The organism is Xenorhabdus koppenhoeferi (assembly GCF_900116635.1).
Taxonomy (GTDB): domain Bacteria; phylum Pseudomonadota; class Gammaproteobacteria; order Enterobacterales; family Enterobacteriaceae; genus Xenorhabdus; species Xenorhabdus koppenhoeferi.
Genome location: NZ_FPBJ01000013.1, coordinates 1 through 57,671, shown reverse-complemented (window position 1 = coordinate 57,671; position 57,671 = coordinate 1). Strand labels below are relative to the sequence as shown.

15 protein-coding genes and 1 pseudogene (1 of these 16 running past the window's edge) are annotated in these 57,671 nt (G+C 47.8%); 4 read left to right on the top strand and 12 right to left on the bottom strand.

All coding sequences use genetic code 11. The features are described 5' to 3' along the window. Positions 1-15,260 carry the 3' portion of a non-ribosomal peptide synthetase gene (locus tag BM329_RS06105; protein ID WP_092550331.1) on the top strand. The gene continues 2,875 nt to the left of window position 1, outside the view, so only the last 15,260 of its 18,135 coding nucleotides appear in the window; its start codon lies beyond the left edge, outside the window; the stop codon is at positions 15,258-15,260. A gap of 257 nt (positions 15,261-15,517) precedes the next feature. On the opposite strand, the pseudogene BM329_RS06100 reads toward BM329_RS06105, so the two are convergent. Both BM329_RS06100 and tpx read right to left on the bottom strand, forming a co-directional pair. Continuing rightward, a pseudogene (locus tag BM329_RS06100) lies at positions 15,518-21,073 on the bottom strand (TcdA/TcdB pore-forming domain-containing protein); the annotation flags it as partial. A 617-nt stretch (positions 21,074-21,690) separates the two neighbouring features. Continuing rightward, positions 21,691-22,194, bottom strand: a complete 504-nt coding sequence (gene tpx, locus BM329_RS06095; RefSeq protein WP_092550325.1) for a thiol peroxidase — start codon at positions 22,192-22,194, stop codon at positions 21,691-21,693. A gap of 289 nt (positions 22,195-22,483) precedes the next feature. On the opposite strand from tpx, the gene BM329_RS06090 reads away from it, so the two are divergent. Together BM329_RS06090 and zntB are read left to right on the top strand one after the other, a co-directional pair. Then, entirely contained in the window at positions 22,484-24,115 is a 1,632-nt protein-coding gene (locus BM329_RS06090; protein WP_092550322.1) for a peptide ABC transporter substrate-binding protein, read from the top strand. Between the two features lie 31 nt (positions 24,116-24,146). Further along, positions 24,147-25,130: a zinc transporter ZntB gene (gene zntB, locus BM329_RS06085; RefSeq protein WP_092550319.1), complete on the top strand. Its 984-nt coding sequence runs from the start codon at positions 24,147-24,149 to the stop codon at positions 25,128-25,130. Between the two features lie 95 nt (positions 25,131-25,225). On the opposite strand, the gene ttcA is transcribed toward zntB, so the two are convergent. The 10 genes from ttcA to BM329_RS06035 form a co-directional block, all read right to left on the bottom strand. After that, positions 25,226-26,119 (bottom strand): tRNA 2-thiocytidine(32) synthetase TtcA, encoded by an 894-nt coding sequence (gene ttcA / locus BM329_RS06080; RefSeq protein WP_092550316.1) that lies wholly within the window; start codon positions 26,117-26,119, stop codon positions 25,226-25,228. Between the two features lie 452 nt (positions 26,120-26,571). Continuing rightward, complete coding sequence (locus tag BM329_RS06075) at positions 26,572-29,490, bottom strand: salicylate synthase (RefSeq protein ID WP_422643789.1); 2,919 nt, start codon at positions 29,488-29,490, stop codon at positions 26,572-26,574. Between the two features lie 35 nt (positions 29,491-29,525). After that, positions 29,526-30,302, bottom strand: coding sequence for a thioesterase II family protein (locus BM329_RS06070; RefSeq protein WP_092550378.1), 777 nt, complete (start codon positions 30,300-30,302; stop codon positions 29,526-29,528). Positions 30,303-30,328: 26 nt separating this feature from the next. Next, on the bottom strand, positions 30,329-31,426 hold the full coding sequence (locus BM329_RS06065; RefSeq protein ID WP_092550310.1) for a Gfo/Idh/MocA family oxidoreductase: 1,098 nt from the start codon (positions 31,424-31,426) through the stop codon (positions 30,329-30,331). Further along, on the bottom strand, positions 31,423-43,233 hold the full coding sequence (locus BM329_RS06060; RefSeq protein WP_092550307.1) for a hybrid non-ribosomal peptide synthetase/type I polyketide synthase: 11,811 nt from the start codon (positions 43,231-43,233) through the stop codon (positions 31,423-31,425). The genes BM329_RS06065 and BM329_RS06060 overlap by 4 nt, the downstream gene beginning before the upstream one ends. After that, the gene (locus tag BM329_RS06055) at positions 43,233-49,376 is read right to left on the bottom strand and encodes a non-ribosomal peptide synthetase (protein ID WP_092550304.1); all 6,144 of its coding nucleotides are present in this window, start codon (positions 49,374-49,376) and stop codon (positions 43,233-43,235) included. The genes BM329_RS06060 and BM329_RS06055 overlap by 1 nt, the downstream gene beginning before the upstream one ends. Before the next feature lie 120 nt (positions 49,377-49,496). Continuing rightward, positions 49,497-51,281 (bottom strand): ABC transporter ATP-binding protein, encoded by a 1,785-nt coding sequence (locus BM329_RS06050; protein WP_092550301.1) that lies wholly within the window; start codon positions 51,279-51,281, stop codon positions 49,497-49,499. Between the two features lies 1 nt (position 51,282). Further along, positions 51,283-53,082 carry an ABC transporter ATP-binding protein gene (locus tag BM329_RS06045; protein ID WP_092550298.1) on the bottom strand — a complete coding sequence of 600 codons (1,800 nt, stop codon included), beginning with the start codon at positions 53,080-53,082 and terminating at the stop codon, positions 51,283-51,285. Beyond that, complete coding sequence (locus tag BM329_RS06040) at positions 53,072-54,319, bottom strand: MFS transporter (RefSeq protein WP_092550295.1); 1,248 nt, start codon at positions 54,317-54,319, stop codon at positions 53,072-53,074. The genes BM329_RS06045 and BM329_RS06040 overlap by 11 nt, the downstream gene beginning before the upstream one ends. Beyond that, a complete protein-coding gene (locus tag BM329_RS06035) occupies positions 54,316-56,322 on the bottom strand; it encodes a TonB-dependent receptor (protein ID WP_092550292.1) in 2,007 nt (668 codons plus the stop codon). The genes BM329_RS06040 and BM329_RS06035 overlap by 4 nt, the downstream gene beginning before the upstream one ends. A 276-nt stretch (positions 56,323-56,598) precedes the next feature. Here BM329_RS06035 and BM329_RS06030 point away from each other — a divergent pair, with 276 nt between their 5' ends. Then, positions 56,599-57,579 (top strand): helix-turn-helix domain-containing protein, encoded by a 981-nt coding sequence (locus tag BM329_RS06030; protein ID WP_092550289.1) that lies wholly within the window; start codon positions 56,599-56,601, stop codon positions 57,577-57,579. The last annotated feature ends 92 nt before the right edge of the window (positions 57,580-57,671 follow it).

The window sequence follows — 57,671 nt, the reverse complement described above, 5'->3', positions numbered from 1 at the left end:
TACCCACCAGCTTTACCTATATTGAAACTATCCCCTTAACACTGAACGGCAAAGTGGATCATCGCGCTCTGCCAGCACCGATGTGGGGAAATCAAGACAATTACATCGCTCCCCGTAATGTATTGGAAACGCAGCTTTGTGTTATCTGGCAGGATGTTTTGGGACTGGAGCGTATCGGTATTGACGATAATTTCTTCCGGGTTGGGGGTAACTCCCTGATGGCAATTCAGCTTATCGCCGCCATTCGGCGCGTATTGGAACGAGAAGTTTCACTGGCTCAAGTATTCGAGTTAAAAACCATCGCCAGACTGGCTGTCCATATGGGACAGCAGATAGACACCGTTATTCCCCATATTGAGCTGGAACATTACCCCCTGTCATTTGCCCAAGAGCGCATGTTGTTTATCGAGCGTTTTGAACAGGGTGCCAACATGTACCATATTCCCTATTTGGTACAACTCAATAGCAGTGCCAAACTGCCGCTACTGGAAGATGCCATTAATCGAGTGATTGACCGTCACCCCGTGATGAAGACGGTATACCGCACTCACGATGATGGTCATGATTATCAACATGTGTTGACAGGCCGGATTACGTTCAGGATACAGTCCTGCAATGACATTGATGAACTGATGGAAACCGTACACACTGACCTGTTCACTCCATTTGATCTCTCAACCGAGTCAGGTTTGCGCCTGTATCATTATCAAATAACAGATCAACAAATCGCAGATCAACAAGTAGCAACTCAGCACTATGTCTTGTTCTTGTGGCATCACATCGCCTTTGATGGTTGGTCTGTTGATATTTTTATGGATGAATTGTCAGAGACTTATCAAGCTTTACAAGCAGGCCGTGACAGCCAATTACCGCCTCTGGATATCACTTATGGCGACTATTCCGCATGGCAGCGGGATTATTTACAGGGTGAAATCAGGGAGCGCCAACTGACATATTGGCAGCAAACATTGACGGGTTATGAACCTCTGGGTTTACCAACTGATCGCCCCCGACCGACCCATGTTGACTATCAGGGCCGTGACTTCAACTTTACGTTGGAGAGTACACTATCAAACCAGTTAAGGGATTTGGCAAAAGCACAGGAAACCACCCTGTATACCGTTTTGCTCAGTGGTTTTTATGTCACACTGGCAAAATTATCAGGACAAGAGGACATTGTGCTGGGTACGCCTGCGGACAACCGCCATCATGCGCAAACCCAGCCCCTGATTGGTATGTTTGTCAATTCACTGGTATTGAGAACGCAGCTTCAACAAACCACCAGCGTAGAAGCCCTGATTCGACAAATCCACTCAGCCATCATTGAAGCCAAGAGGCATCAGGATATTCCATTTGAGCAATTAGTGGATACCTTGCAGGTTGAGCGTGATACCTCTCGTCACCCTATTTTTCAGGTGATGTTTGGGTTACAGAGCTTCGGAGAATACCCGTCAGACAACCGTCTGCCATTCAGTCCGGTTCAGGCCGATACACCGCTGTACAGCCCAGCCAAGTTTGACCTGAGCCTATTTATTTCCGATAAGCAAGACAGCCTTACCGGCAGCCTCAATTACGCCGTCACTCTGTTTGATGAAACCACCATCATCCGGCTCACCGACATCTACCAACAGGTGCTGATCGCATTCGTCGCAAATCAGAAACAAACGCTTTCTGAACTTGAGCTTCTATCCGTACAGGAACGCCATACCTTGCTGCACACGTGGAACCAAACCAATACACCTTATCCACAGGATAAAACCCTGCAACAACTGTTTGAAGCTCAGGTAGAACAGACACCGAATAACGTGGCACTGGTATTTGAGGGGGAAACGCTCACTTATCATCAACTCAACGAACGGGCAAACCAACTGGCTGGGGTTATTCGTGAACATTATCAGCAACGGCTTGATGCACCCTTGCAAGCAGATACACCAATAGCCCTCTATCTTGATCGCAGTCTGGAAATGGTGGTCAGTATCCTTGCGGTGCTGAAAGCAGGCGGCGCTTATGTGCCCATTTTGCCGGCGTATCCGGCAGAGCGTGTCAATTTCATTCTGCAAGATGTCCAGACGCTATGTATCATTTCCCGAAAACGATATCTGGCGACACTGGCGGAATACACTCAAGCATTCGCTGAACAACCCACACTGATAGCGGCAGATGATCAGACAATCATCGCAAGCCAGCCTGTGGAAAATCCGGTACAGATCAACCAACCGACCGATCTGGCTTATATCATTTATACCTCTGGAACTACAGGACAGCCAAAAGGGGTCATGACAGAGCACAGAAATGTCATACATATGGCGGCTGCACAGGCCAAATTCTTTAATGCACCAAACAGAAACAAGGCATTGATGTTTGCCAATTACATCTTTGATGGTTCTGTTTTCGAATTATTCCCCAGTTTATTTAATGGACTGACGATTTACATTTGCAGTGAAAAAGAGCGCCACCTTCCTGCCATTGCAGAACTCATTCAGCAAGAAGGCATTCAAATAGCTGCATTACCGCCAGCCATACTGAAATTATTAACTGAAACTGAATTTCCCTCCTTGCAGGTATTGGTTACGGCGGGAGAAGCTCCTTCTGTGGATTTTCTTGACCACTTTAGCCGTCACAGCCAGATATTGAATTCTTATGGTCCGACAGAAGTCACCGTTTGTGCGACCGAAAAACTGTATCAACATGGGGATATTGCTACCAATATTGGTAAGGCTATTAATAACGCCCGCCTCTACGTTCTTGATAGTTACGGTAATCTATCCCCAATCGGTACACCGGGAGAGCTGTATGTCGGTGGTGCGGGATTGGCACGGGGTTATTTAAACCGGCCTGAACTGACGGCGGAACGTTTTATAGAGAATCCGTTTGCCAGCGCAGAAGACAAAACCCACGGTTACACCCGCCTGTATAAAACCGGCGATTTGGTGCGCTGGCTGCCAAACGGTGAGCTGGAATATCTGGGACGCAATGATTTTCAGGTCAAGATCCGTGGTTACCGTATTGAATTAGGCGAAATTGAAAAAGTTCTGGCTTCCCACCCGCAAATAAAACAGGCCGTGGTGATTACTCGTGAGCACAAAGGCCATGATGTACTGGCAGCCTATCTGGTCACGGACGGCGAACTGCCCGATGAAAACCTGATTAAGCAACTTTCTGCCTGTTTGCCGGAATACATGATCCCCGCAAGCTTTACCCGCATTGCCTCCATACCATTAACGCTGAACGGTAAACTGGATCGCCGTGCCCTGCCAGAACCCATGTGGAAAAACCAAAACAGTTATTCCGCCCTCCGCAATGCACTGGAAACCCAGCTTTGTGCCATCTGGCAGGATGTTCTGGGGCTGGAATCTGTCGGCATTGACGATAATTTTTTCCGGATTGGCGGCAACTCCCTGATGGCTATTAAGCTGACGACCGCGATCCGCCAAAATTTGGCAACCGATGTCACACTGGCTCAATTGTTTGAGCTGAAAACCATCGCGGGTCTGGCAGATGCTATAAACAGAGAACAACCGAGGCAACAAACCTGTACGGTCATTCCTCACCTGAATGCCGAACACTATCCGCTCTCGTTTGCCCAAGAGAGGATGTTATTTATCGAGCAGTTTGAACAAGGCAGCTCCACCTACCATATTCCTTATCTGGTTCAGTTGGATAACGATGCCTGCCTGCCCCTGCTAGAAACCGCCATTAACCAATTGGCTGAACGCCATACGGTGATAAAGATGGTGTACCTCAATCACGATGACGGACACCTACACCAGCAGCGGCTGAACAGCCGTTTAGTCATCCGGCAAACACCACCCTGTGACGATATTGACAGACTGATGGACACAGTACGTGCTGAAATCGCCATCCCATTTGATCTGACCACTGAACCCAGCCTGCGCCTGCGTCATTATCAGATCAACAATAAACAACAGACCCGCGATAAGCATTACCTGTTAATGATGTGGCACCATATCGCCTTTGATGGCTGGTCAGCCAATATCTTTATGGATGAACTGGCAGAGCTTTACCATGCCTTGTCAGAAGACCGTGACAGCCAACTGCCGCCTCTGGATATCTCCTATGGCGATTATGCTGTATGGCAGCGGGATTATTTACAGGGTGATACCGGTGAATGTCAGCTTGCCTATTGGCAACAAATTCTGGCGGGTTATGAGCCACTGGCTCTGCCGACTGACCGGCTCCGTCCCGCCCATGTCGATTATCAAGGCCGGGACTTCAATTTTACACTGGAGAGTCGCTTATCAAACCAGTTAAGGGATCTGGCAAAAGCACAGGAAACCACCCTGTATACCGTGTTGCTCAGTGGTTTTTATGTCACGCTGGCAAAATTATCCGGTCAGGATGACATTGTGCTGGGTACGCCTGCGGACAACCGCCATCATACCCAGACTCAGCCCCTGATTGGTATGTTTGTCAATTCTCTGGTATTGAGAGCACAGCTCCAGCAAACCAACAGTGTGGAAACACTGATCGGACAGATTCATCAGTTGGTTACGGAATCCAAAGCCCATCAGGACATGCCGTTTGAGCAACTGGTTGAAGCGCTGGGAACAGAACGTGATACTTCCCGCCATCCGATTTTTCAGGTGATGTTCACCTTACAGAATTTTGATGAAAGTCAGCCAAACAGGCTCAGGTTACCGTTCAGTCCGGTTGCGATGGACGAAACCTTATACAGTGCGGCCAAATTTGATCTGAACCTGATTCTGTCCGACGGGCAGGCCAACATCAGCGGATACCTGAATTATGCCATCAGTCTGTTTGACGAAGCCTCCATCATAAGACTGGCTGATATTTACCAACGGGTGCTTACCGCTTTCGTGACAGACCAGAAACAAGCGCTTTCTGAACTTGATATCCTCTCCGCACAAGAACACCATACCCTGCTGCACACATGGAACCCGGCTGACTTTGCCCCCTATTCCCAAGACCAGACTTTGCAACAACGGTTTGAAGCCCAAGTTACGGCTACACCGGATAACGTGGCGCTGGTGTTTGAAGGAGAAGCATTAACCTACCGCGAGCTTAACGAACGGGCAAATAAACTGGCTTCAGTGCTTCGTGAAAACTATCAGCAACAGCACCATAAACCAATGCCAGTCAATACACTTATTGCCTTGTATCTCGACCGCAGTCTGGAGATGGTCATCAGTATTCTGGCCGTGCTGAAAGCTGGCGGCGCTTATGTACCCATTTCGCCGGAATACCCACCAGAACGTGTCGATTTTATTCTGCAAGATAGCCAGACTCCGTGCATACTGACCCAGCAACGCTATCTGGCCGCACTGGCAGAATACACCCGGCCACTGTCTGATCGCCCCATCCTGATCGCAGCTGATGACCAGAGCGTGACCACCCGCTACTCAGGAGAGAATCCTGTACCGATGAGCCGTGCGGATGATCTGGTGTACGTCATCTACACCTCAGGCACGACCGGAAAACCTAAAGGCGTATTGCAGACCCACCATAATGTGGTGCGTTTATTTACTGCCACTCAAGAGCAATATCAATTTAACCACCATGATACTTGGGTGCTGTACCATGCCTACACCTTTGATTTCAGCGTATGGGAGTTGTGGGGGGCATTACTCTATGGTGGATGCCTGGTCATTCCTACCATTGAGTGCACAAAAGATTTCGTTCAGTTCAGCCGGCTCTGCTCAGACCAGAAAGTGACTGTCCTGAACCAAACCCCGGGGGCATTTTATGCCTTTGTTGATACCTCATTGAATACTAATGCAGCCTATCCCTATCTTCGGCTGGTGATTTTTGGCGGCGATAAGCTGAATCAGGTTCAGTTGCATCCGTGGTGGGCGAAGTATGGGGATCACACTCCCGTTTTGGTCAACATGTATGGGATCACCGAAACCACGGTTCATGTTACCTATAAAAAATTAACAAAAGACGATACATCAACAGCCTCCAATATTGGTCGGTCGCTAAGCGACATCTCAGCCTATGTGTTGGACAGTTTCGGTCATCTTGCCCCGATTGGTGCCCCCGGAGAGCTGTATGTCGGTGGTGCCGGACTGGCACGGGGTTATTTAAACCGGCCTGAACTGACGGCGGAACGTTTTATAGAGAATCCGTTTGCCAGCACAGAAGACAAAACCCACGGTTACACCCGTCTGTATAAAACAGGCGATTTGGTACGCTGGTTACCGAACGGTGAGCTGGAATATCTGGGACGCAATGACTTTCAGGTCAAGATCCGCGGCTACCGCATTGAATTGGGGGAAATTGAAAGCATCTTGGCTTCCCATCCGCAGGTGAAACAGACCGTGGTGATTGCCCGTCAGCACAAAGACCATGATGTACTGGCAGCCTATCTGGTCACAGACAGCGAACTGTCCGATGAGACGTTAATTAATTACCTTTCCGCCCGATTGCCGGAATACATGATCCCCGTCAGTTTTACCCGCATTACATCCATACCGCTGACACTGAACGGTAAACTGGATCGCAGTGCCCTGCCAGAGCCGGTATGGGAAAACCAAAACCATTATGTCGCGCCCCGCAATGCACTGGAAACCCAGCTTTGTGCCATCTGGCAGCATATCCTGGGGCTGGAGCAGATTGGCATTGACGATAACTTTTTCCGGATTGGCGGCAACTCCCTGATGGCCATTAAACTGACGGCCGCGATCCGCCAGCGTTTGGCAACAGATATCACACTGGCTCAGTTGTTTGAGCTGAAAACCATCGCGGGTCTGGCAGATGCTATAAACAGAGAACAACCGGGGCAACAAACCTGTACGGTTATTCCTCACCTGAATGCCGAACACTACCCGCTCTCGTTTGCCCAAGAGAGGATGTTATTTATCGAGCAGTTTGAACAAGGCAGCTCCACCTACCATATTCCTTATCTGGTTCAGTTGGATAACGATGCCTGCCTGCCCCTGCTAGAAACCGCCATTAACCAATTGGCTGAACGCCATACGGTGATAAAAATGGTGTACCTCAATCGTGATAATGGGCAAATCCACCAGCATAAGTTAGACAAGCGTTTGGTCATCCAGCCAATACTGTCCTGTGACGATATTGACAGGCTGATGGACACAGTGCGGGATGAAATCGCCATTCCCTTTGATCTGACCACCGAACCCAGCCTGCGTCTGTGTCATTATCAGACCTGTGATAAGCATTACCTGTTAATGTTGTGGCACCATATCGCCTTTGATGGCTGGTCAGCCGATATTTTTATGGATGAACTGGCAGCGCTTTATCATGCCCTGTCAGAAGGCCGCGACAGCCAACTGCCGCCTCTGGATATCTCCTATGGTGACTATGCCGCATGGCAGCGGGATTATTTACAGGGTGATACCGGTGAACACCAGCTTGCCTATTGGCGACAAATTCTGGCCGATTATGATCCGCTGGACTTACCCGCAGATCATCCCAGACCGGCTCAGGTGAATTATCAGGGTCGTGACTTCGGTTTTACACTGGAGAGCCGCTTATCAAACCAGTTAAGGGATTTGGCAAAAACGCAGGAAACCACCCTGTATACCGTGCTGCTCAGTGGTTTTTATGTCACGCTGGCAACATTATCCGGTCAGGATGACATTGTGCTGGGTACACCTACCGATAACCGACACCATGCCCAAACCCAGCCCCTGATCGGTATGTTCGTTAACTCAATGGCCTTAAGAACTCAGCTTCAACAAAGCGCCAGTGTGGAAACGCTGATTGAGCAGATTCATCAGTTGATTATAGAATCCAAAGCCCATCAGGATATGCCGTTTGAACAACTGGTTGAAGCACTGGATATCGAACGTGACACTTCCCGTCACCCGATTTTTCAGGTGATGTTCAGTTTACAAAATTTTGGTGATAGCCAGCCAAAAGGAGCCAATCTTCCGTTCCGTCCGGTTACGATGGGTGAAAACTTATACAGCCCGGCCAAATTTGACCTGAGCCTGTCCCTGTCCGACGGGCAAGCCAATATCAGCGGATGCCTGAATTACGCCGTCAGCCTGTTTAACGAAGCCAGCATCGTGAGACTGGCTGGCATCTATCAACAAGTACTGGCCGCCTTCGTGGCAAACCAGAAACAACCGCTGTCCGGGCTTGATATCCTGTCTGCACAGGAGCGCTGTCTGCTAGAGAGCTGGAACCAGACGGATGCCCCCTATCCGCAGGACAAGACCCTGCAACAACTGTTTGAAGCGCAGGCCGCCCAACGCCCCGAGGCCATCGCCGTCATATTTGAAGAGCAACGGATAAGCTATGGTGAACTCAACCGGCGTGCCAACCGTCTGGCTCATCACCTGATGGCACTGGGGGTACGGCCGGATGATCGGGTCGCCCTTTGCCTCGAACGCAGTCCGGACATGGTGGCGGGGATACTCGCCATCCTCAAGGCGGGCGGAGCCTATGTACCGCTTGATCCGACCTATCCGGCTGAACGGCTGGCTTATATGCTTGAAGATGCTGCTCCCGTGGCTTTACTGACCCAGACAGCACAGGCTGGAAAACTGACCCGCACCATGCCCCGCACCATCCCGACAATATTGCTCGATAATCAGGCGCTGTTCCTTGAAACCCTGCCGGACAATAATCCTGACACGCCGGCTCTCGGGCTGACATCCCGCCATCTGGCCTATGTGATCTACACCTCCGGTTCCACCGGACAGCCGAAAGGCGTGATGGTCGAGCACCGCAGTGTCCTGCGCCTGATTATCAATAATGGCTTTGCCGATATCGGTCCCGATGACTGCATCGCCCATTGTGCCAATATTTCATTTGATGCCGCCACGTGGGAAGTCTGGTCAGGTTTAGTTCATGGTGCCCGTCTTCTGCTGATACCGGAAAAAACCCTGTTACAACCTGCCCATTTTGGTCAGTGCCTGTCAGCAGAAAAAGTCAGCGCCCTGTTCCTGACCACGGCCCTGTTTAACCAATATGCAAGTTTAATTGCCCCGTCGCTGTCAGGCCTGCGTTATGTCCTGTTCGGGGGCGAAAAAAGTGATCACCGGGCCGCCATCCGCCTGAAAGCGGAACAGGCCCCCGCCCACCTGCTGCATGTTTACGGGCCGACAGAAACCACCACATTCGCCACGGCCTACGACATTCCAGTGATCGAAGATGAAAACGGAACACTCCCTATCGGACAGCCTATCAGCAATACCCGCATCTATATTCTGGACAAACTGGGCCGGCCCGTTCCCATCGGAGCGGCGGGTGAAATCTATATTGGGGGCGATGGCGTTGCCCGCGGTTATCTGAATCGCCCTGAACTGACGGCGGAGCGTTTCCTCACCGATCCGTTCTCCCCGGAGCCGGATGCCAGAATGTATAAAACCGGTGATCTCGCCCGCTGGTTGCCAGACGGCAATATCGAATACCTTGGCCGCAATGATTCTCAGGTCAAGCTGCGCGGTTTCCGCATTGAGCCGGGTGAAATCGAAAGTGCCCTGACTTCCCACCCACAAATCAAGCAGGCGGTAGTCACTGCATATGAAAATAACGGGCATAAAGTACTGGCGGCTTATCTGGTCACAGAGGGAACGTTGTCAGATGAAATGCTGACCGTGCACTTATCCGAACGCCTGCCTGAATATATGCTGCCAGCCAGTTTTACTCGCATTGGGTCCATTCCGCTGACCCAAAACGGTAAAGTGGATCACCGCGCTCTGCCTGAGCCGATTCTGGCGGATCGCGATAATTATGTCGCTCCCCGTAATGCGTTGGAAACTCAACTCTGCACCATTTGGAAAGAGACATTGGGTCTGCAACACATCGGCATTGAAGATAACTTTTTCCGCATTGGCGGGGATTCAATTGTCAGTATCCAGTTAGTCTCTAAACTGCGTCAGGCGGGCTTCTCTCTTCAGGTTAAATCGATTTTTGCAGCACCAACCGTGGCTCAGTTAGCTCAATTGTTAATACAAACCTCTGCTACAGAAAAAGTCGTTGCAGAGCAGGGTTTGTTAAACGGAGAATTTGGCCTGCTGCCTGTCCAACAGGACTTCTTCGACTGGAATTTATCGAGTCCACACCATTGGAATCAGGCATTTATGATCCGGTTGCCCGGCGATATCAATCACGCCACGATTGAACAGGCTTTAACTATCCTGACTGAGCGACATGATATGTTACGTGCCTGTTTTATTGGTACAAAGCATACCGACATAAAATCAATCCGTCGCCAATGTTATTTCGCAGAAATGCCGTCTTGGCTGCCTGCATTACTGCATTGTGATATCAGCAAGTTAAATAAAGCTGAACTGCATCAACAATTGACCCGATGGCAAAGCGGGTTTGATTACAACAACGGGCCATTATGGCAAGCGGGGCATCTGACCGGATACGCTGATGGCAGTGCCCGGCTGTTCTTTGCATTCCACCATCTGATTATTGATGTGGTGTCGTGGCGAATTATTGCTGAAGATATCCGCCGGTTTTTACAACACGAAACATTGTTGCAAGGCGAAACCCTTCCGGCGAAAACCAGTAGCTATCGGCAATGGGTTAATGCCGTCCATCACTATGCAGAATGCCATCAGCAAGAAACTTCCTACTGGCAGCAGGTCACCGCAGGAAACAATACCCACTCTGCATCAGGTGAAGCCAGTCATCACACGCTGAGCATCTCCACTGAGTTGACTGACGTTCTGCTGCGTGAAGCTAATGCCGGTTATCAAACCGAAATTAATGATTTACTACTCAGTGCCCTCACACTGGCATTACATGCCGTTTTCTCAAAATCCGTTAATCACATCACGCTCGAAGGTCACGGGCGGGAAACTATCGACAGCACACTCGACGTTTCCGAAACCGTTGGTTGGTTTACAACTGTATATCCTGTTCGTCTGGTCATGCAGGCGGATATCGCTGAGACCATTATTCACACCAAAGAAATGCTTCGTGCGGTGCCAAATAAAGGCATTGGTTATGGCACATTGCGTCAGGCCGGATATTTAACCGGCGATTTGCCGGCGATCAGTTTCAACTACCTCGGACAATTAGGCGGAGAAACCGGGCAAAACTGGTCACTGACCAGCGATGATTGCGGAACGGTAGTGGCAGACGATAATCATAGCCATTTGTTGCTGAATATTAATGGCCTGATTCAAGCGGGCAAACTGCAATTCAGTGTCAGTTGCCGCTTGTCAGAAGTTCAAACAAACATGTTTATCACAGCCTTTGAGCAAGCTCTTCATTCAGTCATCACAACGGGTCAGAAACAGGCTCAATCTGGGGGAGTAAAAACCCCCAGTGATTACGGTATTGAAGGGATTTCAATCAAGCTGTTACGCCATCTTCAACAGAGATACCAGATTGAAGCATTGTACCCAGCCACCAGCTTGCAACAGGGATTTATTTATCATCATTTAACTCAGCCGCAAGATGATGCCTACCGTGTGCAACTCTTGTTGGATTATCACACACAACTCGACATTTCTGTCTACCAACGGGCTTGGGTTCTGGCTTCGCTGCGTTTTCCCATCCTCAGAACAGCATTTAACTGGGAAGAAGAGGTTTTGCAAATCGCAACTAAAGGCGCAAGTATCAGTGCGGGAAATTTCGAGATCAAAGATATCAGTCAGTTATCAGAAGAAGAACGGAACAAAGCGATTGAAGAGATCCAACAGCATGACCGTACCCTGCCTTTTGATTTCAGTCAGCCTGGTTTAATTCGTTTTACCGTAATTAAACAACATGAACATCTGGTCACTGTACTGATTACAAAACACCACGCTATTATCGACGGTTGGAGTCATCCGATTCTATTGCAAACCGTGCATGAGTATTACAACGAACTCACGCAGAGGCGAGTCCCCCAGATAGTGGCAGATAATGCTTATCTGGCAACCCAGCAATACTATCTGGATCATAAAGCAGAGTCCGAAGCGTATTGGGCTGAACGCAAGGCACAATTCCACGTCATCAATGATCTCTCAGCGTTGTTAAGCCATGATGTTGATTTGGCACAGATAAAATCGATAGAAAACCCGATGGAGCAAACTATCACCCTACAGGGGGATGTTTATCAGCAGCTTAAAAAAATGTGCCGTGAGCAAGGTATTACGTTAAATGCCATGTTGCAATTTGCCTGGCACAAATTGCTGCACAGTTACACCGGGGATGAACAAACCATTGTGGGCACCACAGTATCAGGACGCGATGTGCCGGTAGAAGGTATTGAGTCCAGTGTCGGCTTGTATATCAATACCTTGCCGTTGATAGTTCAGTGGAGGGAGAAAAACAGTATTATTGACGTTCTACAGGAAATACAGAAAGATATCGCTGCGCTTAACAGCTACAGCGCCGTATCACTCACCAATTTACAATCTGACGGAGAACGTTTATTCCATTCCTTACTGGTTTTTGAAAATTATCCGGCTCCTGTCATCGGGGAAAATTCAGACAGCGGGAGCAGGGATCGTATCGAAAATAGATTAACATTCCGCAATGCTATCGAAAAAACCGATTATCCCTTATCACTGACGGCTTATGAACCCGACAACCGCCTGATCGTCACATTGAGTTATGGCGAAGCGTGGGTAACAGGTAAACAAGCCCAACGCTTGCTTGATCAGATTAAACGCATTCTGCATGTCGTCGCCTGCGATCCATACCAACTACATACATCAGTCACGTTCCTCAGTGAAGAAGAACGCCATACCTTGCTGCATACCTGGAACCAAACTGACGTCGCTTATCCGCAGGATAAAATGTTACAACAGCAATTTGAGATCCAGGCAGCCGCCGCCGCAGATAATGTCGCGTTGATATTTGAAGAAGAGATTCTGACTTATCGCCAGCTCAACGAACAGGCAAACCAGCTCGCTGCTGTGATACGCGAGAACTACTTGCAGCAGTGCCATACGCCGATGCAAGCGGACACACCAATCGCCCTCTACCTCGACCGCAGTCCGGAGATGGTGATCAGTATTCTGGCTGTGCTGAAAGCCGGCGGTGCCTATGTGCCCGTTTCCCCTGAATACCCGCCTGAGCGGGTTCAGTATATTCTGCAAGATACGGGCAGCCCGTGCATACTGACCCAGCATCAACATTTGACGACACTGGAGAAATGTATATCCACCCTGTCCCGTCAGCCGACACTGATTGCCGCAGATGATCCCATTGTCACTCAAGGCCGGTCAGTAGAAAATCTGATACCGGTGAATAAAAGTACGGATCTGGCTTACATTATTTATACTTCCGGCACGACCGGACAACCGAAAGGCGTTGAATTAACCCATCGCAACGTCATTAATCACCTCTGCTGGATGCAATCCGAATATCCATTAAGTACCTCAGATAAAGTTCTGCAACAAACGCCTTATACCTTTGATGCCTCAGTCTGGGAACTGATTGCCACTTATTGGTTCGGTGCCAGTATCGTGATGCCGTTACCGAATGTTCATAAACAGCCTGAAGTTTTATATGAACTGATACAAAAAACCGGCGTGACAGTCGTTCAATTTGTACCCTCCATGTTAGGGGCTTTTTGTCAGGCAGTACGGGATTCAGGGCAGCATTTACCCCGCTCGATCCGCTATGTGCCGTGTGGTGGAGAAACGTTGACCATGTCACATGTCAACGCTTTCAGAGCCATAAATAGCCATTCTAGCACATTAATTAACCTGTATGGCCCGACAGAAACGACCATTGATATCACTCACTTTGATGTCACTGATGAAGTGAGTGCCAATATCCCGATTGGTAAAGCACACCACAATACCCGTCTGTATGTGCTTACTCATCATGGCGAACTGTCTCCTATCGGCGCTCCCGGAGAACTGTATATCGGTGGTGCCGGACTGGCACGCGGCTATCGAAATCGCCCGGATTTGACTGAAAAACATTTTGTCAATAATCCGTTTGCTTCTGACGAAGACAAGGCATTCGGCTATACCCGTCTGTACAGAACCGGCGATCGGGTACGCTGGTTGGCGGATGGTAACCTTGAATATCTGGGACGCAATGATCTTCAGGTCAAAATCCGTGGTTACCGCATTGAATTGGGCGAAATTGAAACCGCCTTGTCTTCACATCCACAGGTGAAACAAGCGGTGGTGATTGACCGTGAACATAAAGAGAACAGTATTCTTGCGGCTTATCTGGTAACCGAGAGTACAGATGGTGGATTGTCTGATGAAAGCCTGATTAAACACCTTTCCGCCCGTTTGCCGGAATACATGATCCCCGCCAGCTTTACCCTCATTGCGTCCGTGCCACTAACATTGAACGGCAAGCTGGATCGCCGCGCCCTGCCAGAACCCACATGGGGAAACCGGGACAGTTATGTTGCGCCGCGCAATCAACTGGAAATTCAGCTATGTGCTATCTGGCAAGAAATATTGGGTATGGAACGCATTGGTATCGCGGATAATTTCTTCCGTATGGGGGGTAACTCGCTGATGGCGATTAAGCTGACCGGAGCCATGCGCAGTAAAGTAGGTATTGATATTCCTTTAAATATCCTGTTTAGCCATAAATGTATTTCTTTGTTATCCCAATGGCTGGAATCAGGCCGTTCTCAAGCCAATCTGCTTAATTTTTTAACGCCAACATCAACGGCGAGAAACAAATTATTTATGATTCATGCAGCCAATTGCGGGAGTGAAGTGTATGAACCTTTAGCAAATGCCTTATCGGATATCTATAACTGCATAGGCATCGATAATTATAATCTCTGTACAGACAATCAAATTGACTCATTGCAACAGATAGCCCAAATCTATATGAAGTTAATTCTGAGCGAAACGTCTATTGATGAACCCATCCGTATTTTAGGATGGTCACTGGGTGGGCAATTAGCGATGGAGATTGCATTCCAATTTGAACAGCTCGGTGCAAAAGACATTCAGTTATTTATATTGGATACCATCATGAATAATGATGAGATAAAAGATCTAAGAAATAACTTAGATATGTCATATGCCTATAATGAAATTACCCGCATATTGCATGAAAAGGGAGCAAGCGACACTTATATCAATAAGGTGTTAGAAATCGTACCTATTGAAGGCAAAATGGTCAATTGTGATTTAAGTGGAAAATTAACACATTCGAAAATGACTTTATTTAAAGCAGGTAAAATAAATCCGTGTCATAAAGAGGGGGTTGGGTTATTGATGAATCAATTGGTAGCGAAAATACCGGACAATAATCTTTCGCAGTGGTTACACACCCCATTGACGATCAGCGTGATTGATGATTGTTATCACGAAAATATTGTCAGTGCAGTTGCTATTATTCGTAGAGAAATCATAAAACACATAACTTAAGGATAATATACCCAATGGATTTCAAGGTGCAGCGCGACGGCAAGGGAATGAACCCCCAAGAGCATAGCTAACTATGTGACTGGGGTGAGTGAGCGCAGCCAACAAAGCTGCAACTTGAAAGACGACGGGTATAAATACAAATTAATTTGATGACAATATGAAGCCAACAGCGCTGGTTTCATATTGTCTTACATCTTGTTTTACATCCCAGGGCGAGATAACCCATCAATATCATGGATGGTTCTTCCACTGAACCTCTATTTAAAATCAATATTTCCGTTGTAATGAGGCATAGCAAGGGCTGATTGGGCGTGAGGGAACAAATTGGTGTTATAGTCAGAGAACCCCATATTAGGCGTAAATCCACTCATTGCCTGCACCAGAGAATCGGCCCCGCTAACAGAGGGAGCTATATATTCATCAAGGTCATTGGTTGCCACCACGTTATCCAAAACATAGCCAAATCCATCACTTAAACCTATTCCGGAAAATTCCAGACGGTTGCTGCCAGCCCTGGCCGTTAAGTTCAATGTCCTGTGTTGCCATCCTGGGCTGCTATTTACGGCATTAAAAACAAGCTGATCATTCCAGTAAACTTCCAGGCCGTTATCAGCACCAGTATTAACGCGCCTTGCAAAATCGAAGTTAACGAAAATCTTCTCATCCGCCGTCAGATTTTTAATATCCTGATAGATATTGGTATTACCTGTGACATCAAGCTCAGTGACACACTCACCATGTCCTTCTGTACTGAGCCCGTATGCATTAGCGGCATGTTTAGCCTCAATGCCATTGGTGTCCATCCATCCCTCAGCACCTTGTTCAAAATCACCATTGACGAGCAGGTTGCAATCCATCCGCATGCTATTAGTTTCTTTCTGTTTGCTTAAACTATTGACTAGGTGTACCACGCTGATCAGCGATGAGGCTCCATCCAGATAGATATGCAGATTAGTTTTGGCCTTGCTTTTGTATACCTGACGCACCACCAACTCCGTTCCGTTGCCAGTGTCAGTCAACTTTAAATCATCATTATGCCGGCTCAACAGAATGCTGCCTGGATTAGCTATCGGTAGCTTTAGTAGATCAAAAGCTTGCTCTGGATCGTAATTATCTATAACTACCGTACGGTAGTGATCCCACATCTCCTTACTGAGTTGATAAGTGTCGTTATTGGCTCCGCCATACAACACCAGACTATCAACACCGTCAATGATTGGTGGTGTCAGAGTGTCATTGTCCTCCCCTCCCTGAAGTAACAAAGATGAATTAATTCGCTTAATCCAATTAATTTTATTCGTTATTTTATCACCTTTATTATTGAGGCAGTACAGTTCCTGAGTTGTCTGGTTATATACATACGCCATCCTATTTTTTGCATTGGTTCCTACAAAACTCAGATGGTCCGAAGCTGGAATTCCATTGCCCACAAATAGCTGACCGCTGCCAACATCAAACCAACGTAGCATATGGCTACTCTGTAAGGTCAGCACCCCTTTGAAATGCCACTGATTGGCAAGTTTAGCGAGTGCTTGTGGCAAGTTTGTCACGTTATTCTGCTGCCATTCTTTGTTAACACCGACTAACTGTAACTTGCCATTATTGGACCGCAACAAAATCTCGCCCTTGGTTGTGATCAGGCGCATGCCGACATCAACCAGCTGTACTTCTTTGAGAGACAACTCAGGCGTCAGTTCACTGGCAACAGGAAGTTGTGCCGAGGCATCAAGCACATGGTCGGAGCCAAAGGCAGCAGCCAACGCATTCGCAGAAATCGCGGGCTGGAGATATAATTTACCGCTTTCAGGCTCAAAGAGCTGCGCGGAAGTGCCGCCCGTTTCGAACCCCAGAAACTGTAATGACTTATCCTGTAATGCCGCTGAAGGCACTACCACCTGCCCGTTGTGATACCATACCGACAGTGGTCTTTTGCCATCGCTGCCTTTGACTCCAAACACTGCCAAAGTGTTTCCGCTGTCAGTGATGCAGGCCAGATCCTGCCACCAGTGAGTCCGTCCCTTTAACCAATGTTCGTTGACGGCGACATAGCGAAGCTGCCCCAGCGCACTCAGTTGAGCCACTCGCCCATCCTCTGTGATGGCAAACAAACTTCCGTTCAGTTTAACTATGTTGGCCAATGGTGGGGTACTGACGCGCAATGCGGTGGGAGAGCTGGCATGAATAACAGCCTGCCCGGGGCCTTCCTGACGGAATAAAACCTTCTGCTCCTTGCTGTAGAAGAAAAACACTTCCTTACCAGAGAAGGCGAAAATACTGCCCGCTAACACCAAATCAGTCGGCATCTGCCAGGCGTGGTGGGTTTGTTCATGCGCTTTTGAGTACAAGGTATGATTGAATGATGGCGCCAGATTCGGTTTAATCAATGTTCCGTCGTTGGTACGTATCCAGTAGCGGTGCGCCACCCCAGCCGTATCCATACCAAACACCGTGATCAATTCCGCCCGGGTCGGTTGAATCTGCCGTGCGCCCAACGTATATGTCGACATCTTACGCTGTGTGCCAGAGTTCTCGCAGCTTTGGAGTATCGCCCCAAGCACATCATCCTGTCGGTCTGTGCTTGCCAAATGCTGGAGCAACGCATCATCACACACCACACTGACTAATTCCATTCGGTTATCAATGATCCGATAACCCAGCTCAGCGTCTCTCCCTTTCAGCTGATAATGGTGCGTCAGATAAACAACATCCCCTTCTTGCCATAACCGACTTATCTTGCCCGCATTATGGTTGCCCCACGGCATAAACTGCACATCGACCTGCCCGGTGGCGATATCTACCCGCCACGCCGTCGCGTTGTCGGCGTCGTAGAAATAGGCGTGACCGCCCATCACGGCACCCAATTGGGCGTGCTTGGCCTGTTCGTGGGGAGTATCGGTGAATATCATCCGCTCCTTAGCTACCTCGTAAAAGGCTCGACCAACATTACGCTCATTGTAGCTGTAGTTTTCTACTACCACATATTGCCCGTGCAACTGGTCGGCTTTGGCCAGATCTCTCAGATATTTTTCGATTTGCTGATCGGATACTTCGCTTGCATCCACTTTCACCACATTAGCTGTCCGTTCGAAGAAGTCGATTTCGCGCACCTCGTTCTTACGGTTGACCAGCAGCACCTGCCCGTTCTGGGACGGATCGAGTGTTATTTCAATCCCACCGATTTTCACTACCATTTCACCGCTTTTCGGTGGGTTTTTTGGGAAGTTGATAGTGCCGTTATCAAGTGAGCTGCTATCAATGACCCAGCGCGACAGTAAATTGCCACTGCCGTCCGAGTTTGCGACATCGCTCATAAGCTTCACTGTCGTCCCTTCGTTCAGCCCGATCAGGTAATCACCACCTGCTCCCTTGATCTCATAATGCAGGTAACCATACAGTGCTTTTGGTAGCTCTGGCACTATCAGTTTCCTGCTTCGCTGGTCTAATCTTACTTCGATCTGAGTTTTTACATATTCCTGATAGATCCTGCGGATAGTAACCTCACCCGGAAAGATATAGAAGTCATAATCAAAGCGATAATTCTCTTCCAGCCGACGGAGCACATCGAAACCGGTATCGTTACGCATAGTTGCACCGGGGAGCTGCATGTATTGGTATCTGATGAAGGATTTGGGTGTACCCGGCAGGATGAGCACATTACTGTCACTGTGATTGAGATAATGTGAAGCCGTCTTATAACCGATCCCACTGCGCACTTCGAGTGCTTGGCTGCGATCGCGAACCATCTTTGGGAAGTCGGCTATCCAGAAAAAATAATTAATTTCCCCCGAGCCTGTAGCACCAGAAGAAGTACGATAGATATACTGACTGTCTAAATCCACCTGTTTATTACGCAGATCCAACGTCTTGATCACAGCCCCTGTGAGGGGCACCAACACGTCTTTCTCACTATCATACCTATAGCCATTGCCCTTATAGGCCTTGTCGAGCATATTGAAATACACTCCCACTGCCTTAGCATCCTCAGCGACCACACTAAAGGCTTGGACCAGTGCCGTAAAGCCCACGGCTAATCCCCCCATAATGACCCCAGTACTACTGAGAACTGCCGCAGCCGTCGAGGCACCGAGCAGTCCGACACCTATCCCAGCGGCACCGCTAACGATGCTGGCCGAATCAAACGCCAGTTGAGTCCCGAATACCGCTTTCTGTGTGTCAGTTTCGGCATGAGCAAGTTCATAGGCGTCTAACCCAATAGAGGCTAGACCAAAAAGCAAGCCAATGCCTTTGTTGGCTTTATAAGGCATGGCTGAAGAAAATACCTTGAGTGAGGTTTTGGCATTTACCTTGTTGCCGCCTAGTGCTATACGCACCAGCTTAGTAACTGTCAACACATCGTTTACGCCACTGTGTGCTATTTGCGTGTAGTTAAGGTAACTGTGGATCTTGAGTGCGGTGGCCAGGTCAGGTGAAGAAATCCCAAGTGCCGCATAGTTGCGGTTTTTGTTGGCAAACCAGTGGATAAGCGACTGTACCGCAAATCCAGCGTTCAGCCCATCAACCGACGCGGCTTCGCCGGCAATGAAATTGTGCCGTTTCTGGCCGCGTCCGAGGGTGAAGTGCTGATTCCTGGTGTGCATATGCTTATCAATAAAATGGCGGAATTTGACAAAGGTGTCATCCTTGCTGCTTATCCACTTCTCTTCAAGGGTATCGCGATTGATGAATTGGACACCATAGTGGCCTTTATCCTGTTCCAGGATATTGTCAATCACCGGCATCCAACTCTTGTCAAGCTTATTTTTCCTGGCAAGCTTTGTAATGGCTTTGTCAAATCTTGCTCCCCACAGCTTAGTATCGAGGGTAACCAAGGCCGTGTGTAAATTGGCATCCTCGGCAATTTTCTCGTAGGCATTAATTATTTGCTTGACCGGCTTCCGTTGTTCTATGACCGTGGTCAGTGCATCGGGACGGGTCAAGTCAGCCACATTCAACCCATAACCTACCTGAGCTTTTGCCATCTTGACAGGATCGATCTCTACCAGGTTGAAGGTAGGGGTAGACTGACTGCCAAATGCACTATAATAAACGGCCAAATTGCGTTTTACTAAGTGTTTTACCATGGCGCTGGAGAAATATTCCGCATTGTCAAATGCAAAAACTCCGACATTTGGATCATAGAAATAGTAACGACGCCCTGCTGCTCCAACAGTAGATCCCACCATCATTGAGTGATTTAGGGTATTCAGAGCAAACATCGAAGTGGCAGCCGATTTTTTCAGCAAGGAGACAACCTCGGATAATGTAGCACGTCCCCGCGGCGTTGATGCCTGCCCTGCCTCACCATTGGAGTGCAGGTTGACCAGACTGTTTTTTAGCAGTGTGGAACTGCCCGCCTGAGGGGAAGCGGCGGCCAAGAAGAGTTTTTCCACCAGACTGTTGATTCCCGCCTCACCATTGCTGGCGAGTGCCACCGCCATAGCCCTGACCAAGGGATAGCAACGGCCGCCTGAGGCGTCTCTGACCAATGACAGATAGAAATCTTGTGGCACCAGGTGGCTGGAAATACTTCCGGCACGTTGAAAATCTGCGCTGAATACCGCTGTCTGCTTCAGTACTTGATCAATGTATTCAGCTCGACTCGCTTCAGTGATGCGACTGATTAAGGCCCCCTGTTGCTGCTCAGTTAGCTGACCCTCCAAAAACAGACTTTTCATCTCCAGAGCCGACATCCTGTCGTTAAAACCCGGAATACTGACATCCTGAAAGTTGCGCAAACCATCAGTAAACTCAGGACGCGCCCTGTACTGATAAACTTTGGCGAAGAAAGCATAACGTTCGCCCACATTAATGTGGGCGCTATTATTTGGCATAATAACTTATATGAACTCATCCCGTTTGCAAAGCTTCCTGTTGTTCAGACATTGACGACAGTAGCAGTTTATATCCGGCCTTATTACAGCCAGTGCTGCGTGTCATTCTCTGACTCACGCCTTATCCCGCTTACGAGCTTTAAGCTCAGGGAATGATGCAGGTGTATGGCGTCTTAGTCTTGCCTGTCGTTGTCATCACTATGGCTGCCTAATCAACCTTTCAGCATTCACCCTTATATTAAAAGAATTAATATTTATCAGCGGATATCATTCTAAATGGCTTGACGTTGATCGCTGATGTATGTTTGTCGTATATCCTGTCATTAGCCCCCTGTTGTGATCAACAAAAATTGGTCACTCTATCAGGACAATCAGGTGATTTAGCAACCGATCTTTCGGTGCCGGGAAAAGGTACTGGCGGTCAGTTGTTACTTGCCGCGGGGAAGCGCTGGTCTCTAAAGTTAGTCTCTAAAAAATGAGCGGCGATGAACTCATTAATTGTGAATTCATCGCCGCTAAAAAATAAAATAAAAATAGTTATAAAATAACTAGTTTGCTGTATTTAAAAACAAAACTATAACATTATCAATAATAAAAAATTATTTTAACGCTGATAATGCACTGTCGTAATCAGGTTCATTGGTGATCTCATCAACCAACTGGCTGTAAATAACCTGGTCATTCTCATCCAGAACAACAACAGCCCGCGCAGTCAACCCACCCAGTGGGCCTTCATTTATTGCAACACCATAATTTTCATGAAATTCGCTACCACGAAGTGTGGAAAGAGTCACAACATTAGATAAACCTTCAGAACCGCAGAAGCGAGACTGAGCGAAAGGCAAGTCCGCTGAAATGCACAGTACGATGGTATTGTTCAGTTCGCTGGTGAGTTGATTGAATTTACGGACAGAAGTCGCACAAACACCAGTATCAATGCTTGGGAAGATATTAAGCACTTTACGTTTACCTGCGTACTGGCTCAATGTTACATCAGCAAGATCTTTAGCAACCAGTGTGAATGCTTTTGCTTTCTGGCCTGCTTGTGGGAAATCGCCGTTGATGATGATATCACTACCTTGAAACTTGACGGTTTGTGTCATGGTTTTATCCTTCTAAAAGTAAACTACGTCGTCAGTGTAAAGGAATAGTGCGATCTTGCCCACAAAAATAGATGCAGTATTTATACACAATGGATTTCAAGTTGCATCGCGACGGCAAGAGAGCAAATCCCCGGGAGCATAGATAACTATGTGACCGGGGTGAGCGAGCGCAGCCAACAAAAAGGCAGTTTGAAAGACGAAGTGTATATGAAATACTCTGCCTCCCTTTAATTAACAATATTTCATAATTTATTTTAGGATAATGATTAGGCTCATAAGGCAAAAGAATATGCATAATTTTACGTTGCTTCCCTCTGTATTGTTGATGACTGGTCTCTCCCTTTCTTTTTCTGTTTTTGCTGCTCATGTTCCTGTAGGTACTGAATTGGACCCTTATCAGGAATTAGTGCGTCAATTGAAAGATGAGCCTGCATCATTAGATCCGATAAAGTCTTTCGGTTTGACGGAGGCGCAAGTACTACGTGATCTATTCGAGGGATTAGTTAATCAAGGTGCGGATGGGCAAACCATAGCGGGAGTTGCCACAGAGTGGAAAACGACAGATAACAAAACATGGATATTTACGTTGCGTAAGGATGCCCGCTGGTCTAATGGTGACGGCATTACGGCATCCGATTTTGTGTATAGCTGGCAGAGATTGGTCAGTCCCGTCAATGCCTCTTCTTTTTCTTGGTTTGCAGCCTTATCGGGCATTCAAAATGCACAAGAAATTATTGATGGGAAATTGCCGCCGGAAAAGCTGGGTGTGGAAGCTATCAATCCTTATACGCTAAAAGTGACTCTGGATCGGCCTGTACCTTATTTTCCCAGTATGACCGCCAACTTTAGTCTTTATCCGGTCAATAAGCAGATTATCAAAAAATATGGCAACAACTGGATTCGGGTAGGGCATTTGGTTGGTAATGGCGCGTTTATGTTAACGGGACGAGTCGTCAATGAAAAAATTGTCCTGACACCAAATCCGTACTATTGGGATAATAAAAACACGGTATTGAAAAAAGTAACTTTTATGCCCATCAGCCAGGAATCTAACGCAACCAAACGTTATCTGGCAGGTGATCTCGATATTACAGAGTCTTTCCCCAAAAACATGTACCAGAAATTGCTGCGTGAACTTCCGGGACAAGTTTTTACGCCGGATCAATTAGGAACATACTACTATGCTTTTAATACACAGCGGGCACCAACAAATGATATTCGGGTCAGGCAAGCACTGTCCATGACAATAGACAAAAGGCTGATTGCCGAAAAAGTCGTGGGGACAGGGGAAAAACCGGCCTGGCATTTCACTCCTGATGTGACAGCAGGATTCCGGCCAGAGAAAACCCGGCAAGAAACGTTGACTCAACAAGATCTGGATGAACAGGCCAAAAAGCTACTGAAAGCTGCGGGTTATGGCCCTGAACACCCTCTGAAAATATCATTGCTTTATAACAAATTAGAGAATAATCAGCGGATTGCAATTGCGGTCAGTTCAGAATGGAAGAAAAAACTGGGTGTAGAGGTCAAATTAGTCAATCAAGAATGGAAAACTTACGTTGATAACCGTAATACCGGTAATTTTGATGTGGTCAGAGCCTCCTGGACCGGAGACTATAACGAGCCATCAAGTTTTCTGTCTCTTCTGACATCTACCCACAGTGGTAATCTCTCGAAATTCCATAACGCTGACTATGATGCGTTGCTCAAAGCTGCCAGTTATGAAACGAATAATCTGGCCAGAAACCGCTATTACAATCAGACCGAAAAAATGATTGCAGAACAAGCACCAATTGTACCGATTTATCAATATACCAATGGTCGATTAATCAAACCGTGGTTAAAAGGATACCCGATCACTAATCCTGAAGATGTCGCCTATAGTCATACCATGTATATCATCAAGCATTCTGATGACTAATTATAAGAAATAAGTACGAAAAGGAGCAGATGTGGAAACGGTCTATGGCTCGGTATTTAAAGGTTCAAATGCAATTTACGCCTGCCAGATGAATGGTCAGGGAGGTATCAGGGCATTTGGTGAAGATTCACCCGCAACAGCAGAACAGCCATTTTGGCAACACCTTGATTATAAAAACCAGGGCAGCCACCAATGGATTATGAATACCCCTTTGCTGCCATCTCCGGCAAAGGAAGGATTGCTGGGTGAAAGTATTCGTCCGAAAGTGCTACGCACTGGTGAGGGCACTTTGATTACCCTGAGATCGGTAAATCGCAATGATAATGCGCGCCCTGATCACTTGGTTTCGTTCCGCATCTATGTTAATGACAGAGTAATCATCTCCAGCCGCCATCGGAAAATTCACTCCATCGATCAAGTTGTGGATGATTTACACAATGGAGTTGGTGCAAAAAGTACAGGACATTGGCTGATTGAAATAGCGGATGCCATTACTGATGAGGTGAGTGATTTTATTGAAGAGTTACATGACCAGCTGATTGGGTTTGAAGATGATATTCTGGAGCAAAAAGTACCCGGTCGCGGTGAATTGGTGTTGTTACGTAAACAATTAATCGTTTTGCGCCGATACATGGCACCACAGCGTGATGTTTTTATCCGATTGGCCAGTGAGCGGTTACCTTGGATGAGTGATGAAGAGCGGCGTTTAATGCAGGAAATCGCAGATCGTCTGGGGCGTGGATTGGATGATTTGGATGGTAGTATTGCCCGCACAGCAGTTCTTGCAGATGAAATAAGCTCCATGATGGCAGATGACATGAACCGCCGTACCTACATGATGTCACTATTGGCAATGATATTCTTGCCAACGTCCTTTTTGACGGGGCTATTTGGTGTCAATCTGGGCGGAATACCCGGTAATAAGTATCCGTTTGGCTTTGGCTTATTCTGCCTTTTGTTATCTATCTTGATAGTCATTTTTGCCCTGTGGCTAAAGCGAAGCAAATGGTTGTGACCGACAGAAAACATTATGCCGATGCCAATTTAAGCATCGGCTATTTTTTTGTTGCTGTTGGGGAAATACGACCGGTTCAATTTTAATGAATATTTTTAAATGTTCGTAACGTCAATAAACAGGGATTCATCAATGTTAGTTGAGGATACGACAGCTTCGTTAAACGCGTATTCTTCCCTTTCCCCATCCCGATCCAACGGCAAATTGGCAAAGTCGAAAAGTGTTTTATCAGCTAATTGGCTTGGGCTAACATTTTGAATTGATTTGAAAATACTTTCTACTCTGCCCGGCGTTTTCTTATCCCATTCAACCAACATTGATTTGATAGCCTGCCGCTGTAAATTTTCTTGAGAACCGCACAGATTGCAAGGGATGATTGGAAATGCTTTGTGTTCCGCATACGCGATAAGGTCTGTCTCTCGGCAATATGCCAGTGGCCTAATGACGACATTACGACCATCATCAGAACGCAATTTCGGTGGCATTGCTTTCATGCGTGCGCCATAGAACATATCCAGGAACAGCGTTTCAACGATGTCATCAAGATGATGTCCGAGTGCAATTTTTGTGGCCCCGATTTTTTCTGTAAAAGAATAAAGTGTGCCACGGCGCAGGCGGGAACATAACCCACAGGTTGTTTTACCTTCAGGAACTTTCTCTTTAACAACTGAATAAGTATCTTTATCTACGATGTAGTATGGAATATTCAGACTTTCAAAATATTGGGGCAAAACGTACTCAGGAAAACCCGGTTGCTTCTGATCAAGATTTACTGCAACGACATCAAATTTTATTGGAGCCGCCTGTTGCAGATTCAGCAGGATATCTAACATCGCAAATGAATCTTTGCCACCACTGATGCATGCCATTACAACATCATTTGCTTCAATCATATTGTAATCAATAATAGCATTACCAACGTTTCTCCTTAGGCGTTTCTGGAGCTTGTTGAATTCAAGTGTCTCTTTTCTCGTATCTTTCTGATTCATTGCGACTTCTCACATTGCCAATCGTATCGGCTATAGGTTTTCTATTATGGATTCTTTGCGGGGAGTGGATTATACGGATTTTTATTTTCGTTTAAAACGTATCTGTTTCTAACAGGCGCAGGGGAAAACCAGAGTTATACACTTCGTCTTTCAAACTGCTTCTTTGTTGGCTGCGCTCGTTCACCCCGGTCACATAGTTATCTATGCTCCCGGGGGATTTGCTCTCTTGCCGTCGCGATGCAACTTGAAATCCATTGTGTATAACTCTGATTTTCCCTGAAGTATGATTAAGATCTATACACTTCGTCTTTCAAACTGCCTCTTTGTTGGCTGCGCTCGCTCATCCCGGTCACATAGTTATCTATGCTCCCGGGGATTTGCTCTCTTGCCGTCGCGATGCAATTTGAAATCCATTGTGTATATTCCGATAAATTCTTAATATTTTGCCATAATTAAGAGCGCACATATTTCATAATGCACTCAAGTTTTTCGCAGGTTTCCTGCCATTCTCTTTCTGGTTTGGAATCTCTGACCAATCCGGCACCAGCCTGAAGCCAACAGCGTCCTTTATGCTGATAGAAAGAACGTAATATCAGCGCGGCATCCAGTTTACCGGCACTATCCAGCAGCATAACACTACCGCTATAGAGTAGGCGTGGTTCACCTTCATAACGGGAAATGGCTTGTAAAGAGGGTTTTTTCGGTATCCCTGAAGCGGTGACTGCCGGAAATAGGGCGATGAACGCATCCCAGCGATTTTTGTCTGTTTGCAGTAATCCTTTTACCCTTGATGCCAAATGTTGTACTGAACCACGTTCACGAATAGCCATAAATTCTGACACACGAAGCGTATCAGCCTGACAAATCGGTTCTAATTCTTCCAGTGCCAGTTTGACAGAAACAGCATGTTCAGCGATTTCTTTCGGATCAGAAAGCAAATCAGACCGCAGCTTGTGATTCTGCGCCTTGTCATGTGTCAATGCTCTGGTGCCTGCCAGCGGCTGGCTGTTAACCCAACCAGAGCCATCTGCCTCAACTACGGTTTCCGGACTGAAACCGTAAGCAGAAAATTCTTCATCATGCAGAAAGAAAGAACGGGCAGGTGTGTTAGCCTGACGGCCCAGCCAGTAACTGTGAGTGGTATTAACATTGGTATTAAGTTCAACTTTGCGTGACAGGATCACTTTCTGGTAGTGGCCTGCGGCAATATCATTAACTGCATTAGTTACATTGTCCTGATAGCGTTTTGCTGCGCCAGTGGTGCTGATAATTTCCGGCTCTTTTGTCTCAGGGAAAGTTGGGATGCCCGCTTGATCAGCCTGCCTGACTTTCTCGCACAGAATAGGAATTTGGTTCTCTTCAAGAGTTCTTATCAGAACCTGCCCTTGAGTGATGCGTAATTCATGCTGTGGAACAGTGAGTTTTATCAGTGCCTGATTTGGTTGTTTTAATGATGGATCTAAGGGGATTCCATATGTCATATGGGAAAATTCAAATAATGATCTGCCATAAGCACGCCACTCTTTGATAGGCAGATCATTAAGCACCTGCTCCAGTTTTTGGCTAAGGGTATTGATATCATATGGATAACAATTACCTTTATAATCAATTAGTTGACCTGATGTATCTGCACTTATGGTAGCAGCATTGCCTATCCCCAGTGACCATTCCCCTTTGATTTCATAGAGTGTATAAGGTTGGGCATTATTATCAGCGAGGCCTGCAAGCAAATGGGTGACCAGATCTAACGGAGTGCTGGTAATAGCGATAGTGCATTCATGATATTGTTGCATTGGGCGGTTATTTTCTGAATTTGCTGTATGTTCTGCTTGCGCCATTTGTACCAATTTGCGTTTGTCGATTTTTCCCACGGTAGTTAATGGCCAAATCGGCACAAATAACCACTGATCAGGGGTCTTATGACGCTGAACGCCTTTCTGGTGCAAGAATTCTTGTATTTTCATCGGTTCTGGTTGGTTGATTTTTTTTGGAATGCACGCGCAGATACGTTCACCCAAGAGTTCGTCAGGAACAGAGATAACAACTGCATCATCAATATCAGGATGTTGCAGCAGCAATGTTTCAACTTCTTGGGTTGAAATTTTTTCGCCACTGCGGTTGATCTGTTCTTTAATTCGCCCTTCAACAATCAGGTTGCCATCTGATCTCATACGAACCAGATCGCCGGTACGATAGAATCCGTCAGGAGTAAAAGCGACGGTATTATGTTGTTCTGCACGATAATATCCCGTAATGGTGTAAGGGCCTCGTGTAATCAGTTCGCCTGTCTCACCAGATGCGACAGGTTGCAGATTGGCATCAACAATTTTGATCTCATCATCTTCTGACAATGGACGTCCTTGGGTGTTAATGATGACTTCATAGGGATCGTTCAGTCGGGTATAGCAAAGCAAGCCTTCCGCAGTACCAAATACTTGCTGCAAAGGTCCAAGACGTGTCATGACCTGTTCTGCCAGTTCGGGTGTCAGCCGGCCTCCACCGATTTGTAAACAACGCAGGGATGAAAGATCGCTCTGTTCCCAGTCACGAGCCTGCTCCCAGAGCCGGGCAAGCGCCGGAACTAACGCTACATGAGTTACCTGATGTTGTTCAATCAATGGCATGGCTTCATCACAACTGGCGGTGTCACTCAGAAGTACACATCCTCCCTGAGAAAGCGTGCCCAGAATACCGGGACTGCCTAAAGTGAAATTATGTGCAACAGGCAGTACCGCTAAATAAACACTTTCGGTATTAACTGAACACAGACGGGCTGAAAGCACAAAATCATAGGTATAGGCATCATGAGTACGCGGGATCAGTTTCGGTGTACCTGTTGTTCCCCCTGAAAGCAGGAGTACAGCAATGTCGCCATAACAGGGACCGGAGATATCAAGTGGCTCACCATCAATGGAAGATAAAGCAGTCAATTCTTCGGCTTCCCCGTCAACGATAATATGTTTCATTTCAGGGCAGGATGCTGCTACTTCCCGTGCCATTTCCCGATAATCAAAACCCTGGATGCAGTCAGGGATAATATAAGCTACCGGACGGGCTATCTGGCAAAGAGCATGAACATCATGTGCCCGCTGTGTCGGCATTAATAATATCGGTTGAGCGCCCAGCCTGAACAGGGCGAAACAGGTAACAACAAAGGAGGTGCTGTTAGGCAGTTGCACCATGACGTTATCACCACGACGGATTCCCCGTCGGAAAAGCCCGCTTGCCAGCCTTTCCGCAGATTGATGGAGTTCTTGATAAGTCAGGTGCTGTTCCTGATAGAGAAGAGCCGTTTTATCACCCCAGATTTTCGACCATCCGGCAAGCTGTTGGTCTATTGTTTTGCCATTCCAAAGATAGTCTGGCGTCATAGTCAGTTTTTTTTCTGGAATTGAATAAGGTGCCATTATGCGGACTCCTGTGGATAAACATATTGCATAAATTGAGTAACGTGACGAATAAAACTCTGCGGTTTTTGCGTGATATAAAAATGATCGCCGACAATCTCCTGACAGCAATGCGAAAGGTTTTGCCTGTCAATGGCAAGCCAGTGATGCCATTGTTGAACCTCCTGAGCGGAGGCCTCTTTGTCTTCGTTGCCATAAAGCAACAGAGTGGGCGTTTGCAGTTTGACTGAATCAGATTGAATCACATGGTGATAATGCTCCGTAGCCCAGAAATCAGCACGCAGCATGGGTAAAAACAGCGCCAGCAATCCGGGATCTTCCCGTAATACCGGGTTGCAACCGCCGATATCAATTAACTGTTCAATAAATTCATGATCAGGTAATCCGCTCAATTGGCGGCGGGATTGAAGATGGGGTGCATGACACCCCGAAAGTACCAGCGCCTTAGGGGAACAATCATGCTGTTCAAGGCGTAGGCAAGTTTCAAAAGCAACCTGGGCGCCCATACTGTGACCGGCCAGTATCAGGTTTTCTCTTTGTGCTGGTGTCAATGACACCAGCAGATCAGAAAGTGATTGCGCCAATGGTGCGATTCTGGTGATCGCAGGTTCATTCATGCGGCTATCACGTCCGGGGTAAAGCACCAGCGAAACCGCGATGTCTGGATTTTCCAGCGTGGACCATTGGCGAAATGCACTGCTGCTGCCCCCGGCAAAGGGGCAGATTAACAGGGTGTATCTGGGTTCACCACGGGGTGTCAGACACGGGCGAATCATCGGATGTGCAGGGAGTGCCCGGTTCATCAGCTTCTTTCCTTTGTCAGCATCAATTGAGCCGGATCAATCCAGATAGGGGGCAGCAAATCCTGAGTCACAGGTTCTCCCATCAGGCGCAAAATTTGTTGCCACACTTCCGCCAATCGTCGTTGATAGTCGTCACTCAAAGCAGGAGGACAGAGTGCGCCATTCAGTACAGAACTTAAGGTATTGAGCAAATGTGCCACGCCCTCGGCACCATCACATTCAAATGCCGTCATCCAGTCTTTGGTTGCCGGACAAAGAATTTGTGAGGTTGTCTGGTGCTGATAAGCACCATCCGGTTGACTGGCGGTCAGATAGAGACTCTGATCGTTATTCAGATGATTCGGGGCATGAAGAACCGGAGTCCAGATCACCGGCCCATAACTGGCTTCCTGAGTCAGATAACCCGTAGGCCAGAACAGTGTCATCTTGTGCATGGCAAGATTGTGCATGTCTGGATCTCTGGGATCGAGATAGGATTGAACGTTTAACGTTATGGTTGTTTCTGAAAGACGCAGTTCAAAGCAGTGAAACGCGTTACTTCGTTTCCCCGCATAGGCTATTTCTATTTGTTTCGGGCAGTGACAGGCTTGCAGCAAGAGATCAAGAGCGGAAAACAGCAACTGGCGACTGGTTGTCAGGCAGCCACTTACCGGATTCTGCTGTGACAGGTGGCTGATTTGATGCGCCGCATGTAACCAACTTTTGCCTGCATAACATTGGCTGTAAAAGCTGTTTACCCAGAATATAACGCCCTGTTTATCAGCGGCTGACTGGTGACTCCTGATGGCTTCTGCATCAAGGGGATGTTCCTGAATAACAGAAATACCCCGTGCCAATAATGCCTGAGTGAATTGATCGCCTTTACCACCAATAATATCTGCGCGTATCACCACGCAGGCAATATCAATGTCGTCCGGCAATTCATCCAATGAGCGGAACAGTGGCACATTGAAATCTCGTGCCAGTTGCTGTGAACGAGGGCTTCCCTGCGCCAGAATACCGGCCAGTTCCAGATCTGGCTGAGGTTGCAGGAAGGCATTCAGATACAGTTCGCCGAATTTGGCACCGACAATCAGTACCCGCCGTGGCTTTATCATATGTTCTCCTTAACAGGCTCAATAGTCGGAACTGAACCCAGAATATTTTTCAGGCACGTAACCAGAGAGCTGACATGTTTGTGCTGGAATAGGCTGTAGTGATCACCCTCAAGTTGCGTCATTGTGACAGGCCCGAAAGCCTGCCAGCCGAGATCAACGGAGGTGATTGTTGTTGGATCAAGGTAATCCATAAAATCAGGTAACGCCTGCGTAGCCCGGATAAGGCTGAAAGGCTGAGGGATCCGTGGTGGACAATAGTCGAGCAATGCACGCAGGTTATGGTGCCATACGTTATAAAGCTCAGTCAGTGAGCTATCAATTTGTGCAGATTTCGGCAGAGCTTCGTGCAGTGCCTGAAGGAATACCTCAGTATTGGCGGCGATTGCATTGTTATCTATTTCCAAATCAGGGAATTGCCCTTGTAAATCGAGCAGGAAATGACGGTGGCAGAATGTATCATCCAGCGTCAGATCGGTACGCACATTTGGCGCGAAACTATCAATCAGGATGCAATGAGAAACGCTTTCACCTCCAGCACGTAACTGATGAGCCATTTCATAAGCCACCAATCCACCGAAAGACCAGCCTGCCAGTGCATAAGGGCCTTCAGGCTGGAAGGTACGGATTTGATTGATATAATCAGCCGCCAATGTTGCAACGGAAGGCTTATCGGTATTCAGGCTGTCTGGTGTAAATGCCAACCCAATCAGACGTTGATTACCGAAATTGGCGGCAAGGTGCCGATATCCCAACAGATGCCCGCCAATAGGATGGACGATAAATAATGCCGGTTTTTCAGGGTTTCCTTCGTTTAAAATGACTCCCTGACAAGTGTTTTCCGGTTGATATTCAATAAATTCAGCCAATGAATGCACAGTATCGTAAGTTTGCAGCAGGCTGAGCGGGTATTGGCGGTTGAAAGTTTGATTAATTTTTACCATTAACCGTACTGCCGCCAGAGAATCTCCACCAAGGGTAAAGAAACTCTCGTGTACGTTGATACCTTGCTGCTCTAGCACGGATTCCCACAGGCTTAATACCGAGTGTCCTGTCGGACTGAGAATCGCTGAGGGTGCTGAATTAACTTCTTGCGCTTTTTCAACCAGAGTAATCAGTGTGCGTCTGTCGATTTTACCGTTGTCGGATACGGGTATCGTATCGAGAATGATAAATCGCTGCGGACACATCCAGATCGGCAGGGTCTGCTGCAACCAGTGAGGCAGTATTGGTAACAGTTCAGCAGGCATGGGTGCGTTGTCAGTTACACGTAATCCAGCGACCAGTTGCAATGCACCGGCTGAGGTTGTATGGGCAAACACTAACGCTTGTTGTATTGCCGGATGCTCACATAAACGATGTTCAATTTCGCCTAATTCAATCCGGTAACCACGAATTTTTATCTGGTGATCATTGCGCCCCAGAAATTCGATATTTCCGTTTGGGAGCCAGCGTCCTAAATCACCTGTACGGTAAAGCCGCTCACCAGTTTCAGGATGTGTGATAAATGCCTGTTCTGTTTTTTCAGTGTCAGCCCAGTAACCCAGTGCCAGCCCTTGCCCACCAATATACAACTCGCCGGTGACCCAGACAGGACAAGGTGAAAGTGTTGCATTAAGCACATAGAAAGTCTGATTAGCCAGAGGCTTGCCATATGGAATACTGCGCCAATTCGGATCGACCTGCGCGATAGGATAGGCAATAGACCAGATTGAGGCTTCAGTGGCACCGCCTAAACTGAGGAGATTCAGTTCAGGATGAAGCGCATACAATTTGGCTGGTAAGTTAGTGGGTATCCAGTCACCGCTCATCAATACCCACCGCAGACTGTGCAGGGAATGCGGATAGCTACGGGCATATTCCTCAAGCAGTTGTACAAATGCGGGAACCGAGTTCCAGACAGTCACCGATTCTTGTTGTAACCATGTCAGTAATTTGTCCGGCTGTCGGGTGTCACCGGGAGCCGGTATGACCAGTTTTGCTCCACGGCTCAGCGTGCCGAACAGGTCATAAACGGAGAGATCGAAGGTTAACTCTGAGATTGCCAGTACACTATCGTACTCATTGAGTGTAATACGTTGGTTAATATCGAGAATGGTATTGACCGCACCCTGATGATTGATCATGACGCCTTTAGGTTTTCCGGTAGAACCGGAGGTGAAAATAACATAAGCCAGATCTTCAGGACGTACAGATAAACCCGGTTCGTTGGTGACAGGCAAGTTGTTAAGTAATGTTTCATCCAGAGGGATAATTTGTACATGGTCAGGCCAGTTTATCTGTCGGGCGAACTCAGGCTGAGTCAGTACAATATCCACTTCCCCGGATGCCAATAATTGATGGATTCGTTGTTGAGGATAGCTGGCATCAATAGGCAGATATGCGCGTCCTGCCAACAAAATCGCAAGAACAGCAATAACCTGCTCCCAACCTTTTTCCATCACTACGCCAATCAGAGACGAAGAGTGGTTTTCCTGTGCTTGAAGATGAGCTGCCAGCGTCAGGCTTTGTGACCACAAAGTACGGTAGTCGATCTGGCGGCAGGCATCGACAATTGCAATGTGTTGGGGATAACGATTCACTGCCTGTTCAATCAGAGAGCAAAGCGTATGGGATGGAAAATCACTTTTTGTCGTATTACTGCTCAGGCACAGAGCACGATCATCTGTCGGGAGCCAGTCAGGAAGCGGGGTATTCCAGACGTAATCCGGCTCAAGCAGGGCAGTGATACAGGATTGATAATGGGCAAACATGTTTTCTGCTACTTGGGGCTGGAACAGTTGCGGCAAGATAGCCCACTGTAGGGTGACACCCCCTTCTGCGCCGGAAATGAGCATACAGTCGAGATAAACATGAGGCGTTTGGGCACCAAAGAGATTCAGCGATCCTAATCCTGATGGCCCTTTGCCCGCCGTACCGGTGGTATCGTTGAATACGATCGGCATACCGGCGTTCAGGTTGTGGCGATGCTGATTTTTTTCCCTGAGCACCAATTGCCCGTCAAACAGCGCGTGTTGAAGATCGGCGAGCCATTGTTTTTGAATCCGGTTTACGGCATCGCTGAATCCCAGAGTATTGCGCAAATCCACTTCCAATAAAGAAGTGGTGGAGAGATTACCGACCAGCATATCGCAATGTTGTGACATTAGCAGACGGTTGCCATGCAGGACATTGATAGTGAAATGCGCGTTGTTACTCCATACTGACAAAATATGGGCAAACAATGTGAGCATCACTTGTGATGGGGATACACGGTGTTCTGCCGCGCGTTGTTGCAGACGTTGCCACTGTTGCTGGCTGATATATCCGGTCAGGCACTGCTGATTAAGCTGTTGTGACTGGTGATCTTTCAGCGGCAGCACCGGCGCGTCAGGTAGCGAAGATAAACGATCAAGCCAGTATTGCCGGCTTTGTTGCCAGATTTCTCCGGTTTTCTCATCCTCCAGTGCCTGAATATAGTCAGCAATGGTTGCTGTTTGTGGCTCTGGTTGCCAGTCAGATTTTTGATACCAATGGTGTAAATCGCGCAAGATTAAGGTCAGACTTTTCCCATCTGCCACCAGCAGATCAATGGTCAGATGCAATAAATGTGTCCGGTCATCGGTATGATACAGCGTTAAATCAAACAGTGGCCAGCTGTCGCTGGGAACACCCTGAGTACGCAGAGTATCGCGGGCATTGTTCAGCTGTGTCTCGCGCTCATCCTGTGTCATGTCACGGCAATCAATGATTGTCGGCGTATAGCAGGGCACTTCTGGCAGAATATGATATTGTCCCTCTTTCACGTAACCGCGTAATTGCCCATGATGGTTTATCACGCGATTCCATGCGGTAGTGAAACGAGTCAGATCCAGTCCGTCGATAGACAGCTCAGCATAGAAGTGGGCAATGCCGTTACCAAACTGGAACAGTTGGCTTTCTCCCAACCAGTAAGCATATTGCAGGGCGGTAAGGGGCAGGATCTGCTCTGATGCCGGTTCTGCCTGATGTGGTGTAATTGGTGTCGCTGAATGTGTTTCGACGACCCGCAAGGTACGGCAAAATTCACTCAACTTAGGATGTTCAAACAGTTGTTGCAGATTGGCTTGTTCATACCCCTGACGACGTAGTTGCACCACCATGCGCGTGGCAATCAGGCTGTCGCCGCCACTCTGGAAAAAATCACTGTGACGCTGAATTGACTGGGGAAGAAGGGAATTCCAGAGTGCAATCACTTGTTGTTCAATATCATAAAATTGATCATCGGTTATTTCCGGCTGTCCGGTTGTCATGGCCAGAGGTTGCAGCATGTCCTCTTTTGCGGTCATTATCGGTAATGCCGCCAGCGGTAATTGCTCTTGCTGCAGGATATGCAATGAGTAAGGCAGGGCTGACAATTGTACCGCTATTTCGCTGATATTCAGTCGTGCCTGCTGTTCAGAACGTGCCAGAATCAACTGTTGATGCAGTTCCGGCCCGTCTTGTCCCGGCCATTCCAGTGAAACCCGATAACCGGATTTCTCCAGACATCTGCGCCAGTCTGCAAGTTCGAGCAATGCGCTATTACCCTGATCATCACCGCGATCGTCAGCCCAGGCGTTGATGCCTTCAATAAACCCGACGCTGGCGAGTTGCATGGCACTTTCGCGCTTGGTTGATTCAATAATCAGCAACCACCCGCCGGATTTTAGTAAACGGGACAGTCGTTTCAGGGTATTCCTGAGATGGATCGCATCATGCAAGACGTTTACTGCCATGATCAGGTCATAACCCGATTCAGGGTGCTGACTAAAATCAATACGCTGGTTAATATCGAACAAGGCAAATTTTACGGTTTCGCCATAATGACCGAGTAACTGTCGCGCATCATCCAAAAATAGCGGTGAGACATCCGTAAAATTGTAACTTTCAATGAACGGGGCATTATGTTTAAGGACTTTTTCTGATGTAGCCCCTGTTCCTGCACCCACTTCCAGCATAGTGAAATGTTCGGATGTCTGGCTCAATTGGCGGATAATTTCAGCGGCAGTCTGGTTCAGGCAACGTAGCGCAGGGTTTTCGCTGTAAAGGCTGGCGGTGGTTTGTTTATCGGCAAACAACAGTTCCAGTGCATTACCACGCCCGGCAAGCAGGGGATCATGCTGGTCAATACAGGTTGCAACATAACGGCTGATGGCCTGGCACCATACGGCATCATCCAGTTTCGCCGCAGGAGCAGGGATCTGGCTGAGTGGTTGCAGACAACGGTATCCGTCAGCGGTTTTTTCAATAAATCCTTGGTTGTTTAATAATGTCAGCCATTGGGTCAGAAGGCGTTGATACCTCGGTGCCAATTGCAAGCGTTGTTCAATTTCTTCACGAGAGTGGCATTCTTGCGCAGAGGTGAACAGGTGATGGCGCAGCAGAGTCTGGCCCAGCCCCCATAACGCCTGTTGCTCAATATATTGCCAGGAGCGTTCAAACGCTTGCTGTTCCGCTGATGTCGGTAGTGGCAGGATTTTGGTGTTTATTACCTGTGGTTCTGGTAATGATAAAGACGGATTATCTTCTGCCACCAGCCATACATTATAATGTTGGGTATTTTCCTGACGTGGCTGAATCTCCGCCAGTCGTATTTCAGGCTGAGAGCGCAGATACTGTTCGGCCTGATGCAATTCACAATGCTGTTGCCAGAAGTCATAACGTGTATGACCGACAGGCGGTGTATGAAGATCATAATGTTCAATGCGTTCAGGCGGGCGGCAAATCTGTACAACTTGCATCAACAGCGCGTTATAAGCAGCAAACAGGGCTTCAATAACCCCCGGTTCCAGCACATCGTCCATGCAATACCAGTTAAACAGCAGATCACCATCCACTTCCATCACCTGATGATCCAGCCAGACCTGCGGCGTTTGGCTCAGGACAAAGACCGGATCGCCCAGTAGCTGAGTAATGGATTGTTTGATTGCCACCCCTTCTTGCGCCATCCCTAGCATACTGGTGAAAACGACCGGTGTCAGCGGCTGCCTGTTCTGGGTTTCACCGGAGTGCTGGCGACCCAGTTCCCGCAGCACTTCAACCCCATTGACATGACTATGGCTCAGTCGTTGCCAGAGCAAGGCCTGGGTTTTTTCCATGCTGGCACGCAGGGAGGTTGTTTTACGTAAATCAAAATCCATCAGCATGACGGAGGTAAAGTCACCAATCAGTTCCTGAACCTCTGGATGGAAAGGCTGTCGGTTAAAGAAGGTCAGATTGAGGGTAAACAGCGGATGACGGCTGTACCATTCAAGTGTGTGGGCAAACAGTGTCAACAGGCCCGCAGAAGGCGTGACCCCCCATTTTTTCCAGCTTTGCTTGAGTATTCGCCAGTCAGATTGTGCCAGCCGGCCTTCATAAGTCGTGAATTGTGGCTGGCTGCGCTGAGGAAGCTGTGGATTCAGCGGTAACCTCGACGCAGGAGGCAGTGAAAGCAACTGTTCCTGCCAGTATGCCCATGATGCCCGCCACTCTTTACTCTCACGTTGTGCCTGTTCTGCCATCACATAATCACGGAAAGTAAATGCTTGTGGAGCCAGTGGTTGTTGCTGGTGATAAGCCCGTTGTAAATCGTTCATCATGATCCGGAAACTCTGTACGTCAAACTGCAACAGATCCAGATTCATATGTAAGCGGCAACGCGCATCCGGCAGCAGTGAAACAGAGACTTCAAACAACGGCCACTGTTCCGCAGGCGGTACTTGATAAGAGAGGGTGTGACGACGCTGAGCCAGTGCCTGTTCACGGGCGGCATCATGCAGGGTTCGCAGATCATCTTGCGATAAAACATACCAAGGCGTTTCAGGCAGAATTCTTTGTTGTCCATCTTCATCGACAATCATGCGCAACATACCATGACGCTGAATTAAAGCATTCCATGCCTTTTCAAAACGGGGAATATCAAAGCTATTCAGTGCCAGATCCCATTCAAACAGGACGTGGCAGGCTACGCCGCCAAAATCAATGGCCTGAGTACGACCAACCCAGTAAGCGTGCTGAATGGGTGTCAGAGGAAAGGGTTCATGATGTTGGGTACTGTTAATAACGATTTCAGGCTGAGGGGATGCAGGGGCCTGCTCAGGCAATGCGTCACCGATAAGCGCATTAAGCCCCTCCAGAGTCATATTTTGGTAAGCCAGCTCTGCGGTTAATCTGAAACCAAACTGTTGGTGGAGCACCGTATTAAGTTCAAGGAACAGTAAGGAATCCAGACCGCATTGTAATAAATCTTGTTGCGGCTCTAAACGTTCAGGCTGCTCTAAGCGCAATAACGTCGCAACCCTCTGACGCAGCCATTTAAGCCGTGGCTGGCTATCCTGATAGAGCAGATTATCAGCAGGCAGCAAAGAGGCAGATGCTGTAGTTATTGTATGAGTTGTTGTATGGGCAGCAATGCCAGACTGCAAACGTCGCAAAATATCAGGATGACGTTCATTTAACCGCATTGCCAGATAGCAGGGAGAGGTCGTACTCAGTGACTGATTGAGATGCCAGATACCCTCATTGGCACTGAATGGTAACATGCCATCCTGTGCCAGTTTTTCCACTAATCTCCGGTCGCTGGCCATGCCAATGCCACCCCAAACTCCCCAGACCCACGTCTTTACCACCAACGGGCTGGATGCGGTCAGTGCCAGCGCTTCCAGACAGGCGTTGGCAATTGCATAAGCACCTTGTCCCTGCGCACCTAACATTGAGGCAGCAGAAGCATGAAGCAGCAGATATTGAGCATTGTGTTGCTCAAGTGCAGTCTGCAAGGTTGCTGCACTGAATGCTTTTACGGATAGCATTTGCCCCAGATGCTGACGTTCAAGTTTTGCCAGCGGCGTGTGATCGGCAATACCGGTGGCATGGATCGCGCCAGCGATACCTTCTTCTTGTGCCAGTGTTTGCACCGCACTTAACAAGGCTGATGTGTCAGTAACATCAACATGAACCCAGCGGATTTCACATTCGCTACTCAGTGACAGCTTTTGGACAAAAGTATCCCAATCTGCATATTTACGGCGGGCAAACACCGCGATTTTACGTGCACCTTGAGCCAGCAACCAACGAATGGAAATTTGTCCGATACCGCCCATACCGCCGGTAACGATGTGCCAACCCTGATGGGGAATTAATATAGGTTGTTGCGATAATGGTAATGGCTGACGTTGTAAAACAGGCACAGAAAGTTGATTTCCGCGCACTTTCAGCCAGCGATGCTGCTCATCCAGATAATCCAGTGCCAATGACAAGGCGCCAGTATCCTTGATACCCGCTATATCAATCGCCTGAATGCGACAATGGGGATACTCTTCAACCGCGACACGCAGCAATGCCCAGACAGCGTATTGAGCGGGATTAATCTGCTCTTTTGATAAGGTGCTTTCAGGTTGGGCGCTGCAAGTGATAACGGTCAATGATGTTGCTGTATTGCGTTTTAATTCGCCAATAACCTGATCACATAATTCAACAACATCATGGCCCTGAAGCAGCAATAATGTATTTTCGCTTTCAGGCTGTAAATTAATACCTGCCTGACACCAATGTTGTGCAATCGCCTCACTTGCTGTTGACAAACGAAGGGTATATGCCGATGAAGATCTCTGTTTATCCGCAATACTGATTGTGCGCCAATGCAGGACATAGTGAGTATCAGGGCATGGCTGTGGTGCAGGGAACCATGCTTTTGTCGCTATGGAATTAGTCGCCGGAGATGCCACTAATTGGCGGGGTAGATCAACCCGATCACTCATCAGTGCGAATAAACGTTCGCCAGCATAGATCAATGCAGGGAAAGCAGTAAGTAAATTGGCTTCCAATGAGCGGCGCTTGGTATACGGCAACACACGGTGAGGACGATACATTTTATTTACAGTTGGCCCGGAAACTTCTTGGTAGTAGCCTTGCTGAACACAGTGGTTCAATAATTGTTCCAGCAAAAGATGCCAGCAAGGTTGCAGCCGGCCGGCCCGGATCGTGTCGGTGACACTGAAACCTTGTTCCGCTTCGTGCCCATGACATTGATATACCAGAGCATCGGTATACAGCGCACGAAGTATTACCGCATCGGAATTGTGTTCAATGGCAGGGTCGAGCAGGGAATTGACATCAAGCCCGGTATTGGTATTGACTGAGTGTTGCGCAGATTTGGCGGCAGCGAAGCTATAATGTTGTTTGTCAAATGGATAGAGCGGAGCATGACATTTGATTCCGGCAAGCGGGAAAAGACGCTGCCAGTCAAGATGGGCGCCGGCACAATAAAGTTGCATGAGTGCCGTTTGCTGGGCGGTTTCAGGAGTGCTTTGACGATGTGCACCAGCAATCCACGTCTCTTGTGGCAGGCTGACACGCCGGCCGATCCCTGTTAGCTGAGCATCAGCACCGAATTCTACAAATAACGCCACACCTTGCTGGCGGGCAAATTCAATGGCTTGATAATAACGTACCGTCTGGCGCATATGATTACGCCAGTAGTCTGGTGAACCTAATTGCTCAGTAGTCGCAATATCAGCTGTCAGGGTAGAAATCAGCGGAATTTCTCCCGATACAGGCTGTAACTGGCTACTGTACTGAGAAAAACGCTGGGAAAATTCCCCCAGAATAGGTTCAAGCATAGCGGAATGTGCTGCACAGGCAATATTAAGGTGCTGGCAACGGATCTGCTGCTGTTCCAGACGTTGTGCCAGTATAATAATTTCCGTTTCTGTACCTGCCCAGACCCAGTGTTGCGGGCCATTGCAAACCGCCAGATCCAATGCCAGTGAACGGGTAAAAGGCAGAATATCTTCGTCGTTGGCAAAAACAGCCAACATTGCACCTCCCCGGGCGCATTTTTGCATCAATTTCCCCCGTACCGCGACCAATGGCATCACTTGTTCCGGTGTGAAAATCCCGGCAACAACGGCTGCGGCAAACTCTCCGACAGAATGTCCCAGTACGTAATCGGATTTTAAGCCAAGTGAGCGCCAATGTGCAGCCAGCGCAATCTGGTGTGCGACAATGGCGGGTTGTGCATATTCGGTGGTGGCTAATGCCTCATCATGCTCTCCGAACATCACTGCTTTTAATGGCAGCACCAATTCGGATGCACAGGCGGCACAACAACGATCTAACATAGCAGAGAAAACAGAAGAACTGGCATACATGGCTTTTCCCATGCCAGACCATTGGCAGCCCTGACCGCTGAATTGCCATAATTGTTTGTTTTCATTCCTGGCCTGCCCGCTAAAAATGTCCGCTGTAGGGCCATTATCTGCAAAGGCCGCCAAGCTCGCCGCATTTTTGGCAGTATTTTGTGGCGTTAATGTCAGCGCTAAGCGCCAGGGCAATGTAAGATCACGCCCCTGTAATGCTGTTCGGGCCAGATCTGCATAGTTTTCTGGTGTATTAGCAAGTGCCGTCGCGTAACGTTGTGCCAATTGATGCAATGAAGATTCAGAAGCCGCAGAGAGCAATAAAGGCACAGTTTGTGCCTGAGCCTGCGTATCATTGACAGGGTGGTGGCGTAATTCCTCCGGTAATGATTGCACCACGATATGGCAGTTGGTGCCGCCAATGCCGAATGAAGAAACGCCAGCGGTGCGCAATGCCTGTGTCCAGTGCTGGCCTTGTGTTGCCAGTCTGAATGGGCTTTCTTCCAGTCGTAATGCCGGATTGGGTTGCTGTACATTGATGGTCGGAGGAATATACCCATGCCAGACAGACAGAACCGTTTTAATCAAGCTGGCAATCCCTGCGGCAGTATCGAGATGGCCTATATTGCTTTTCACTGAGCCAAGATAACAAGGCGGTACCGCTACGCGGCGATCGGAGAATATGTTGCGCAGCGCATCAACTTCTATCGGATCACCAAGCGGTGTACCGGTTCCGTGGGCTTCAATCATGCCAATATCATCAATGCTGACATCTGCCAGTTGCAATGCTTCGGTAATCACGCTGCGCTGCCCGTTCACCGAAGGGGCAGTAAACCCGACTTTCTCATTGCCATCGTTATTAATGGCACTGCCCCGCAATACAGCCATGATGGGATCGCCATCGCGCAATGCATCGCTCAGACGTTTCAGTGTGACAACACCAACACCATTACCGCCATAAGTGCCGTTTGCCTGACTGTCAAAGGGGCGGCAATGTCCATCAGGTGAAAAAATCATCCCCGGTTGATACAAGTAACCGCTTTCTTGCGGGAAAGATACTGCCACACCGCCAGCCAGTGCCATATCACATTCACCGGAACGCAGATTTTCACAAGCCATATGCACGGCAACCAGTGAACTGGAGCAAGCTGTTTGTACTGTCAGTGCAGGGCCTTTCAGATTTAATTTGTAGGCGGTACGCGTCGCAAGATAATCTTTATCATTACTCATTAACGCCTGCAGGCCTTTCACTTTGCCAACGTCTGTCATAGTGAACTGTGACCACGAAGGCCAGGTGCTGACCCGGCTGCTGGCGAAAACACCGGTTTTCAGGCGCACATGACGTGGTGAATAGCCGGCATGTTCAAGAGCATGCCATGCTGTTTGCAGGAACAGACGCTGCTGAGGATCAAGCATTTCTGCTTCCTGACGAGAATAGCCAAACAGTGTGGCATCAAATTGTTCTGCATCCTCTAATATTGCTGCCTGATTGACAAAGTTGTCACTATCAATGATTTCAGGTGGAATTCCTGCATCCAATAACGTTTGGCGGGAGAGTGTGGTTGTACACTCAACGCCATGTTGCAGGTTGTGCCAGAAAATATCGCTATCTGGTGCCTGTGGAAAACGGCAGGCAATGCCAATCACTGCGATAGGATCACAATTATCGTAGTGAGGCGTTAAATCAGTCATTATGCAGCTCCTTTATGACGTTTTTCCCGTTGTTGCAGACGCTTTTGTTGTTGGCGCTGACGAAGAGTCACTGACATCTGATTTGCGTCTTGAGTGTCTTTCCGGCAACGCAAGCTAAGCGCTTCTGGTGTTGGATAAGCGAATAGATCAGTAACAGCAAGATGATGGAAACCGGCGTGTTGTAATTTGCTGTGCAATTGAATTAGCTGTAGCGAACTGGCTCCTGCTTCAAAAAAGTTCTGTTGGACATGAACAGGCTGGTTGGTGACGGACAAAAACAGGCACTGAATTTCGCTGCATATCTGCGAATCGAATCCTTCCGTACGTGGTAATGACGTATTAACAACAGGCGTGTTATCTGTAACTATCAGGCATTGCTGGCGTGGCATCAGTTGCTCCAGTGCTGAATGCCAGCTCTCCGGCTGTGCGGCAAGGGTGCGCAGTAACGCCATATAGTGGTTGAACATGGTTTGTAATTGATGTGGTTCAAATAACGCTTCGACCGCATCCCAGTTCAGACAAAGTTCATCGTCAGATTCATAAACCTGATGATCCAGCCAGATTTGTGGCGTTTGTGAGATACCCCAAACGGGTTTCATCCATGATGAATGTGAAAGGAATTGTCCTTCATGCGTTCCCAGGGCGCTGGTGAAAACGATCGGCATACTGGCTGCATCCGGCCCACGGTCCCGGGACAGCTCACGCATCACTCTGATTGCTGAAATATGGCGGTGATCCAGATCCTGCCATAACTGTTGTTGTAACCGGCGTGCGCTTGATAGCCAGTTCTTCTCTGGATGCCACGCGAGCAGTGACAATGAAGTAAAATCTCCCAGAATATGCTTGATGTCCTCATGCCAGCATGGACGGTCGAAAAGGGTTAGATTAAGCGTCAATTCCGCTTTGGCACTGAATGCCGACAGAACAGCTGCATAAGCTGCCATTAACAGCGCGGAAGGGGTTATCTGATGAGGGGCAGCATGTTGTTTTAACTGTTTCCATTCATATGCGGATAAGCGATCGCTATAGCGTACAAAACGCGGGGATTGTATATTTTCCGGCGCAATACGTAAGGGGAGTTGCGGAGCAGGGGGCAACGTTTTCACCTGTTCCTGCCAATATTGCAGCGAACCCTGATGCACAGGCATTTTTTGCTGGCGTAACACACAATCCCGGAATGTGACGTTCAATGGTGGTAGTTCGTGTTGTTCGTCGAGATATAGCAGTTCTAATTCCGCCAGCAATATCTGCATGCTCAATCCGTCTAATAGCAGATTATCCAGACTGACAAATAGCCGTGAGACAGGGTTGTTGTCTTGCGCAAGCTGGAAATCGAACACCGGCCAGTGACCGGAATCCAATACCTGATGTGACAAACGTTCACGTAATGTATCTGCCTCAGTAATGTCAGCAAACTGGTGGTGTTTAACAGCGAAGATTGGGACATCTTTCAATACCTGCTGTTGCCCGTTAACAACAACCGTTCTGAGCACTGGATGGCGCTGGATAAGGCGGTTTAATACCCGATTCAGGCGCTGAACATCTAATTGTTCTATCCGGTATTCAATAAAGAAATGCGCGCCCACGCCACTCAGGGTAAAACCGGAATGGCGTCCAACCAGATAAGCCTGCTGAACTTCAGTCAGTGGGAAAGGCTGGTAGCTACTCTCATCTTGCCCTTTTGATATTGAGCAGGAGTCTGATGAAATGTCAGGCAGAGGTGCCGACAAAGGGGTGAGGGTCGCGGTGAACGCCGCCAATTGCGGGTGACGGAAAAGATGACTCAGTTCAGCTTTTAAGCCTTGTTGTGCCAGTTCACCAATCAGGCGTGTAGCCAGAAGGCTATCGCCGCCAAGTTGGAAAAAGTCGCTGTCTGGGCTTAATTGTTCTGTATTCAGGAGGCTTTGCCAGATGGCGGCAACAGTTTGTTCCTGCGCATTCAACAAGAGCATGTCATTCTGGTGCGGCTCAGTCTCGGCTTTTGGGGTGGGCTGCAAGCTTTGTGTCAGTGCCTGACGGTCGATTTTACCGTTGGGAGTCAGGGGCAGGCGGGGAATAACATGTAAGCGCTGTGGGATCATATATCCCGGCAAATATTGTGCCAGTACGGACTTAATTTTGCCCTGATCAGGGATCGTGACATTGTCACTTGATTGCATCAACAAGACATTCAAGTCGCCAAGATTAATCGGGGCTTCTGTCTGTATTGGAAGCTGTAACGGAAGAAGCGATAACCACTGTGATGCAGAACGTAGCTGAATACCGTGAGGTGAGAGCAATTCTGTGGTAATCAGCGAGATAGGTGAGGTGTGATGCAGCTCTATTGCTAATATCAACGCCCCGGGTTGTGTCAAAGGCATCAACGCCTTGATGCAGTTTGCCGGATCTTCTTCCCGATGTAATACATTGTTCAGTAAGATGATATCTGCCTGATACTGTAGCGACTCAGGAATTTGCTCAGACCAGCGTTTTACGGATGTGTGATGATGACCATTTAATCGGGTTTGCATCTGGTTAATCAGGGCCTGAGAACGTTCAAAGCCAATATAGGACAGATGTTGGTCAGTAATGTGTTCTGCCAGCCACTGGGCACAGAGACCACTGCGGGCGTCAAATTCCATCACGCTGACAGGGCGTTGTAACCGTTGGGAAAGAGCAATAATAGTTTGTTTTAACCCGGCCAGCCATTGCCGGGTTTCTGGCAGCATAAAGAGCTGTTGTTCCGGAGCAAATTGCAGATCATCAAGTAATGTCACTGCCGCCTGCTGTCCGGTAAGAATATTACGCAGCGTAGAATGCCAGCGTTCAGGTATGCCGCCAGCCTGATTACTGCCCGCCGGGGATGACAATCCGGCCTGATATACGTGATGTGCAGATTCAGACAATAAATTGCATTGGCAAAGGTACGCCAGCATACGGGCAAACCAGTTATGATACTCCGGTTGGGGCTGGTACTGTTTCAGGCAATCGGCGAGTGATTGGGGTGAAGTAAACGTGATACTGTAACGGGACAGATGTTCCAGCAAAAATAGGGCGACCTGAGATTCAGCAATATATCCGGATTGGTTTAGCGCATCGGTTGTTTGTATTGCGGAAAGCAGGTCACGGTAGGTGGTCGGCAACTGTGGGGAACGATTTATGCGCTGGCATAAAATATCACCTTCCAGTTCAAGGAATGCCACCAGCGACTTCTCTTTTTCGCCACGGGTTAAGGCAACGCCTTTACGGATACCGGTGACTTGATTAAGGGCGGCATCAATCTCCCCCAGTTCAATGCGGTAACCGCCAATTTTGACCTGACTATCGCGGCGCCCCATAAATTCAAGCCAGCCTTCGGGATGATAACAACCCAGATCGCCCGTACGATACCAGCGTTCTCCCTGATCGACGACGAACTGGGCCGCAGTGCGGTCTTCATCATTAAAATAGCCTAATGCAACACCGGCACCACCAATCCAAAGTTCACCAACAACCCAGTCAGGGCAATCCCGGCCATCTTCACCCACGACACGGTAACGCTGGTTAGCCAAAGGATAACCGTAAGGGATAGAGCGCCAGCGGGCATCAACGTCATTAACGATATATTCATTCGACCAGATAGCGGCTTCCGTTGCACCTCCCATAGCGCTCAATACACCCGCAGGATTAAAGGCACGGTAACGTTCAGGCAGTGATAAACCGATCCAATCACCGGACAGCATCACGGTACGAAGCGCTTTCGGTGCACCGGCTTCCATTCCTTCACAATAGGTCAGCAACATATCGAACAGTGCCGGCACACTGTTCCACAACGTAATGTTATGCTGCCCGATCAGCATTTCCCAGGTTGATGGATCACGGCGTTGGGCTTCGTTAATTAATACCAGTGTTCCTCCGGCACTGAGAATGCCAAAAATATCATAAACCGAGAGGTCGAAATGCAGTGCAGAAAGTGCCAGCAACCGATCACTGTTTTGAACCTGATGACGGTGATTGATGTCCAGACAGGTATTCAGTGCGCTTTGATGGCTGATCACCACACCTTTGGGCATACCCGTTGAACCGGAGGTATAAATGATATAGGCCGGATCGGTGACCGCACGCTGAGCCATGCTGGTTAAAGGTGATAATTGTTCATCCTGATGCCAGGAAATGCAGCATACATTTTGCGGCCAGTCAGGCTGTTGCTGTTCGGGATCAATGATAACGACGCTGATACCGGCACTTTCACAGATAGCACGGCGTCGGTTTAATGGTTGATCCACCGGAACCGGAACATAAACCCCTCCGGCATAAAGAATGGCTAAAACAGCAACGATTTGTCCGCTGCCTTTTTCCATGCTGATCGCCACCCGATCACCCGGCATGACGGACATTTTCTGTAACACAGTGGCTAATCGGCGGGCTGCCAGACTGAGTTCGCCATAACTGATTTTTTCATGATGGTGAGTCACCAACGCAACAGCATGGGGGGTGTGTTCTGCTTGTGCAAACACGCTTTCATGCAGCAAGGTGCTTGGTAGTGGTTCAGCCGTATTATTGATTTGATGTCGCAGATGATATTGCGATTGAGGCATCAAATCCGGGAGTTTCTCGCCCCATTGCTCCGCGTTTTCCGTCAGATTCTCAATAAGCCCCTGATAAGCCGTAAATAAGGTATCCATCAGGCCGTCAGGGAAGAGTTCATCATTACTGTCCCACTGAATGTTCAGCGTGTTTTCATGTTCAAAAGCAACAAAATCCAGCCAGACCTGTGGTGTCTGTGATATTCCCCAGCCTGGTTTCCCCAGAATATCGCCGGTATTTTCGCCATATAAAGGCCGGCCTAAATTGCTGGTAAACACGATGGGTGCGCCGTGTGGGTGGGTACCGCGTTTCTTCAGCTCCCGTAACACTTCCACACCAGACCAGTGACGATGTTCGTAGGCTTCGGCAAATGTTGCTTGTGCAGTATGGGCCAGCTGACAGAACGGTAAATCATCACCGGGGATATCCAATAACAGAATATTGGTAAAGTCCGCCAAAATATTGTCAACCGCAGGATGCAGAGAAGCTCTGTCAAATAGCGTCAGGTTAAACAATAAGCGCGTTGCGTGGCTCCAGCGACACAATAAGGCGGCGAATGCGGTCGCCAGTGCCATAGTTGGCGTTACCCCATTCTGCTGGGCGAGGTGTTTAAAACGTTCCCAATGCTCAGGCGCTAAACCGAAATGTCTGCGTTGAATACGGACATTTTTTATCAGGGCGGGATCTCTGACCAGAGGAAGTTGAGGAGCAAGTGGCAACGTATCTAACCGGTTACGCCAGAATATCTCTGCTTCTTGTCTGGCTTGTTTGAACTGAGTCTGATATTGCGTGAGATAACTGCAAAAATCGTAGTCAGAAGAAATAGCGGGCAGGCTGCGTTTGGCAATCAATGCAGCCAGCTCAGTAAAGAACAGACTGAAACTGGCCGCATCCATGATGAGCAGGTCGATATTCGTATGCAACCGATGTTGATTATCACCAAACAGGCTGAGTTGAATATCGAAAGTTTCCCCTTCTTCAACCCGCAATACCCGATGGCTTAATTGTTCCCGACTGTCAGCCAGCGCTTGTTGCTGTTCATTTGCTGTCAGGCGACGCAAATCGTGAACCGTTAATTTTTTCCAGTAAGCATTGTTCATTCCTTGCTGGCGTCCATCCGGTAAAAAACGTACCCGCAACATCGGATGTCGTTCAATCAGGGCATGAATAGCCGCCTCTAATTGTTCAGGCTCTGGTCGGGTGCCATCAAATTCCTGATACAAATGGCAACCCACTCCCCCCAACGTTTGCTCCGGTGTGCGTCCCACAAAATAAGCATGTTGTACAGCCGTCAATGGAAATGGACGGGCATCGGCAATACGCAGCAGTGGTGTTGTATCCTGAGATACGGCTTGAGAGACCGGTGCATGGCGTTGCAGAAGCTGGCTCCATGCATGCAGTGTTGGATTTTGGTAAAGCTCGCGCAGCGTGACGCGGTGTCCCTTACGTCTCAACTGGTTTAACAATGCCATTATTTGCATTGAATCCAGTCCATTGCGAATTAAATCGTCGTTATCACCCAGTAAAATGTTTTTTTGATTAAACAGACCAGAGATGAGCTGACGCAGCGAATCAGGGGAAAGAAAGTCCATGTGCATGAAGAAGTCCTTAAAGGTGACAATCAATCTACTTAATGAATCAAAAAACGGAGTTGCACTTTATTCAGGTGAATATTTTGTATTCAGATGAATGTTTAATTATTCAAATGATTATTTTGGTTATTCAGATAACTGCCTTGGGTGCAAATTTGGGTGCAAATGCCAATGCTCTTCTGAACCAAGATGATTTTTCCAAAGGGATTGATAAAGGGAACAACGCATCAGTAATTCGTCATGAGTTCCGCTATCACAAAGGGTTCCATGATCCATGACCAATATTTGATCGGCGCGGGTTATCGTGCTCAGCCGATGAGCGATAACAAAGACGGTTTTGTTCTGGATAAGAGAATCAAAGGCTTCCTGTATCAGCCGTTCATTTTCGGGGTCCAGTGAAGCTGTTGCTTCATCCAGAAATAACACGGGTGATTGTTTTAAAATCGCGCGGGCAATGGCAAGGCGCTGGCGTTCACCGCCGGATAATGTACCGCCATCCACACCTAACGGAGTGTCGTATCCTTGTGGCAGGGCCATAATTGTGTCGTGAATATTGGCCAGGCGGGCAGCCTGTTCCAGTTCCGGCTGAGTTGCGGCTGCATCTCCCAAACGAAGATTATTGGCGACAGTATCCTGAAACAGGGCAGTTTCCTGAAACATCATGGTGACAGTGTCGTACAGCGCCTGAGTTTGGTAATAATGGACAGGGTTTCCACCCAGACGAATTTCACCTTTGTCCAGTTGGTAGAAAGAGAGTAATAAATAAGCCAGCGTAGATTTACCACTGCCGCTAGGCCCGACAATAGCGGTCATGCTGCCTTGTGGCGCATAGAATGAAACGTTTTGGATAGCGGGTTGGTTAGTACCCGGATAGCTGAATGTGATGTTGTTAACTTCAACATCGTATCTAGCAGGGGTGGCTAATGATCCGGATACTTGCGTTTCAACCGCTTCTATCTCTGCAATATGCGTTTCACCCAATTGTGTCAATGCAGTCACATTGATCAGAGGAATGATCCCGCGCAAAGGGGTAATAGTGGCAAACAGGAGCAGGATGGTGATAAGCATTTCAGAAAGCGTGAGTACTTCTGGGGAATGAAAGCGCAGGGCTCCAGCCAGTATGCCCACAACAACGCTGGTATCAATAACGATGTAGAACAGACTCAATAGCGGTATGCTTCTGAATACTCCCCGGCGGAATGCGACACGCAATTGTTCGATTTCTTGTTCAAAACGTTGTTCTACCGTCGTGGTCGCTGATGCTGCTCGGATAAAGGCCATGCCCTGTGCATATTCTACAATTGCTTCAGATACGCCAGCCATCATAGCTGCTCGTCGGCGCAATATTTTATTGAGTCTTTGACGGATAGCGCCCAGAATGAGTAATCCAACCATCAAGACCAACAGCGCACTGCCAGCAACCACCCAATCAAACCAGAATAAGGCCAGATAAATCAGTGTGAGCATCATAACCTGGCAAAGGATTTGGGGTGTGGTATAGGCTGACTGATTTTCCTGCCACTGCACATCTTCGGACAATGTCAGTGCGATTTTTCCGGCGCTTAATCCCCGGATTGTGGCGACCGACATACTCACAAGCCGTTTTAGCAAGGAACGGCGGATCTCTATGCCCAATCCGTAAGCAGCAATGGTGAGTTTACGCAGTGCACGGGACATGAAAGCGAACCGCAACATCAACAGAACAACCAAGAGCGCCAGAGTGACAAGCGGTAGCATACCGTTGCCACTTGCTTTTATATGAGTATCTTCCAGATGAGTGATAGCCCAGGCTGCGATGGCAAGTTGAGCAATAATCGCAATGGTATCAAGTTGTTTATATAATACGCCCATAAACCAGACCCGTTGCAGCTTCGGGGACAGATGTTGCTGGAGACGATTAAATAATCCCATGTTAATTTACTCCTGTTCCGGTATTTTCTCCCCGCCAGGCCGCCCACTGCCTGGCATATGCGCCTTGCTGTGCACTCAGCTCATCGTGGGTTCCTTGTTCAATGATTTGCCCTTTATCCAGAACCACTATTTGATCAAGGTGGCGGATGGTTGGCAGGCGATGGGCAATGACAATCACTGTTTTATTGTGGCCCGTTTGGGTATGGCATAGTGCATTGAGGGCTTGTTGCATCTCTTTCTCACATTCAGGATCGGCATAGGCTGTTGCTTCATCCAAAACAAGAATTGGCGCGTTTTTCAGAATAGCTGCGGCAACGGCGATCCGCTGTTTTTCGCCGACCGACAAGCTGATACCGTTGTTGAGTCGCGTGTTGTAGCCCTGCGGCAATTGTTGGATAAATTGATGTGCTTGCGCGGCGGTGGCGGCGGCTTCAACTTCAGCCTGTGACGCATCAGGACGGGCCAACCGTATGTTATTGGCTACCGTATCGTTGAACAGAAAGACCCGCTGGAAAACAAAAGAGATATTATTACGCAGGGTGGGTTCATCCATATTGCGGATATCAACACCACCAACAGTAATTTTGCCCTGCTGCGGGTCCCACAAACGCGCGATCAGGCTGGCGACAGTAGATTTCCCAGAACCACTGGCTCCTACCAGAGCCAGTGAGCTTCCGGCGGGTACGGAGAACGAGATATTATTTAACGCATTATCCTGTTCATCTTGGTAGGAGAAGCTGACATTATGCAAAATCACACTGTGATCGGCAGGGGTTTGGCTTTGAGTGCAGGGCGCCAGTTCAGGTTGGTTCATTAACCAGTGGTAACGTGTGATTAATGCCTCTTGTTGTTGCAAACGGGTCATTACAGCAAACATGGAGGAGGCGATATTGCCGAATGCCATAGCAGCCAGAATAAAGAAGGTAAATTCAAATACAGCGATTTCCTGTCGGTTAAATAACCAGACCGCTAACGGAAGTACAAACAGCAGATTGGCACTGGCCAGCACGAAAAATCGACTGGATTTGACCTGCACTTTTTCAACCCAAATATCAATAATACGTGTCAGGGCAGTAAATGCTTCTTCGGCACGTTGTAGCGCAATATTGCCGCCTGAATAGGTTTTTACCACGGGGATTGCATTAATCACTTCTCCCATCGTCGAAGCAATGCGGTTTTGGGCTGCATAAAAACGCTGAGTTGTGGCCTGAACTTTCATCTGAATATAGATGAATAGCAGACAAGCGCCCAGAGTTGGAGCGAATGCAGCCAGTGCCAGCCGCCAGTCAATAGCCAGCATGACACTCAATGCGATAAGTGGGCCGAACAGGGTTGCTGACATTTCTGGGATGATGTGAGCAATACCATCTTCAAGCTGCTCGACATCATCTAACATCATCTTTTTGATTTCAGTACTGTCGGTCTGCACGAAGAAGCCCAGGGGAACGGACTTCAATTTATTACTGATATTGTGACGAACATCAGCCTGGACATCGGCTGCGATCAGATGGGAAACAAACGTTGAACCACTGAAAGTCAGCATAGCGGCGAAAGCGGAGCCTAATAACATGATGCCGTAACTCAGTAGTGTGGCATATTGCCCGTCATGGATGGACTGAGTAATCAGACCGGCAACCGCAGCCGGCAGAATTTGCAGGCCCGCAGAGACAATGGCAAGCGTAATCGCAACGTAACTCAGGGCGCGGTATGGGCACATCATATTCCATAATGCCTTAAGGACACCGGCATCAGCGGCACGTTGCTCCGGCGAATTCTGGGCAGAAGAGTCGTTACTGAACATAGGTGTTTTCCTTTTGGAAAGAGTGGTGTTTGCGTAATGTCCAGAACAGGCCAATGAGGACGAAGAGAGATGCGAGGGCGAAAAGGGAAGCATAACCAAATTGGGTAACAATCAGCCCGCCGAGCATTGAACAGATGATGGCAACACACATATCAGCGGATTGCATCAACGCAAAATCTACCCCGGATTGGGTGCCTGCTGCCAAGGACATCATTTGGGTATATAAGGCAACAAATTTAGCCGCAGTGATTAACGTGATGGAAACGTATGCTGCTGAAAGCAGGGATACGGAAGATTCTGGTTGTTGGGCAAGCCAGAAAATCCCCAACAGCATCGTGCACTCAACCAGCATAAGGCCCAATAATGTCTGAATGGCGCCTGATTTACGTACAAGGATACCGCCAAACAGGACTCCGGATAATCCGGCTAATGCACCACCGCTGGCGGCAATAATGCCAAGTTGAGTTAAATCTACGCCATGATCGACCAAAAACGGCGAGAACATACCGAGTGACAGACGTGTACTGGTCATACACAACAGTATTAAAACCAATGCCTGTTTAACCGGAGTACGGCGTAATGCATTTTTGAGAGATGGAGGAGAGACAACCTTTGAAACGTCCGCTTCTTTCTTCCCCTGCGTTTTGCGGATGAACAAGATAGGCAGAGACAGCAGGAGAACCATGATGGCTAATGCGACCGTACCAATGCGCCAGCCATACAGTGAGGTAAGGTATAAGAACAGGCCGCTGCCAACAATAGTACCCAGATAGCCGCCCCCAACCTGCATGACATTACCCCAGGGACGCTGCTGCGGTGGCAATCGGTCAATGGCATGACCATCTGTGGTGGTATCGACTATGGTCAGGCAAAGTGTAATCAGAAACAGGGCCGCGAGGATCAGCGGCATATGTTCGGCAGGTGTAGCCAATGATATTAAGCAAAAAAGAAGAAAAATTAAAAAATTACCGCATAACATGAGACGGCGGGAGGAGGCATCCCCCGATCCTGATTTACGATAACGCTCTATAATCGGTGCCCAAAGGACTTTGCATGCCCAGGGCAACATCAACAGATAAAGTAACCCGATCTTATCCGGAGTAACGCCGTGACTGCGCAGAAATGCGGGCATGCTCTGTAGTGTTAACATGCCAATGGTACTTTGAATGGTGTAAACACCAGCCAACGTCAGAAGCAGTAACGAGATATGGCGAGAATTTGAAATATTATGCGTCACAGTGCAATGCTCACATCCAGCCCAACATTCAAGCCCTTACTCACCATATTGAGCGTCTGGCCTTTCTCGAAACTAGAAACACGGTACTTTTTATTGCTCAGGTTTTCGCCGTAAAGTTTAATGTTGACACCATGAGCCATCTCTAAACTCAATGAAGCGTCATAGAGCGTATAGGCACCTTGTTCAAGGGTATTCGTTTCATTAAAGTAGCTTTTCGAATAGTGGCGGGCACCCATATTTACATAGAGATTTCCCGGTAAGAATGTCTGATTGATAAGATAATCAACACTTGCATTGAGCATGATATCGGGTGCATAAGGCAGACGTTTGCCGTTATAACTGATGCCAGTTGTAGTATCGGTCGCATTTGTAAAACTTGATTTACCCGCACTACCGCCAAGAGAGAACCGGAGTCCCTGCATTGGCTTAATTTGGCTACTCAGCTCGATACCTTTACTGTCTGCTTTTCCGGCGTTCCGAATGGACTGCATACCAATCATCGGGCCAACATAAATCTGTTTATCTTTGGAATGAATGTAATAAACAGCACTGCTTAATGTTATTGCGTCATTAAAGAACGCTGTATGCCAGCCAAACTCATAATTGTCTGAGGTTTCAGTATCGTAAGGTTTTCTATCACTGGCGGAGGAAACAATTTTATTGAATCCACCGGGTTTATAACCTTTGGTGGCAGAGACATAGAAGCGGGTTTCAGGTGTGAATTGCCAGCCTAAAGCCGCTTTAGGTGTAAACTCATTGTTAGAAACGTGATTATCAAAGGCGCTGATTGCCATCGTGCCAGAACGGCCTGCGTAGGCTATCTGTGATTTTTCATGTGACAAACGCCCGCCAAGGGTCAGATCCCATTGAGCAGCAACCGGTAATTTAACCTCACCAAACAGCGCCAGTGATTTTGTTTTAATTGTATTCAGGGAATCACTGTAGTAACCAGGATAAGTACCAACCAGATGTTTATTGCTTTCATCTGAGAACCAGCCGCCGAGAACACTGGATATTCCATTTGAGTAGTCAGAATTTAAACGCAGCTCTTGGGTTGTTGCGTGGTGATTCTCTTTCCATTTACCTCCGATGAAGTTACGGAAAATAGTGCGATCCTGATAGGACGTTACGCTGGTTAATGCACTGTTGTTGAAATCATATTCAGCTTTGAGTGCATAACTGTTAACGCGTCGTATCAGATCTGGGATAACACCATCGTATTCTTTCCGGCGGAATTGTTCGTCGGTTAAATAAAGTTCTTCATGTGAATTGAGGTCTTCATGAGCAAAGCTGAGTTCAGCACTGAAAGGGGAGTCTTCCGGCGCAAATGTCAGTTGTCCTTTACCCAGCCAGGTTTTGCTGGAATCAATATTTTTGTCACCGCGTTTCGGGATATCAATTTGTCCGGGTTCTTTTACCCAGCGCAGACTCGAACTGCCATAAAGTATGCCTTCGATAAGAGGCGTTGATCCGCTGAAAGACCCGCTTTGCTTCAGCTTGGAATAATTACCAGAAAGGTTAAGCCAAGGCCCTTCTTTTGGAGAGCGGGTGATAATGTTGATAACACCTGCCTGAGCGTTTCCGCCGTATAAGGTACCTTGAGGGCCACGTAATAATTCTACGCGTTCTACATTGATTAATTCTTGTGTCAGGAATTGATGGTCCTGAGGAACACCATCAACATAAATTCGGATAGAAGGAGAATAATAATCGGGTGAGCTGATCCCTCTGATTGTGGTTGCCGAATAGGTTCGGTTGCCACGAGAGCGAATTTGTAATCCCGGAAAGGCACGTTCAAGATCCTGTACTTTGGTAACACCCGCCTGCTCAAGCTCTTCGCCGGTTTTAACTAAAATGCTGCCGTTAATTTTATTTAATGCTTCTTCTCGTTTATTCGCCGTCACAATCAAAATGTCATCTGTGGTTTCAGGAACATGTTCCGCCCAAGCTATAGGTGAAATCAGGCAACATAAGACAGATGCTTTAGCATATCTTTTTTTCATATAAATACTCTTTGGTGCTCTTTCAAAGATTGTTTTACAGGAAGTAAAACAAAAACTGAAAAGAAGACTAGCGAGGCTTAAAAAGAATAACTAACGGGATAGGAACAAAAATAGCGAGATGCGCACTATTGATAATGATTATCACTAATGATAAATTGCGTGATATTTACATTATTCATATATATATAAAATAAAAGAATAATCTTCATAATATGCTGTTTTTGCCGTGGAACTGGTTTGTAAGTCGTGTCTGAAGTTAATTTTACAGGGGATCTGATGAAAACGATTTATAGTGAGAGATTGGGAATTTTCACTACTGGCCATGATAATTGCATGAATTCACATGTGGATGAAAATAAAACGAATTTTCCTTTTCTAATTGAGGAGTTATCAGACGGAATTCATATAAACCGGGTTCGTTTCGAACTCAGCAAAGAATACACTGAATATTGTGAAGGGCCGCCAACTGTATCGATTGCTTTTATTCTGAGCGGAAAGGGGAAAATGGCGATTGAGAATGGCGATGTTTTAGATATTAGTCCGGGAACAATGATATTTTTTCATTCTCCTAAAATAACGCGTGGTATGAATTTATTCGGCAGTGGGGTATGGCATATTCTTGATATCCGTTTTTCTCTGAACGAAATTAAGTCTCAGGAGCTGCCATCGTTTAACAAGTTAACAGTCGGTTTTGAAAAAAATGCGAGCTATAACGATGTCCTGATGATGGCCAGTCCTATCTATCCGCCATTTATGCAGTTAGTTAATCAAATAGAGGAATGTCAATTAAATGGCAGTGTCAGAAAGATCTATTTAAAGGCAAAGTCGTTAGAAATACTCGCCTGTGTGGCTGCCCAAATTTATGATTATCAATATAATGCAATCAATGGCTTGCAGCGTCGGGCTGTTTACAATGCGATAAAAATAATTAATAGCGACTATCATTACCCTTGGACAATAAAATCATTATCAAAAGCGGTGGGGTTGAATGAACGGAAATTAAAAGAGGGATTTCGGGCGGTTGTTTTTCGTACTTTTCATCAATATCTGGAAAATGTTCGTATGACCACGGCAGAAGATTTGTTGAAAAAAGGGATGAGTGTCATTGAGGTTGCTGTTGCAGTAGGCTATTCCAGCCCAAGTCACTTTTCTAAACGCTTCCGGCAACATTATTTGATCAATCCTAAAGCATGGCAGGTGAAATATGCCGTGAATCACACATTCAGGTCAGAATCGATTGCCGCAGAAAGTCAGTAGATAATGTCGTCATAAATTATTTTGTGCGATAATAAGATTTGCATTCCATAAACAGAGTGAACTAACCATGAGCACGCCTGCATACCGCCGCC

Bases quoted from the DNA above. Each gene is read 5' to 3' on its own strand.
- BM329_RS06055 (WP_092550304.1), bottom strand. From the start codon at position 49,376: ATGCACATGGACTTTCTTTCCCCTGATTCGCTGCGTCAGCTCATCTCT.
- BM329_RS06075 (WP_422643789.1), bottom strand. From the start codon at position 29,490: ATGACGCCAGACTATCTTTGGAATGGCAAAACAATAGACCAACAGCTT.
- BM329_RS06050 (WP_092550301.1), bottom strand. From the start codon at position 51,281: ATGGGATTATTTAATCGTCTCCAGCAACATCTGTCCCCGAAGCTGCAA.
- BM329_RS06065 (WP_092550310.1), bottom strand. From the start codon at position 31,426: ATGATAAAGCCACGGCGGGTACTGATTGTCGGTGCCAAATTCGGCGAA.
- BM329_RS06070 (WP_092550378.1), bottom strand. From the start codon at position 30,302: ATGATTCGCCCGTGTCTGACACCCCGTGGTGAACCCAGATACACCCTG.
- BM329_RS06090 (WP_092550322.1), top strand. From the start codon at position 22,484: ATGCATAATTTTACGTTGCTTCCCTCTGTATTGTTGATGACTGGTCTC.
- tpx (WP_092550325.1), bottom strand. From the start codon at position 22,194: ATGACACAAACCGTCAAGTTTCAAGGTAGTGATATCATCATCAACGGC.
- BM329_RS06030 (WP_092550289.1), top strand. From the start codon at position 56,599: ATGAAAACGATTTATAGTGAGAGATTGGGAATTTTCACTACTGGCCAT.
- BM329_RS06035 (WP_092550292.1), bottom strand. From the start codon at position 56,322: ATGAAAAAAAGATATGCTAAAGCATCTGTCTTATGTTGCCTGATTTCA.
- BM329_RS06045 (WP_092550298.1), bottom strand. From the start codon at position 53,082: ATGTTCAGTAACGACTCTTCTGCCCAGAATTCGCCGGAGCAACGTGCC.
- BM329_RS06060 (WP_092550307.1), bottom strand. From the start codon at position 43,233: ATGACTGATTTAACGCCTCACTACGATAATTGTGATCCTATCGCAGTG.
- ttcA (WP_092550316.1), bottom strand. From the start codon at position 26,119: ATGAATCAGAAAGATACGAGAAAAGAGACACTTGAATTCAACAAGCTC.